Here is a 54,634-nt window from a genome sequence, read left to right on the forward strand (position 1 = left end):
CACGCGATTTCCAGCCATGTGCGGGCTTCGGGAATGAAATGCACGATCCCCTCGAGAATGCCCGCCGCGTAGTTGCCGTTCATTCCCAGCAGCCCGCCACGGGCGACGTACAGGTTGGCTGCGGTGCCGCGCACCTCGGCGACACGGATGGCGGCCTGCTTGACCTCTTCCCGGGCGTTGGCGACCACAATCGCCTGCAGACCGCTGGTCAGGACCGGCAGATCGTTGCCGCTGTCGCCGGCAAAGACCGTCCGGGCATGGGGGGCGTGCAGGTGTGACTGGAGAAACCGGATCGCGTGCACCTTGGTTGCACCGGCAGGCAGGACGTCCACCAGCCCGACATCGGCCATCTCGTCGATGCTCCAGATGACACTGCTGCGTACCCCGGCATCCGCCAGGCGTGCGCGGATCCGCTCGGCAAGCGCCTCTCCGTCGATGTTCGCCGGGGCGTAATAGCTCAGCTTGTAGGTATTCTGCTTTTCCGGTTCCTGGGACTCGATCTCCTCGAAATCCGCGAGCATCGTCGCAAGCGCGTTGCGGTCGTTTCCGGCCCAGTCCGGCGCGATTTCCTGACCCCAGGCATCCCAGGCATGCCACTCGCCGTCGTCGATGCGGTAGATCGTCGTGCCGACGTCGCCGATGGCGAAATCCGGGGTGGGCAACGCGAATTCGGCGATCGCCGATTCGAGCAGCCGCCTGTCGCGACCGCTGACATAGGCGAGGGTCACCTCGGGCCGCTCGACCAGTTGCCGGAACAGGTCGCGCGCGTCGGAGGATTCCGGCTGGCGACCGTTGGGTATCAGCGTGCGATCGAGATCGGTACAGACCAGCAGATCACTCATCGTCGTCGATCCTGAAAAGCGCTTCTCCCTGCAGGGCGTGATGGGCGATTACCGCGGCGGCCGCGCTCCAGCCCTGACAGCGCGTGCCGCCCGGTGTGAGTTCCCGGCCATGCACGAACTCCGGAAAGGACCACGGCTCGTCATCCATCGACAGGGCATTGGCCGCGTGAATCGCGTCAAGGTGGCGTCGGGCCTTTCCGCTGTGTCCACGGCGGGTCAGGTCGGCGACATAGAAGCCGGTGAGCATCGGCCAGAGCCCGCCGTTGTGAAACTCGTACGGCCTGTTCTTGAAGGTGTACGAAAACATCATCTGCAAATCTTCCCAGTCCCGGTCCACCGGCTCGATGATGGGGTGAAAGGCCGGCAGTAGCGGCATGGCCTTCGGCGTGATCTTCGCGATATATGCATCCACCTGCTCGCTCTGCCGGTCCTGGGCCACGCCGAACAGGTTGGCCAGGACATTGGCGAAGGCATCGAAGCGGTAACCGTAGCCGGTCGGCGAAAAGAACGGCATCCAGTAGTGGTCACGACGACGTGGTGCTGCCTTGCGTCCCTTCTCGTAGAGCACCTCGTGATAGACGTCGGCCGGCTCGTCGCCGTCGAACCAGTAGTTGCCGCGGATCAGGTGGAACAGCCGCAGGGCGCGGTCCTTCAACTGATGGTCCGCCGAGCCATGGAGATGATCGTGCACACGGCAGAACGAACGCAATGCCTGCAGGTAGAGGAGCTGATCGTAGAGGATGTAACCCGACTGGACGTATTCGTCGGCCCAGTCGCCGGTCTGCGGGACGTAGATCAGGCCGCGGTCGTTGAACTCCCACGCCCCGAGGAGAAAACGTACCCGCTCGAGTGCCGGCAGGGCCCCTTCCAGGAAGGTATCGTCTCCGGTGGCACACCAGTACTCGGCGCAGCCGATGACGAACCAGAGATCGGCGTCCACCCGTCCGGTGGTGCCGCCGTAGCTGATCCGCTGCGTGCCGGTGTCGACGTTGCTGGGGATCTCTCCGTGAGGACCCTGGTGGCGCTTCAGTGTCTCGAGCGTCTTGCGCATCGTGGCCACCAGGGCCTCTTCCCCGGTCATCAGGGCGGCCAGGCCGATGATCACCCCGTCACGGGCCCAGACACGTCGATAGTTGTCGCGCTGGGTCGGCGAGGCCAGGAACCCGTCATCGGTCGCACACTGGCGGACCAGGTCCATCGCGTGTTCCAGACCTTCCTTGCGCGTTTGGGATGCTTCCGTCATGGTCCTGACCAATCTCTGACACTCATCGTCACGCACTTGAGTGTAGAAGGTCGAGGCGCAAAAGCCGTCAAATGTCCAACGATCGGCCGCTACTCCACCGCGCGCGCCCCTTCCTGGTCCAGGTTCGATTCGAGTGCGACGAGTCGCAGGCTGAGAAGCCCGGCGATCACGACGAAGGCCAGCGCGAAGCCCAGACTGCCGGCAATGCCCAGCCACTGATAGCTCGCCCCCGAGAGCACGGTGCCCAGCAGGCGTCCACCGGCATTTGCCGCGTAATAGAAGCCAACGTTCTGCGAGGCTTTCACGTCGGGCGAGTAGCGCAACACCAGATACGAGTGAGTGGCCGAATTGAGCGCGAAGACCACGCCGAAGAACGCCAGGCCCAGCGTGATGATCCATCCGGCGGTCTGGCCTGACGCAATGGTGAGCAGTAGCGCGGCCAGGGGCAGGACCAGCGCAAAGCTCCAGGCGACGGCGGTGCGCGCACCCGGACCGCCCCGCCCCCCCGACCGTCGTGCCCCGAGCAACCACGGCGCGCTCGACTGGACCACACCGTAGCCGATCACCCACAGGGCCAGGTAGGCCCCCACCCAGTGGAAATCCCAGCCGATCGAGACCAGGAACACCGGCAGGGCCACCACGAACCACACGTCCCGGGCGCCGAACAGGAACAGGCGTGCCGCGGCCAGCCAGTTGATCAGCGGCTCGCGGGAGAACATCTGCCGAAAGCCCGTCTTCTCCTTGATCGCACCGAAACCGCCCGGCAGGGTCAGTGTCATCAGGAAGCCCACCACGAGCATGCCGGCCAGCAGCCCCATCGCCCCCTGGAAGCCCAGTACGGCAAGCAGCACGGCACCGAGAAAGAACCCCGCGCCCTTCAGCGCGTTCTTGGAGCCGGTGATCCAGGCGACCCAGCGAAACAGCTGGGCATTGCCCTCGCGTGCCACGAGCTTGACCCCGGCCTTCGCCGACATCTTGTTGAGGTCCTTCGCGATGCCTGACAGTGCCTGGGCGACCATTACGTAGACAACGGTCAGCCAGGCATCGGGCACGGTCAGCATCAGCAAGGCGACGATCTGCAGGCCGGTTCCCAGTTGCATGGTCCGGTTCAGGCCGATGCGCGACCCCAGCCAGCCACCGACCAGGTTGGTGACGATGCCGAAGAACTCGTAGAAGAGGAACAGCATCGCGATTTCGAACGGAGAATAACCAAGCTGGTAGAAGTGCAGCACCACCAGCATGCGGATCGCGCCGTCGGTCAGGGTGAACAGCCAGTAGTTGCCCGTGATGGTGAGGTAGTGGCGCAGCGCCTGGTTCATGGCGAGAGGCATGGTGACTCCGGGGGTTGCTCAGGGCCTGCCGATCATCGAGACGAGCTCGACCAGCCGTTGGGCATAGCCCCACTCGTTGTCGTACCAGGCCAGCACTTTCACGAGATCCTTGTCGATCACCATCGTCGACGGTGCATCGATGATCGACGAGCGCGGATCGTTGGTGTAGTCCACGGATACCAGCGGGCGGGTCTCGAAACCGAGGATGCCCGCCAGTGGCCCTTCGGCGGCGGTGCGCAGCAACTCGTTGACCTCATCGGCCGTGGTGGAACGACCAGGGGTGAAGACGAAATCGGTCAACGAGGCATTTAGCAACGGCACCCGGACGGCCAGCCCGTTCAGCCGCCCGTCGAGTTCGGGGAAGATCGCGCCGATGGCCTTCGCCGAGCCGGTGGTGGTCGGCGAAAGCGACATCGACGAGGCCCGTGCGCGGCGCCAGTCCTTGTCGCCCTTGTCGACCACCACCTGCGTGTTGGTCAGATCATGCATGGTGGTCATCGTGCCCCGCTCGATGCCCAGGCCCTCGTGCAGCACCTTGACCACCGGCGCCAGGCAATTGGTAGTGCAGGAGGCCGCGGTAACGATGCGGTGGCGCTCGGCGTCGAAACGTTCGTGGTTCACGCCCATCACGACGTTGAGTACCTCGGGGTGCTTGACCGGCGCCGCCACGGCCACACGCCCAACCCCTTGCGCCAGGTGCGGCGTGATCTCCTCGTAGGTACGCCATCGCCCGGTCGACTCGATCACCAGATCAACCCCCGACCCGCGCCAGTCGATACCCTCGATCGACTCGCTCTGCGTGAACCGGATCGTGCGACCGGCAAGCGTGAGCGTGTCGCCCTCCCCGACAACCGGCTGCCGCCATCGACCATGGACCGAGTCAAACTCGGTCAGGTGGGCCATGCAGGCGGCATCGGCCGCCGTCTCGTTGATGTGAACGACCTCGAGATCGAGTTCCGGCCGATCGGTCAGCGCGCGAAACGCGAGCCGACCGATGCGCCCGAAACCGTTGATACCGACGCGCAGCGTCATGTGGATCGTCTCCCGTTGGCGGCCAGGCTATTGCCGGCCAATTGATTGACGGCCGCTACCGGCCGGAGAACGTATATGGAAATAGACATATTTCAAAGCGTACTCGTCGATTATGACAGGGACATGTCGGTCGGCTTGCACGGGCGGCACCGACACCGATCCCCGATTTGTTCATCCGGCCATCATGAACCGTCGCCCCACGCCACCGGGAGGTCTGGCCCCTGGTGGCTCCACGCCATTGACATCCTGTCCCGAATGGGGGCGAAAAGTGGCCATGAAGTTTTTCACAGAAACTGTGGATAACTATGTGGAAGAACCCGAGAATCCACGATTGCACAAGGCGGACGACACCATTGGCTAATTTTTCGCCACCCCGGTGCCCGCCGCAATCGGAACCTTTTAAAACAACATGTTACGCACTGTTCCGCGCTAACTGACTGATTCGTCGTGCACGAAAAAGGCGCAACCGCGGTTACGCCTCGTTGATGTGGAAAATAACCGGTGTCAAGCCTTGACAGCGACCATCTTGCGCTTCACTTCGCACCGATCAGCTCGATCGCGTAACCGTCCGGATCCGCGACGAAGGCAATGATGGTGGAACCGGCATTCATCGGGCCTGGTTCGCGCAGGATCTTGCCCCCTTTTTCGCGGATCTTTTCCGCCGCCTCGTAGACGTCGTCAACCTCGATGGCAATGTGACCATACCCATCGCCGAGGTCGTACTTGTGGTCGCCCCAGTTGTAGGTGAGCTCGAGCACCGCCGTTTCGCTCTCGTCTCCGTAGCCGACGAACGCCAGGGTGAACTCTCCGGCCGGATAGTCCTGCTGTCGCAGGAGCGTCATGCCGAGCACGTCGGTATAGAAGGCGAGCGATTTTTCCAGGTCACTGACGCGGATCATGGTGTGCAGAATGCGCATGGATCGTCTCCAGCTGAGTGTTGACATGGGGCGCGAGACTCTAGACGATCGATCCGTTCTTCGCGAGTCAATCCCGCGCGGTCTACTGGACGCCCAACGGCGTGGGGCGGTGCAACAGGAATCCCTGCACGTAATCGACCCCCATTTCCACCACCTGTCGATACTGCTCGTCGGTTTCCACCCACTCGGCCACCGTCTGGGCCCCCATCACGCGGGAGACCTGCACGATCGCCGAGACGATCACCGCGGCAACCGGGTCTTGCGACAGGTCGTCGATCAGCCGGCCATCGATCTTGACGATGTCCGGGTCGAGGCGGCGCAGGTACTCGAAGGAAAGGAAGCCGCCCCCGAAGTCGTCGAGGGCGAAGCGACAACCGAGACGGCGCATCGCGGCTATGAGTCGCTCGGCCTGATCGAGATTCAGAATTGCAGCCGTTTCGGTAATCTCGAAGATCACCCGTTTCGCGTCGACGCCGGATTCAACCAGCGCCCGGCGGATGAAATCGACCATTTCCGGGTCCTGGACCGAGTGGCCGGAAAGATTGATGCTCACCGTTCCGCCACGCGCGTCCTGTTCAGCGAGCCAACGACAGCTCCGTCGGATCACCCAACGATCGATCTCACCCATCGCATGATGTTTCTCGGCGATCTCGATGTACTCACTGGGAAAACGCATCCGGCCGTCGTCATCCGTCACCCGCAAGAGCATCTCGTGGATCGTCGTTCGCGTTGGGTCGACCGGGGCGATACGTTGACCGGCGAGATCGAGGCGGTCGTCGGCGATGGCGGCGCGCAAGGTGTGATAGCGTGCGATCTGCTGCTCGCGTTCGAGCAACTCGGTATCCTCGCCCGAGAACTGCACGACGCGATCCCCACCAAGTCTCTGGGCACTCTGGCAGGCGCGCTCGGCATCCTCGAGTCGCCGTGAGGCAAGCAGGTCGTCACTGTCGATGCGGGTCACGCCCACACTCGCTTTCAGCCGCAGGTGCTGGTGCTCGTCCGGCAGCCGGAACGCATGGATGATTTCCAGCACCTCCCGGGCGACCAGCGCGCAGGTGTCCCGGCTGGAAAGCGGCATCCAGATGGCGAATTCGTCGACTCCCATGCGTGCCAGCACCGCGTCCGAGGGCAGTTCCAGCGAGAAGTGACTGGCCAGCGAGGCAAGTATGTGGTCTCCCAGCTCCCGGCTACCGATCTCGTTCAGGAGCCGGAACTCGTCGAGGTCGACCCAGATCAGGCAGCTGGCGTGGACCGGTTGGTTGAGCATCGCCCTGCCCGGCATCGCTTGGGAAAGAAACTCCGTCATCGCCTCGCGATTGAGCACGCCGGTGAGTCGATCGTGGGTCGCCCGGTAGGTCAGCAGCGCGTTGGCTGAACGCAGATCCGTGACATCGAGCATCGACACCAGCAACTGGACACCCCCCTCGGCCTCGAGGCGGCTGATCTTGAGGTTCACGTCGAAGCGTTGGTTGTCCCGCTCCACCAGGGCATCCACCGACCGGGTCTCGCGGGTCTCGACCTGCTCGACCAGCTCGTTGAAAGCACATCGCGATGACAGCCCTTCGATACGCAGGTCGAAGGCGTCGCAGAACGTACGACCGACGAGACATCCCTCAAGGAGCGGATCGGCGAATGCACCGACGGCGTGATTGGTCAACAGGATTCGACCCTCGGCGTTCGTGAGCACCGCCCCGGTGTGCAGGCCGGAAAACGCTCGACGCAACCGACGCTTCTCCGCACTCAGCCGCCGCGTCGACCGTCTGGCCTGCCAGGCAAACACCGCCAGCATGGCGGCCAGCATCAGCGCGAGGTAGTGCCAGTAGTGGCGCAGGATCGAACCTAACGAGACGGATTCAGGAAGCCACTTGTCACGCAACCGATTGACCACCGAATAATCCAGCGGGGTGCGCCAGCCGACGATTCCGGCCTGCCGTGCCGCGCCGGCATCCTCGGGAATCGCGATCAACTGTCGGGCGACGCGGGCGGCAAGTTCGGTGGGTGCGCTGTCGGTGGCGGCAAAGGGCCACTCGGGTACCAGCGGCGTGTTGCTGGGAAATGGGAAGTCGTTCCGGTTTGCCTTGCCGATCGGCATCAGGCGGCTGTCGGGATGAGCCTCGAGGTATCGCTGGAAGAAGCTCGCGCGGACGACTCCCGCATGGGCCCGCCCGTCGAGCACCGCGTCCACCACGGCCTCCAACGGCAACCCGGTGAAGATCGGGGTGATCTCGTGCCCGACATCCAGCCCGGCGTTCTCGAGTGCCTGCATCCCGAGCAGCCAGCCGCCGAGCGCATTGGGGCTCGTGCCCGCGACGCGGCCGCCGACCAGATCATCCAGCGTGTCGAAACCGGCCCCCTGGCGGGTGAACACCACTGCGCCAAGTTGCTCCAGGGCCTGACCGTCGGCCTCCATCACCAGGGTCGCCAACGGCCAGATGGTACCCAGGCGCGACAGTTCGGCGAACTGCAACGGCTGGGTCAGCACGAAATCCAGCTGCCCACGCACGAAGGCGTGCTGCAGCTCCGAGAGAAACAGCGGCTCGATCACGAAACGGTAGCCCGGGTTCCGCTCGCTGAGATGATCGGCGGTCGCCTGCCAGCGTTCCCGCGCCTCGCTCTTGCCCGCATAGGCAAGCACGCCCACCCGTACCGTGGTCGCATCGCCGGGGTTCGTGGCGCGTTCCGCGGCCACAGATGGGGCCGACACGCTGGAGCACAGCACCACCAGCAACAGGGCGCCCGCCGACAGCAACTTGGTCGCCGACAGAACCGCTGACCGGGCGCGATCCGCGATCACCCGGGCATCCTCGCCGCTCTTGGACATGCGATCATCATTTTGAGTGGTTCTTGGCGTCCATGCTGTAAGGAAAGGAGATTTAACGGCAGGTCGAGGCAGCGGACGATCGACCGGCCCGTGTCCGGCCGGTCCAACGCCACCACAAGACACGGCGTTCAGTCGGTCAATGTGCTGCGTTCGAGGGCAAGCCGTTCGGCCAGGGGTTCGGGCCGGTGGAGCAGGTAGCCCTGGGCGAAATCCACCCCGATCAATTCCAGCTGACCCAGCGTTGCCGTCGTCTCGACCCATTCGCCAACGGTGCGAGCGCCCATGACACGTGCGACATCGTGGATGGACTCCACGATCACCGCCGCGACGCGATCATCTTCCAGGTCGCGGACGAGCTTGCCGTCGATCTTGACGATATCCGGCTTGAGATGGCGAAGGAACTCGAACGAGATCAGTCCGCCGCCGAAATCATCCAGGGCCACCTGACACCCCACCTCACGTAGGGAGGCTATCAGTTCGACCGCCTGATCGAAATTCGAGATCGCGGCCGTTTCGGTGATCTCGAAGCACAGACACGTGGGGTCGATTTCGTTGCGTTGCAATTCTTCACGCACGAAGCCGATCAACTCGCCGTCACTCATCGACTGACCGGAGAGATTGATCATCAACCGCGCCGGGGGGGTGTCGTCGTCACGGCGGTATGTCGTCAACTCCTCGATCGCGCGACGCACCACCCAACGATCGACCTGCGGCATGTAATTGAAGCGTTCGGCCAGCTCGATCAGCGGGGCCGGCGAACCCAGGTTGCCGTATTCATCGGCCAGCCTTAGCAGTACCTCGAGCCTCGTGTGGGTGTTCTCGGCAGCCCCGATGGAGCGGATCTCCTGCGCGTGAAGCACGAACCGGTCCTGTTCGACGGCCTCCTTGAGCCGATTGAGCTCCGCCAGATCCGTTTGCCGCAACGAACGCTCGCTGCCGCTTTCCTCGAACACCACCAGGCGGTTGCCCCCGAGATTCTGCGCGGTCATGCAGGCCGACTCGGCCTCCTCGATCACGGTGGCGGCGTTGTAGCCTCCGCCGGGCGCGAGGTGGCGCACACCGATGCTCGCCGACGTACGCAGCGTTCGGCCATTTCCGTCGAACCGGAAATCGCGGATCGCCTCCAGAATGCGTTCGGGCCAACCCTCGCCGGCCGATGTCGGCAGGTAGATGCCGAACTCGTCACCACCCAGGCGGCCGATCGGCGTATTCGGCGGCAACACCACGCGCAGGTAACCCGCCAGGCGACGTACGAGTTCGTCGCCCATACGGTGCGAACCACCTTCGTTCAACAGCCGGAAGTGGTCGATATCCAGCCAAAGCAGGGTGGCGCCCTCGATCGGCTGGTCCGGCCGTTTGAAGCGGAGACGCTCGTCGATGGCATCGATGAAGTGGCGCCGGGTCAGCAGACCGGTGAGTTCGTCGTGTGCGGCGCGATAGGCCAGCTGGCGGCTGGTCTCGTCGAGCTCCGTGATGTCCATCATCGACACGACCAGCCGGCGCGGCTGCGTCCCGCCACCGGCGTTGTCCATGCGTGCAGCGGTGAGGTTGAGTACCCGGCGTGGATAGCCGTGGGCGAGGATGACGGCGTATTCCACCCACTGTCGGCTCGCGAGCTGATCGAGCATTCCGGCCAGTGAAAAGTTCTCGGTGTCATGACGCATCATCAGCGCGTACACGTCGGTCAACCGCTGCCCCTTGGCCTGCTCCGGTTCGACGTCTTCCGGCAGCAGACGCTCGGCCGAGGGGTTGAGGAACTGGATACGCCCCTCCCCGTCCAGGGTGATGACGGCATCGTGCATCGCGGTCAACGCGGCCCGATGTGCGCGTTCCCGCCGCGAGAGCAGAACCCGCGCGCGCGATTGCTGCCCCAGCAGAAGTGCCAGGACCAGGCTCAGGCCGACCGGGACCACCCACCAGTGCGCACGTAGCCACTCGACAACGCCGACCGGAGGAGTCAACCAGCGATCCGCCAGCGCCTGCAGATCGCCATAGTCCACCGCCTGCGTCCAGCCTGTCAGCCCGGCGGCACGGATGGGGGCCGAGTCGGCGGGCATGGCGAGCAACAGGTCGCGCACCTGTTCACGCAACTCGACGGGCGCCTTTGACGTGGCTGCCAGGGGCCATTGCGGCACCAGCCGGGTGGAAAGCGCGTGCGGATAGCCCGGCTCGCTGACCGGGTTGAGCACGGTGAAGGTGTCGGGGGCGTAACGCCCGGCCTCGATGGCTCGCGTAAGCACGTCGGCTCGCACGACCCCGGCATCCGCCCGGCCGGCGGCCACCGAACCAAGCACGTTGTCCATCGGCAGGCCCACATACAGCGGGAGGATGTCCTCGTCGATCGAAAGCCCCGTCCGCTCGAACTCCTCCATGCCAAGTATCCAGGCCCCCAGGGCGTTGGGCGCGACGCCGGCGACGATTGACCCTTTCAGATCGGACAGATCGTGAATCTCTTCCCGGGAACTCAGGCGCACGATCACCGAGCCGAAGCGATCGGTCGGCCGCCCACCGCTCTCGATGACCCGCGTGGCGAGTGCCTTCAGCCCGTGTTCGGCTCGCAACTGCACGAACTGCAGGGGTTGAAGGTGGACGAAGTGCAACTCGTCTTGTCGTACCGCGCGAGCGACTTCTTGGAGGTAGAGCGGCCGGATCTCGAAGCGGACACCATCGATGCGATCACTGAGGTAGTCGGCGGTGGGATTCCAGCGGGCCTGCGCCTCTTCCTTGCTGGTGATGGTGAGGACGCCGATGGTGACCAGCCGGTCCTCGCCTGCCCAGGACTGGGCCTGGGCAGGCGACGGCCCGCCGAGCAGAAAGGCGAGGACGAAAGGCAAGACCAGCAGCATCGTCAACCGCGTTACGTTCGTTCGCTCCCCAAGTCCGCCGCCTGACACACGAGGGGAACGGAAAAGGCGGGTCGTGACCCACGTTTCGACCCGCCCTGCGGGCAGCCTCTCCCTGCTGGCGCCGAGCCTCCTGCGGTTTGCGACACGCTGCATACCAGTCATCCCTTGCTGGTGGAACATACCCTGATGGGTTATCGGGGCGGCCAGTCCCTGCTGCCGGCATTCAGTCCCTGCTACCGGCATTCGGAGCGCGCCTTCTCGCCAGGTCAGCCCCGGCGGCCCGCCTTGGCGCCAATGCGCAGGCGCAGGGCGTTGAGCTTGATGAAGCCCTCGGCATCGCGCTGGTCGTAGGCGCCGGCATCGTCCTCGAAGGTGGCGATGGCCGGGTCGAACAGACTGTTGTCCGACTGGCGACCTGCCACGATGACGTTGCCCTTGTACAGGCGCAGGCGCACGTCGCCGTTGACGTTGTCCTGAGTGGCGTCGATCGCCTTCTGCAGCATCTCGCGCTCGGGTGCGAACCAGTACCCGTTGTACACCAGTTCGGCGTACTTGGGCATCAGTTCGTCCTTCATGTGCGCCTCACCCCGATCGAGCGTCAGCGATTCGAGCGCGCGACGCGCCTTGAACAGGATGGTACCGCCCGGGGTCTCGTAGCAGCCGCGCGACTTCATGCCGACGTAGCGGTTCTCCACCATGTCGAGTCGACCGATGCCGTTGGCACCGCCCAGCTGGTTGAGCTTCTCCAGCAGCGCGGCGGGAGAGAGTGTCTCCCCGTCGATGGAGACCGGGTCGCCCTTCTCGAAGCCGATGACGATCTCGGTGGCCTCGTCCGGGGCGCGCTCCGGGCTGACCGACCAGCGCCACATCTCCTCTTCCGGCTCCCACCACGGGTCCTCGAGGTTGCCGCCCTCGTAGGAGATGTGCAGCAGGTTGGCGTCCATGGAGTACGGCGACTTCTTGCCGGCCGCGGCGAAGTCGACCGGGATGTCGCGGGACTCCGCGTAGTTCATCAGCTTCTCTCGGGAGTTGAGATCCCACTCGCGCCAGGGGGCGATCACCTGGATCTCCGGGTTGAGCGCGTAGGCATTGAGCTCGAAACGTACCTGGTCGTTGCCCTTGCCGGTGGCGCCGTGGGCGACGGCGTCCGCGCCGGTCTCCCGGGCGATGTCCACCAGACGCTTGGCGATCAGCGGGCGGGCGATCGAGGTGCCCAGCAGGTATTCGCCCTCGTAGATGGCGTTGGCGCGGAACATCGGGAAGACGTAGTCACGGACGAAGGTCTCGCGCAGGTCGTCGATGTAGATCTCCTTGACGCCCATCTTCTCGGCCTTCTCGCGCGCCGGGTCGAGCTCCTCGCCCTGCCCCAGGTCGGCGGTGAACGTGACCACCTCGCAGTCGTAGGTCTCTTCCAGCCACTTGAGGATCACCGAGGTGTCCAGGCCGCCGGAGTAGGCCAGTACCACCTTGCCGAGCTTCTTGGGGGCCGCGGGATTGCTCATCAGAACTCCTGAAATTCGATTTGGATTTGCGGTTTGTCGGACGCGTGACCGCGCATTATATAGACAGCGACACGCCGTGACAGGGCGTGGGCGTTTTCAATCCCACGATTACACCGTCAAGAGTGCCATCAGGACTGTGCCCTCCGCCACCGGCGGCGACCTTCGACGCAGCATCAAACGGCTCCGCCATGCGCCCGAACATAGGAAAAGTCGGCGGAATCACGCATAATGAGGCGCAAATTTTGGTCCGGCGCGACCATCGAAACCCCGCCAGAACGCTGTTTGCGAGGGTTTCGAACGCGCCCAACGACAGCTTTGAGGAGTGCTTGTGACCGATTACATCGATCAGGATCCGCAGGAAACCCGGGAATGGCTTGACGCGCTCGAGGCGGTCGTCAGCTTCGAAGGCACGGAAAAGGCCCGACACTTGATCGGCCACATGATCGAGCTGGCACGCCAGCACGGTATCGACACCCCGTACGCCGCGACCACCCCCTACATCAACACCATCCCGCCCGAAGACGAGCCGCAATACCCCGGCGACCGTCAGATGGAACAGCGGTTGCGCGCCCTGATCCGCTGGAACGCGATGGCGATCGTGGTCCGCGCCAACAAGGAAAACTCGGTCGGCGGTCACATCGCCTCCTACCAGTCCAGCGCGACCATGTACGAGGTCGGGCTCAACCACTTCTTCAAGGGCCACGATCACCCGGAAGGCGCCGACATGGTGTTCTTCCAGGGCCACGTCGCCCCGGGCATGTACGCCCGGGCCTACCTGGAAGGCCGCATCACCGAGGAACAGCTGATCAACTTTCGCCAGGAGGCGCACAAGGATGGTCTGAGCTCCTATCCGCATCCCTGGCTGATGCCCGACTTCTGGCAGTTCCCGACCGTCTCCATGGGCCTCGGCCCGCTGATGGCGATCTACCAGGCCCGCTTCATGAAGTACATGGAGGCGCGCGGCTTCGGCAAGGTCAACAGCCGCAAGGTCTACGCCTTCCTCGGTGACGGCGAGATGGACGAGCCGGAATCCCTTGGCGCGATCGGCCTCGCGGTGCGCGAGAAGCTCGACAACCTGGTGTTCGTGGTCAACGCCAACCTGCAGCGCCTCGACGGCCCGGTCCGCGGCAACGGCAAGATCATCCAGGAACTCGAAGGCAGCTTCCGCGGCGCCGGCTGGAACGTCATCAAGGTCATCTGGGGGCCGGGCTGGGACGAACTGCTCGCCCGCGACAAGTCCGGCAAGCTGATCCAGCGCATGATGGAAGTCCCCGACGGCGAGTACCAGGCCTACAAGGCGAAGGACGGCGCGTTCGTCCGCGAGCACTTCTTCGGCAAGTACCCGGAGACCGCCGAGCTGGTCAAGAACATGACCGACGACGAGATCTTCTCGCTCACCCGCGGCGGCCACAGCCCGCGCAAGATGTACGCGGCCTACAAGGCGGCCAACGACTGTAAGGGCAAGCCGACCGTCATCATCGCCAAGACCATCAAGGGCTACGGCATGGGGCCGTTCGGCGAGGGCGCCATGACGGCGCACCAGCAGAAGAAGCTCGACAACGAAGGCCTCAAGTATTTCCGCGACCGTTTCGGCCTGCCGATCTCGGACGAGCAGCTCGAGAAGAACGTGCCGTTCTACAAGCCGGACGACAGCCACGAGCTGATCAAGTACATGCACGGGCGTCGCAAGGAGCTGGGCGGCTACCTGCCGGCACGCGTCGACCGGGCCGAGAGCATCCCCGCGCCGGATCTCAAGGCATTCGACATGATCCTCAAGGGCACCGGCGAGCGCGAGATGTCCTCGACCATGCTCTTCGGCCGGATCCTCGCGATGATCCTGCGCGACAAGAAGCTCGGCAAGCGTGTCGTGCCGATCATCCCGGACGAGGCACGCACCTTCGGTCTCGAGGGCCTTTTCCGCCAGGTCGGCATCTACGACCCGGCCGGCCAGCTCTACGAGCCGGTCGATAGCGATCAGGTCGCCTGGTACAAGCAGGCGGCCAACGGTCAGGTGCTGCAGGAAGGCATCAACGAGGCCGGTTCGATGTCCTCCTGGCTGGCCGCGGCGACCGCCTACGCCAACTACGGCGAGGCCATGGTGCCCTTCTACATCTACTACTCGATGTTCGGCTACCAGCGCGTGGGCGACCTGGCCTGGCTGGCCGGCGACATCCGCGCGCGCGGTTTCCTGATCGGCGCGACCGCCGGGCGGACCACGCTCGAGGGCGAGGGCCTGCAGCACAACGACGGCCACAACATCATGATGTTCTCCGCCGTGCCGAGCTGCCGCGTCTACGACCCGACCTACGGCTACGAGATGGCGATCATCATCCGTGACGGCCTCAAGACGATGGTCGAGGAAAAGCAGGACTGCTACTACTACATCACGGCGATGAACGAGAACTACTCGCACCCAGGCATGCCCGAGGGCGTCGAGGACGGGGTCCTGAAGGGCGCCTACCGCCTGCGCAAGAGTGGCAAGAAGGTCAAGACACGCGTCCAGCTGATGGGCTCCGGCACCATCCTGCGCGAGGCAGAGGCCGCCGCGGTGATGCTCGAGGACGAGTGGAAGGTCGCCGCCGACGTCTGGTCGGCAACGAGCTTCACCGAGCTGGCCCGCGAAGGCCAGGCCTGCGAGCGTCACAACCGCCTGCACCCGGATGCCGATCCGAAGACGCCGTACATCACCAGCGCGCTCGCCGAGCGCGAGGCCCCGGTGATCGCGGCGACCGACTACATCCAGGCCTACCCGGACCAGATCCGTCGCTTCGTGCCCGGTCCGTACACCACCCTGGGTACCGATGGTTACGGTCGCTCCGATACCCGTGCGGCACTGCGCCGTTTCTTCGAGGTCGACGCCGCGCACATCGTGGTCGCCGCGCTCAAGGCGCTGGCCGACGAGGGGAGCATCCCGGCGGCCAAGGTGAACGAGGCGATCGAGAAGTACGGCATCGATCCGGACTGCGCCCCGCCGATCGAGCGCTGAGACCTGCCATGCCCGCCATCGGTGACCGAATGGTCGGCCGATGGCTTGGCCCCATTCGATCCGACGTCCGCATCGTCACGCGGGCGCGCATGCAACCTTTCATGGAGACAGGCTGATGGCCACCAAGTCGATCACCCTCCCCGACATCGGCAATTACGAGAACACCCCCGTCATCGAGGTGCTGGTCTCGCCCGGTGACCGGGTGGAAAAGGAAGACTCGCTGATCACGCTGGAATCGGACAAGGCCACGATGGAGATCCCGTCCCCCTACACGGGCGAGATCAAGAAGGTGCTGGTCAAGGTCGACGACACCCTCAACCGGGGCGACCTCATCGCCGAGATCGAGGCCGAGGAAGATACCGACGCGCCCGCCAACGAGAAAACGTCGACCGAGGAAGAGTCGGACGATAAAGCGGCATCCGAGGCGCCTGCTGACGACACCGCCGGGCAGAAGCCGACCGAACCGGAGAAGCCCGCTTCGGCCGCCGAAAAGCCCTCGGAGCCGGCCGCCGCCCCGGTCAATCGCCAGAGTGCCGGTGCGAAATCACACGCCAGCCCGTCGGTGCGCCTGTTCGCCCGCAAGCTGGGCGTGGATCTCGCCAACGTCACGGGCACCGGTCCCAAGGGCCGCATCCTCCAGAGTGACGTCGAAGGCGCCATCAAGAAGGTGATGGAAGGCGCGGCCAAGGGTGGCGCGGCCACCGGTGCGGGCATCCCGCCGCTGCCGGAGATCGACTTCTCCCAGTTCGGCGAAATCGAGGAGAAGCCCCTCTCGCGGATCAAGAAGCTTTCGGGCAAGCACCTGTCGACCGCCTGGCTCAATATCCCGCACGTCACGCAGTTCGACGAGACCGACATCACCGAGCTCGAGGCCTTCCGCAAGTCCTTGAAGCCACGCGCCGAGAAGGCCGGCATCAAGATGACCCCGCTGGTGTTCGTCCTCAAGGCGCTGGCCCACGTGCTGCGCGAGTTCCCGAACATGAACGCCTCGCTCGCGCCCGACGGCGAGCACCTGATCGTCAAGAAATACATCAACCTCGGCGTGGCGGTGGACACCCCGAACGGTCTGGTCGTGCCGGTCGTGCGCGACGTCGATCAGAAGGGCATCTTCGAGCTTTCCGAGGAACTGATGGCCATCTCCGAACGCGCCCGCACCGGCAAGCTGACCGGCGAGGACCTCTCGGGCGGCACCTTCTCCGTATCCAGCCTTGGTGGCATCGGCGGCACGCAGTTCACCCCGATCGTCAACGGCCCGGAAGTGGGCATCCTGGGCGTGTCCAAGGCCAGCATGCAGCCGGTCTGGAACGGCTCGGAGTTCGAGCCGCGCCTGATGCTGCCGCTGGCGCTGTCCTACGATCACCGCGTCATCGATGGCGCCGAGGGGGCCCGGTTCATGACCACGCTCTCGCGCACGCTCACCGATCTTCGCGAACTGATGCTGTAAGGAGCGCCGGATGACCATCGAAACCATCAACCTGCCGGACATCGGCAACTTTGACGAAGTCGAGATCATCGAGGTGCTGGTCGAGGCCGGCGATACCGTCGAAGCCGAGGACTCGCTGATCACGCTGGAGACCGACAAGGCCACGATGGAGATCCCGGCCCCGGCGGCCGGCAAGATCACCGAGATGCTCATCGGCGTGGGCGACAAGGTCAGTACCGGCAAACCGATCGCCAAGTACGAGCCGGCGACCGACGGTGACGCCGGCGACGAGGCTGGCGAGGCGCCCGCGGAAGAAACATCGACTACCGAGGACAAGGAAACCTCCCCTGCTCCGGCCGCTGCCGCAGCGACCGACCAGCAGGCCGACGTCGAGTGCGAGGTCTGCGTGCTCGGCTCGGGCCCGGGTGGCTACACCGCCGCCTTCCGTGCCGCGGACCTGGGCAAGAAGGTGGTGCTGATCGAGCGCTATCCCGTCATCGGCGGTGTCTGCCTGAACGTCGGCTGCATCCCCTCCAAGGCCCTGCTGCACGTCTCCGAGGTATTGAACGAGACACGCTCGATGGGCGACCACGGGGTGACCTTCGCCGAGCCGAAGATCGATCTCGACAAGCTGCGCGGGTTCAAGGAAAAGACGATCAAGAAGCTCACCGGCGGCCTCGAGGCCCTGGCCAAGCAGCGCAAGGTGCAGATCGTCCGTGGCTACGGCCGCTTCGTCGACCCGCAGCACGTCAAGGTGGTGGATGACGAGGGCAACGAGACGCTGGTGCGTTTCGAGCATTCCATCATTGCCGCCGGCTCGCAGCCGGTGAAGCTGCCGTTCATCCCGCACGACGACCCGCGCGTGATGGACTCCACCGACGCACTCGAGCTCGAGGAAGTGCCGGGCAAGATGCTGGTGATCGGCGGCGGCATCATCGGCCTGGAGATGGCTCAGGTCTACGATTCGCTCGGTGCCGAGATCTCGATCGTCGAGCTCGCCGACACCATCATCCCGGGTGCCGACAAGGATCTCACCCGCCCGCTGCTGAAGATCCTCAAGAAGCGCTACCAGGACATCTTCCTCGGCGCCAAGGTGACCAATGTCGAGGCGAAGAAAGACGGGCTGCATGTGACTTTCGAGGGCAAGAACACGCCCGAAACCGCTGTTTTCGATCGCATTCTCGTCGCGGTCGGGCGCGCGCCGAACGGCAAGAAGATCGATGCCGACAAGGCCGGCGTGTCGGTCGACGAACGCGGCTTCATCGCCGTCGACGAGCGCATGCGCACCAATGTCGAGCACATCCACGCCATCGGCGATGTGGTCGGTCAGCCGATGCTCGCCCACAAGGCGGTGCACGAGGGCAAGGTGGCCGCCGAGGTCATCTGTGGCCTGCCGTCGGCCTTCACGCCGATGGGCATCCCGAGCGTGGCCTACACCGACCCCGAGGTCGCATGGGCCGGCAAGACCGAGGACGAGCTCAAGGCCGAGGGCATCGAGTACGAGAAAGGCGCCTTCCCCTGGGCCGCCTCGGGACGCTCGCTCAGTCTCGGCCGCGACGAAGGTCTGACCAAGGCGCTGTTCTGCAAGGAGACGCATCGTCTGCTCGGTGCGGGCATCGTCGGTCCGAATGCCGGCGAGCTGGTGGCCGAGGCCATGCTGGCCATCGAGATGGGGGCGGACATGGCCGATATCGGCCTGACCATCCATCCGCACCCCACCCTGTCGGAGACGCTCGGCTTCGCCGCCGAGATGGCCGAAGGCACGATCACCGATCTTCTGCCACCGAAGAAGCGCTGACTGCAGGCACCGGCCTGAGGGAGCTAGCCAGTGGAATACCTGCTGTTCGCCATACTCGGCATGGTCGGCGGACTCGCCGCGGGATTGCTGGGTATCGGCGGTGGACTGATCATGGTGCCCGTGCTGCTGATGATCTTCCCGACCATCGGCATCAGCGGCTCCCACCTGGTGCATATCGCCATCGGCACATCACTGGCGGCAATCGTGTTCGCCTCGATTACCTCGGTCTACAGCCATCATCGCCATGGCGGCGTGCTGTGGGGCGTGTTCGCGCGATTCGCTCCGGGGATGGCGCTCGGGGCGGTTCTGGGCTCGGCCGTGGCGCACTACCTGCCCGGGGACGTGCTCAAGATCGTATTCGGTGTGCTCGAGATCGGCGTGGCGTTGCAGATGGCCTTCGGCCGGACGCCCCCGGCGAGCCGACAGCTGCCCGGTATCGTGCCCCTGACGGGCGTGTCCACCTCTTTCGGCACCATCGCCTCGATCATGGGCATGGGCGGCGGTGCCATGACCACGCCGTTCTTCCTCTACTGCAACATCACGGCGCGCAACGCCATCGCGACCAGTGCCTCGCTGACGCTTCCGACCGCCCTGTTCGGCGCCGCCGGTTACGTGGTCAGCGGCTGGGCCATCGAGGGCCTGCCCGAAATGACCGCCGGTTACGTCTACCTGCCCGCCCTGCTCGGTATCGCGGTGTTCTCGGTGCTTTTCGCGCCCATCGGTGCCAAACTCGCGCAGATACTGCCGGCCAGGACGCTCAAGCGCATCTTTGCCTTCGTGCTCATGGGACTCGGCATTCACATGATCCTTTCCTGATTCCGGCACCTCACGCCCATCTCATTCCTGCGAGGCCTTTCATGACAGCCAGGAAACGCATCGCGGTCTACCCGGGCACCTTCGACCCGATCACCTACGGCCATGTCGATCTCGCCCATCGCGCGGCACGCCTGTTCGACGAGGTGATCGTCGCCGTCGCCGGCGACTCGGGCAAACGCACGCTGTTCCCGTTGGAAAAGCGTCGCGCGTTGGCCGAGGCGGCGATCGGCGACAGCGGCGGCGTGATTCGGGTCGACTCCTTCGACGGTCTGCTGGTCGAGTTCGCCCAGAAGGTCGGCGCCACCGCCCTCGTGCGCGGGCTGAGGGCGGTAAGCGATTTCGAGTACGAGATCCAGCTGGCCGCGATCAACCGGCGGCTGAACAGCGAGCTGGAAACGGTGTTTCTCTCCCCGGCCGAGGACCTGGGTTTCATTTCCTCGAGCATCGTGCGCGAACTGGCCCGACTGGGTGGCGACGTGACCGATTTCGTTCCCCCTGCCGTGGTCGAGGCGCTGGCCGAAAAGTAACCAAGCATGACACTAGGAAATTATGCCGTCAGGCGCGCCAAATCCGGCGTTAGCTGTTATCCTATGCCCCATTAACCGACCAGTTACTTGGGGAGGAATCCGCATGTCCCTGCTGATTACCGACGAATGCATCAACTGCGATGTCTGCGAGCCGGAATGCCCGAACGGCGCCATTTCCCAGGGTGACGAGATCTACGAGATCGAGCCCAACCTGTGCACCGAGTGCGTGGGCCATTACGACGAGCCGCAATGCGTCGAGGTCTGCCCGGTCGACTGCATCATCACCGACCCGGACAACGAAGAGACCGAAGACCAGTTGATGGGCAAGTACCACCAGCTGACCGGCAACTGATCCGGCATCACCCCGGCAATCGCCAGGACGCAGAAAGGCCCGCCATCTGGCGGGCCTTTTCACGTTCGGCCGGCCGGCACGGCCGTCGGCAGGAGACCGGTTTCAGCCGGATTGTTCCACGCGCTCACGAATGAAGTTCGCCACCGAGCCGAAGGTCTCGAACCATTCGGCATCGATCTCGTCGTCGGACAGCTGGATGTCGAACCGATCCTCGAGCGCGGTCAGCAGCAGCACCACGCCCATCGAATCGAGTTCCGGGATCTCGCCGAACAGGCCGCTGTCCGGGACGAAACGCTGCTTCGGGCCCGGCAGGTCGAGGGTCTGGACGATCACGTCACGGACCGACTCGAACACCGGGTCCCGTTCGGCCACCACGCTCATGCGCGCGCCTCGATCCGCTCGATGCCGCCCATGTACGATCGCAGCGCTTCGGGCACGATGACGTCGCCGTTCTCGCACTGGTAGTTCTCGAGCACGGCGACCAGCGTGCGCCCGACCGCCAGCCCGGAGCCGTTGAGGGTGTGCACCGGCTCGGGCTTGCCCTCGGGGTTCCGGGTGCGGGCCTGCATCCGTCGCGCCTGGAAATCGCGTGTATTCGAGCAGGACGAGATCTCGCGATAGCGCCCCTGCCCCGGCAACCACACCTCCAGGTCGTAGGTCTTGGCCGCCGAAAAGCCCATGTCGCCCGTGCACAGCGCCAGCCGGCGGTACGGCAGGCCGAGGGCATCGAGCACTGTTTCGGCGTGACCGGTCAGTTCCTCCAGCGCGCGCTCCGACTCCCCGGGCGGCACGATCTGGACCAGTTCGACCTTCTCGAACTGGTGCTGACGAATCAGCCCGCGGGTATCGCGCCCGGCCGCCCCGGCCTCGGAGCGGAAACACGGCGTGTGCGCGACCATCTTGAGCGGCAGCGTGTCGCGCTCGAGGATGCGATCGCGCGCGAGGTTGGTCACCGGCACCTCGGCGGTCGGGATCAGGTACCAGGGCGCCTCGCCCTCGAGGCGGAACAGGTCCTCGGCGAACTTGGGCAGCTGGCCGGTACCGTAGAGCGAATCGGCGTGCACGATGAACGGGACCTGCACCTCGGTGTAGCCATGTTCACGGGTATGCAGATCGAGCATGAATTGGGCGAGCGCGCGATGCAGGCGGGCCACCGGCCCGGACATGGTCACAAAGCGCGCGCCGGTCAGCTTGGCGGCGGCCTCGAAATCCATGCCCGCCAACCCGGCACCGAGGTCGACGTGATCGCGAGCCTCGAAGTCGAAGGAAGGGATGTCGCCCACGACGTGCATCTCGACGTTGTCGTCTTCGCTCTCGCCCACCGGCACGTCGTCGTCGGGGAGGTTCGGAATGCCGGCGAGAAAGCCATCGAGTTCCTCGGCGATCTCGTTGAGGCGCGCCTTGGCGGCGTCCAGACGGTCGCCCAGCTCGCCCACCGCCGCGATCAGCGGCTGGATATCCTCGCCGGCGGCCTTGGCCTTGCCGATCTTCTTCGACTCGGCATTGCGCTCGGCCTGCAGGGACTCGGTCTCGACCTGCAGCGCCTTGCGCTCGGACTCGAGCGACTCGAAGCGTTCGCGGTCGAAGGCAAAACCCCGCCGGGCCAGTCGTGCGGCCACGTCGTCGGTTTCCTGGCGAAGAACTCGGGCGTCAAGCATGGGCAATCCGTCGGTTGCGAAGGACAGGTCGACCGGGACGGTGCGGCCCGGCCGAAGGGTTCGTCAGGCGATGTACTCGACTTCGACGATCTCGAAGGTTCGGGTCTTGCCACCCGGGGCATTGAAGGTGACCTCGTCGCCGACCGACTTGCCGATCAGGGCGCGGGCAATCGGCGAGTGGATCGAGATCAGGTTCTGCTTGATGTCCGCCTCGTCGTCACCGACGATCTTGTAGCGGATCTCCGAGTCGGTATCCAGGTCGAGCAGCTCCACGGTCGCCCCGAAGATCACCTTGTCACCCGGCGGCATGCGGGTAACGTCGATGATCTGTGCGTGCGAGAGCTTCGCCTCGATCTCCTTGATCCGCCCTTCGACGAAGCCCTGCTCCTCGCGGGCCGCGTGATACTCGGCGTTTTCCTTGAGATCGCCCAGCTCGCGTGCCTCGGCGATCGCCGCGATGATGCGCGGACGCTCGACGCTGCGCAGTCGCTTGAGCTCTTCCTCCAGCTTGGCCGCACCGGCGGCCGTCATCGGGGTCTGGTTCATGCAACGCACTCCTGATGCAGGTCCTGCAGCCGGTTGACGGCGACCGGCTGGTGCAGATATTTCAACGCCAGCGCCATCGCCTCGGCCCCGGCCAAGGTGGTGAAGTACGGGATGCGGTAGTGCAGCGCCTCGCGCCGGATCTCGTAGGAATCGCTGCGCGATTGCTGGCTGTTCGAGGTGGTGTTCACGATCATGGCGATCTCCTTGTTCTTGATCATGTCCACCACGTTCGGCCGCCCCTCGGTGACCTTGTTCACCGTGGTCACCGCCAGGCCGTTCTCGTCGAGGAAGCGCGCCGTGCCGCGGGTGGCGACCAGCGAAAAGCCCCACTCGACCAGCGCCTTGGCGACCGGCAGCATGCCCTTGTAATCCTGCTTGCGCACCGAGATGAAGGCCGTGCCCGACAGCGGCAGCGAGTTGCTCGCGCCGGCCTGCGCCTTGGCGAAGGCCTCGCCGAACTCGCGCCCCACGCCCATCACCTCGCCGGTGGACTTCATCTCCGGGCCGAGCAGCGGGTCGACACCGGCGAACTTGATGAACGGGAACACCGCTTCCTTGACCGAGTAGAACGGCGGGATGCGCTCGGCGGTGATGCCCTGGCGCTTGAGACTCACCCCGGCCATCGTCCGGGCGGCAATCTGCGCCAGCGGCACGCCGACCGCCTTGGAGACGAACGGCACCGTGCGCGAGGCGCGCGGGTTGACCTCGATGATGTAGATGTCGTCGCCCTGGATAGCCACCTGGGTGTTCATCAGGCCGACCACGTTCAGTTCGCGCGCCATGGCCCTGATCTGCTCGCGGACACGGTCCTGCACCGAGCGGGGCACGGTATAGGGCGGCAGCGAGCAGGCCGAGTCACCCGAGTGGACCCCGGCCATCTCGATGTGTTCCATCAACCCGCCGATGACCACGTCCTCGCCGTCGCAGACCGCATCGATGTCCATCTCGGTCGCGTCATCCAGGAAGCGGTCGAGCAGCACCGGCGACTCGTTGGACACCTTGACCGCATCCCGGATGTAGCGCTTGAGCCCGTCCTCGTCGTGCACGATCTCCATCGCCCGGCCGCCCAGCACGTAGGAGGGGCGGACCACTAGCGGGTAGCCGATCTCGGCGGCCAGGTGAATGGCCTGGTCCGCGGACTTGGCGGTGCGGTTGGGCGGCTGCTTGAGGTCCAGCTTGTGGATCATGTCCTGGAAGCGCTCACGGTCCTCGGCCCGGTCGATCGCATCGGGCGTGGTGCCGATGATCGGGGCGCCGGCCTTTTCCAGGTCACGCGCGAGCTTCAGCGGCGTCTGACCACCGAACTGGACCACGACACCCCGCGGCTGCTCGACCTCGATGATCTCGAGGACGTCCTCGAGGGTCAGCGACTCGAAGTACAGGCGATCGGAGATGTCGTAGTCGGTCGAGACGGTCTCGGGGTTGCAGTTGACCATGATCGTCTCGTAGCCGTCCTCGCGCAGGGCGAGCGCGGCGTGCACGCAGCAATAGTCGAACTCGATCCCCTGACCGATGCGGTTGGGCCCGCCGCCGAGAATCATGATCTTTTCGCGACTGGACGGCTCGGCCTCGCAGAACGGCTCGTAGGTCGAGTACATGTACGCCGTCGAGGTCGGGAATTCGGCGGCACAGGTATCGACCCGCTTGTAGACCGGACGCACGCCGAGGGCGTGGCGGTGCTTGCGCACGGTGCTCTCGGTTTCGTCGAGCAGCTTGGCCAGGCGCGCATCCGAGAAGCCCAGACGCTTTAACTGGTACATCTGCGCCGTGCCGATCTCCTTGAGCTTGCCGCCACGCAGGGCGTCCTCGGTGCGTACCAGGTGCTCGATCTGGCGCAGGAACCACGGGTCTATGAACGAATGCCGGTGGATGCGCTCGACGTCGAAGCCGTGGCGGAACGCGTCGGCCACGTACCAGAGCCGGTCGGCACCCGGCGAGTGCAACTCGCGCACCAGCCGATCCTCGATGTCGTCATCGGACAGGCTGCCTTCCAGCACCTCGTCGAGACCGTCGCGACCGATCTCCAGGCCGCGCAGCCCCTTCTGCAGGGATTCGCAGAACGTGCGGCCGATCGACATCACCTCGCCCACCGACTTCATCTGCGTGGTGAGACGGTCATTGGCCGCCGGAAACTTCTCGAAGGTGAAACGCGGGATCTTGGTGACCACGTAGTCGATGGTCGGCTCGAACGAGGCCGGGGTCGCGCCGCTGGTGATGTCGTTCTTGAGCTCGTCGAGGGTGTAGCCGATGGCGAGCTTGGCGGCCACCTTGGCGATCGGAAAGCCGGTGGCCTTGGAGGCCAGTGCCGAGGAACGCGAGACCCGAGGGTTCATCTCGATGACGATCATGTCGCCGTTTGCCGGGTTGACCGCGAACTGGACGTTCGAGCCGCCGGTTTCCACGCCGATCTTGCGGAGCACCGCCAGCGAGGCGTTGCGCATGACCTGGTATTCCTTGTCCGTCAGGGTCTGCGCCGGGGCGACGGTGATCGAGTCTCCGGTGTGCACGCCCATCGGGTCGAGGTTCTCGATCGAGCAGATGATGATGGAATTGTCGTTCTTGTCGCGCACGACCTCCATCTCGTATTCCTTCCAGCCGAGCACCGACTGCTCGATCAGCAGCTCGTTGGTCGGCGAGAGATCCAGCCCGCGACGGACGAGTTCCTCGTACTCCTCGCGGTTGTAGGCAATCCCGCCGCCGGTGCCACCCATGGTGAACGACGGGCGGATGATGGCCGGGAAACCGATCTCGACCTGCGCGGCCACGGCCGCATCGAAGGTGTGCACCACCGTGGAGGCCGGTGTGGACAGGCCGATCTCGGCCATGGCGTCCTTGAAACGCTCGCGGTCCTCGGCCATGTCGATGGCGTCCTGGCTCGCGCCGATCAGCTCGCAGCCGTAGCGGTCGAGCACGCCGTGACGGTGGAGATCCAGCGCGCAGTTGAGCGCGGTCTGGCCGCCCATGGTCGGCAGCACGGCGTCCGGGCGCTCCTTCTCGATGATGGCGGAGACCGCCTCCCAGGTGATCGGCTCGATGTAGGTCGCATCGGCCATCTCCGGGTCGGTCATGATGGTCGCCGGATTGGAGTTGATCAGGATGACCCGCAGGCCCTCCTCGCGCAGCGCCTTGCAGGCCTGGGCCCCGGAATAGTCGAACTCGCAGGCCTGGCCGATGACGATGGGCCCGGCGCCGATGATCAGTACACTCTGGATATCGTTTCTCTTTGGCATGCTCGACTCACCTGCCAGCCGTGGCTGGGCAGTTGGTTGTTCTTGGGAAGGCGGAATCAGCGACGGGCGTCGATGCTCTCGACGAACTGATCGAACAGCAGGTCGAGATCGTGAGGCCCGGGACTCGCCTCGGGGTGCCCCTGGAAACTGAAGGCCGGGCAGTCGGTACGGCGGATGCCCTGCAGGCTACCGTCGAACAGTGATCGGTGCGTCGCCTCGAGGTGGGCCGGCAGGCTGTCTTCCTCGACCGCAAAGCCATGGTTCTGGCTGGAGATCAGCACGCGCCTCGAAGCGATGTCCTGGACCGGGTGGTTCGCGCCGTGATGGCCGAACTTCATCTTGCTGGTCTTCGCCCCACTGGCCAGTGCCAGCAACTGGTGACCCAGGCAGATGCCGAACAGCGGGATGCCGGTCTCGAGGAAGCGCTCTATGTCGGCGATAGCCTTGGTGCAGGCCGCCGGATCGCCGGGCCCGTTGCCCACCAGGATCCCGTCAGGCTTCGCGGCGAGAAGCTCCTCGACCGGCGTGTCGGCCGGGAAGAGCGTGATGCGGCAGCCGCGATCGACCAGTTTGCGCAGGATGTTGTGCTTGAAACCGTAGTCGTAGGCGACGACGTGGCGGGTCGGTTCGGGCCGGTCCGAGACGGCCACCCACCAGGAGCCCTCGGCCCACTCGCGCACCTCGCGGGTGCCGACCTCGGGGATCAGGTCCATGCCCGCCAGGCCCGCAAAGCCCTGCGCCTGCTCGATGGCGGCCGTGGCATCGAGATCGTTACCGGCGACGATGCAGCCCTTCATGGCACCCTGATCGCGCAGGCGGCGGGTGAGTTCGCGGGTATCGACCTCGGCGATGGCGACCACGTCGTGCTCGCGACAGTAGTCCTCCAGCGACTGCTGACCGCGCCAGGAGCTCATCTGGCCAGAGTCGCGGATCACCAGGCCGGCGACATGGACCGCGTCGGACTCGGCGTCCTCGGCGTTGATGCCGACGTTGCCGATGTGCGGGTAGGTCAGGGTCACGATCTGCCGGCGATAGGACGGGTCGGTGAGGATCTCCTGGTAGCCCGTCATCGCGGTATTGAACACCACCTCGCCCACGGACACCCCATCGGCACCGATGGAGGTGCCGTAAAAAACGCTCCCGTCTTCAAGAGCCAGGAGCGCGGTGTTGGCCGGGAGCCCGGTGTTCGCGTCTGAGACCGTGCTATCCAAGAACTTTCCCCCACTGAATTGTCATCTCGCCCCGCCCGAGTCGGCGCCGGCCGCCGAGGCAGCCGGCGCGCCTCGGTTTCGGGGCGCAATTATGACTGAAAGCCCCCGAGGCTGTCCACGTCAGGGCGGCTGCGACACCGTTCCCGCATCGCTGCCGCTGCACCCAAACCGTTGGGGTGATCACACCGGCTTGAGGCCCAAGACGTGGCTCATGTCGTAGAGACCGGCCGGCTTGTCCGCGACCCAGTGGGCGGCTCGCACCGCGCCCTTGGCGAAGGTCATCCGGCTGGAGGCCTTGTGCGTGATCTCGACTCGCTCGCCGATCCCGGCGAACAGCACGGTGTGGTCGCCGACCACATCGCCACCGCGGATGGTGGAAAACCCGATGGTCTCCGCGGTCCGTTCGCCGGTGATGCCCTCGCGGCCGTAGATGGCCACCCGCTGCAGGTCACGGTCCAGCGATTCGGCCACCGCCTCGCCGAGGCGCAAGGCGGTGCCGGACGGCGCGTCGACCTTGTGCCGGTGATGGGCCTCGATGATCTCCACGTCGTAGTCGTCGCCGAGCATGCTGGCGACCTGACCGAGCACCTGCAGCAGCACGTTGATGCCGATGCTCATGTTGGGGGCAAAGACGATCGGGATGTCGCGCGCCGCGGCCTGCAGTGTGTCCTTCTGTGCCTCCGACAGACCGGTCGTGCCGATCACGATCGCCCGGCCAGCCTCGCGGCAGATCGCGAGATGACGCATCGTCGCCTCAATGGAGGTGAAGTCGATCAGTACATCGAAGTCATGATCGTGACCGGGCAGGTCGTCGACCACCGGCACGCCGATCTGGCCGATCCCGGCAATCTGGCCGGCATCCTGGCCGATCAGCGGACTGCCGCTACGGGCGAACGCCGCTCCCATCCGCGTGTAACCACCCTGGTGGGCCGCTTCGATCAGTCGACGCCCCATGCGGCCGTTGGCGCCAACAATCCCGACTCGTGTGCTCATGATTTCTTGCCTGACTCCCTGCTCGTCATGGTGGGTGATTGCCCGGATTCTACCAATGCGCGACTTCGGGGCGGTCCTCAGAGCTTGAAAAAGCCCGCCCGGTAGTGCGACAGCTCGGCCACCGAGCCACGGATGTCGTCCATGGCCTGATGGCTGGAGGGCTTGCGAAAGCCCGCGAGCACGTCCGGTTGCCAGCGTCTCGCCAGCTCCTTGATGGTAGAGACATCGAGGTTGCGATAGTGGAAATAGGCTTCCAGCTCGGGCATCAGGCGGGCGAGAAACCGCCGATCCTGGCAGATGCTGTTGCCGCACATCGGCGACTTTCCTTGCGGCACGTACTGGCGCAGGAATTCCAGCGTGCGGGTCTCCCCGCAGCGCAGATCGCAGTCGCTCTGGCGCACGCGCTCGATCAGGCCGCTCTGCCCATGCACGCGCTGGTTCCACTCGTCCATGCCGGCCAGCTTGGCCTCGGGCTGATTGATCGCGATGACCGGGCCTTCGGCGAGCACGTTGAGATGCTTGTCTGTCACGAGGGTGGCAATCTCGATAATGGTGTCCCGGACCGGGTCCAGTCCCGTCATCTCGAGATCGATCCAGATCAGATTGTCTTCCGGGGCGTGCATGGACTCTCTCCTATTGATGCGGTGCACCGTGGCGTGGCGGTGACCGAACGCGGGGACATGGGTACCGAGGCGCCCAGAAGCCTAGCACGTCAACGCGGTCGTCACGCCGTGCCCAACAGGTGTGTACCCTGCTCGGGGCTCGCGCCGTCCGCTATACTGGGCGCCGGCCCAATCCACCCTCGACGGGGGCTTCCCGCCCCGTCCGTACCGCCGGAATCCGATGTTCATGGCTGAACTAACCGACACCGACCGCCAGGAAGAGCTCGACTCGCTGATCCACGAGATTCGCGACACGCTCTCCCGGCAGGTAGAGGCGGATCGAGGCGGCGAACCAGGCGAGTCCCACCTCCCCTTCTCGGAGCTGACCCGGCACGAGCTGGCCAACCTCGCACGCAAGATCGAGCGACTCCACGCCGCCGACGTCGCCAAGGTGCTCGAGTCCCTTCCCCAGGACGAGCGACTGATCATCTGGGAGCTGGTGCATTCGGATCGAGACGGCGAGGTGCTGCTGGAGGTTTCCGATTCGGTCCGCGACACCCTGATCGAGGTCATGGATCGTGAGGAGATCCTCAACGCCGCCTCGACGCTCGACACCGACGAGCTCGCCGACCTGGCCCCCGACCTGCCCGAAGGCATGATGCAGGACGTGTTCACCGCCCTGCCGATCGACGACCGTGAGAAATTGCGCTTCGTCATGTCCTACGACGAGGACACCATCGGCGCGCTGATGGACTTCGACCTGGTCACGGTGCGCGGCGACGTGACCATCGAGGTGGCCCTGCGTTATCTACGGCGGATGGATTCGCTGCCCGACCACACCGACAAGCTGTTCGTCACCGACCGCGACGGGCTGTTCGAGGGCGTCATCCATCTCAAGACGCTGTTGCTCAACGACCCCGAGACGCGGATAGCCGACGTGATGGAAGGCGACGCGGTGCGCTTCCACCCGGAGGACAAGGCGCGCGACGGCGCGGATGCCTTCGAGCGCTACGATCTCGTCAGCGCGCCGGTGGTCGACGAAGTCGATCGTCTCGTCGGTCGGGTCACCATCGACGCGGTGGTCGACTTCATCCGCGAATCCAGCGACGAGGAACGACTCTCGCAGGTGGGCCTGTCCGAGGAGGAGGACATCTTCGCCCCGGTGCGCAAGTCGGTGAAGAACCGGGCCCCGTGGCTTGCGGTGAATCTGGTCACGGCCATCGTCGCCGCCCAGGTCATCGGCCTGTTCGAGGGCTCGATCCAGCAACTGGTGGCGCTGGCCGTCTTGATGCCGATCGTGGCGGGCATGGGCGGCAACGTCGGCAACCAGACCATCACGATGATCGTGCGTGAACTGGCCTTCCGCAAGCTGGGTGGCGGCGACATCCGGCTGCTCTACGGCAAGGAACTGAAGGTCGCGCTGATAAACGGGGTGGTCTGGGGGGGCGTGCTGGGTATCGTCACGTTCGTGATGTACCAGAACGCCGGCGTCTCGGCCGTGATGGTCGCCGCGGTCACCCTGAACTTCCTGAGTGCGGCGTTCTTCGGCGTGACCATCCCGATCGTGCGGACCCGCATGGGCCGTGACCCGGCGCTCGGCAGCGCGGTCATGATCACCGCAATCACCGATTCGGGGGGCTTCTTCATCTTCCTCGGGTTGGCCACCCTCTTCCTGCTCTAGGTTCCCGCGATGACCCGCAAGATCCGCCTGAGCAAGCAGCAGCAGCGTCAGATCGATCGCCGACGGCGCGTCGCGAACGACACCGATTCCTCACTGGAGCCGGGCATCGTGGTCACGCACCACGGCCACGACCTGCTGATCGAGGATGCCGAGCATCATCTTCACCGCGGTCGGGCACGGCGCACGGTCGGCCGTCTGACCACGGGCGATCGTATCCGCTGGCAACGCGACGAGCAGGACAACGTGTTGATCGAGCAGCGCGAGGACCGTCGCAACCTGCTGATCCGCCCCGACGCCTACGGAAAGAAGAAGATGATGGCCGCCAACATCGACCAGGTGCTGGTGGTCACCTCGGTGCTGCCATGGATGAACCCCGAGGTGGTCGAGCGCACCCTGGTGGCCGTGTTCGCGTTACCCGCCCGTCCGGTGATCGTGCTCAACAAGACCGACCTGCTGGCAGAGATCGACGCCGAGCAACGCGAGTGCATCGAGGCGACCGTCGCCCTGTGGGCGTCGCTGGGATTCGAGGTGATCCGCACCTCGGTCAAGTCCGGCGAGGGCATCGAGACCCTGCGCGAGCGACTGCACGACCAGGTCACCCTCGCGGTGGGATTGTCCGGTGTGGGCAAGACCTCCCTCTCACGCGAAATCACGCCCCGCGCCGACCAGGCGGCGATCGGCGCGATCTCGGCGTTCAACCGCGAGGGGACGCACACCACCCGTGCGAGCACCCTCTACCGGTTCCCCGATGGCGAGGGAGGGCTGATCGACGCGCCCGGCGTGCGCGATTTCCCGGTCGACACCGTTCCAACCGAGGCCCTGGAGGAGGCTTTCCCCGAGATCCACGCCGCGTCGGCCTACTGTCGTTTCAACGACTGTCGACACATCAACGAACCCGGATGCGCGGTGCGGGCCGCCGTGGACGACGGCGAGATACTCGAGCGGCGGCTGCAGCAGTATCAGGCGCTGCGCGCCACGAGCGACTGAAGACGCGCGGTCGCGATCACTTCAGTCGCGTCAGCCCGGCGGCCACTGCATCGCACGCCCACCCAGCAGGTGGAGGTGCAGGTGGTAGACCTCCTGACCGCCGTCACGATTGCAGTTGAACACCGTACGGTAGCCTGACTCGTCGACACCCTCCAGCGCGGCCAGCTCGCGGGCTACCACGAACAGCTCCCCGATCAGGGGCGCATCCTCCGGGGTGATATCGTTCAGTGTGGGGATGGGCTTTTTCGGGATGATCAACAAATGCACCGGCGCCTGCGGATTGATGTCGCGGAAGGCGAGTATCCGTTCGTTCTCGAACACGATTTCCGCCGGTATTTCGCGGTTGATGATCTTGGTGAAGATGGTTTCGCTCACGGTCGAGCCTCCCAGCAAATGAAACGATGAATTAGGGTGGGCACTTGGGAACCACGTGAATTCCCGTCCAGCTTAGCCTAAGTTCTGCTCTCCCCGGGGCGCCGCCATCCGCCGCTGCGGCGATCATGCCGATTGATGGCCAACTAATTCATTAGTAGACTACCTTTTTGCGGTGCGGCGGTCCGATCGTGCGTCGCCCGACCCAGATTGCGTCAACCCCGGCAGGCCCTGCCTGTCATCGACCCGGTACACCCCATGTCCCCGATCCGCGCCCCGTTCTCGCTCAGATCCCGTCCGTTCATGGTCGCGATTGCGCCGGCCGTGTTGCTGATGGTGGCCAGTCTGCCCGCTCAGGCCCAGTCCGGCGGAAAGCAGCCGCCGCCCAAGGTGCCCGTCATCCAGATCGAACCGGCCAGCGCTTCGGTTTACAAGGAGTTCACCGGCCGTACCGAAGCGAATCGCCATGTCGAGGTGCGAGCCCAGGTCGGCGGCATCCTCGAGTCGCGCGATTACGTCGAGGGTGAGCGGGTGGAGAAAGGTGACGCTCTGTTCCGTATCGATGAACGGCCGTACCGGGCGAGCGTGAACAAGGCCGGGGCCGACCTGGCCTCGGCCCGCGCGACACTCGCCGCCGCGGAGCGTGATTGGCGCCGTAACAGTTCGCTGTTCGATCGTGGCGTGGCCAGCGAGAAGCAGCGCGACGACGCCCGTTCGGCCCTCGAGACTGCCCAGGCCGCAGTCAAGGTCGCCGAGGCACAGCTGGAGTCTGCCCAGATCGATCTCGACTACACCTCGGTGGCCGCGCCCATCCCGGGCATCGCCGGTCGGCGTGCCGTCGACCCGGGCAATCTGGTCGGCGTGGGCGACCGACTGGTAAGCATCGAGGAAATCGATCCGATCCAGGTCACGCTGTCCTACCCGGTGGACGACCCGTTTGCCGACAGACCGGCACTCAATCCCTCCACGGAACGGAAGACACCAGCCGAAATCGCCAACATCACCGGCCCCGAGGGCGAGACGATCACCGGTGAGCTCGACTACCGCTCGGCCAGCATCGATCGGGGTACCAACTCGATCGAACTGCGTGGTGTGTTCGACAACCCGGGCGACGTGTTGCGGCCAAACCGTTACCTGCGGGTCCGACTGAAGGTCGACGAGGTCAGCGACGCGGTGATCATTCCCGAGAGCGCGATCGGAACCGGCGCCGAACCCAACAGCACGGTGGTCTACGTGCTCGATGACGAGGACAAGGCCGAGCAACGTCGGGTGGAACTGGGGCCGATGAGCGATAAGGGCCGCATCGTCGAGTCCGGCCTCGAGCCAGGCGAACGACTTATCGTCGACGGCCTTCTCAAGGTCCGCCCGGGCAAGCCGGTCGACCCGCAGGACCCGAAGGACGACCGGGATCGGAAAGACGATAACGGAGCCTGAACCGCGTCTCGCCCTTTCCACTCAACCTGCCCGTGACGCCCTCCTGACGAGGGCACCGGAGACCATCGATGTTTTCCAAGTTCTTCATTGACCGCCCGATCTTCTCCACCGTGCTGGCGATCGTGATCATGATCGCGGGCGGCGCGGCCTTCACGGGCCTTCCCATCGAGCAGTATCCCGAGATCGTCCCTCCCGAGGTCGAGGTCCGGGCCACCTATGCCGGGGCTGACGCGGGAACCATAGCCGAGTCCGTCGCCGCACCGATCGAGCAGGCGATCAACGGCGTCGACGACATGCTGTACATGACGTCGGGGAGCTCCGATGCCGGGCAGATGAACCTCTCCGTGACCTTCGCCACCGGCACCGACCCGGATCAGGCCACGATCGACGTCAACAACCGCGTGCAGCGCGCGCTGCCCCAGCTTCCGCAGGAGGTGCGTGACCAGGGCGTGGTGGTGAACAAGAAGAGCAGTTCGCTGCTGATGGTCATCACCCTGATCTCGGAAGACGAGGAATTCGATACCAAGTTTCTCAGCAACTACGGGCTGATCAACATCCTCGACTCGCTCAAGCGCGTACCCGGTATCGGGGATGCCAGACTGTTCGGCGCACAGGACTATTCCCTTCGGGTCTGGTTCGATCCGGCCAAGCTGGCCCATTTCGACCTGACCCAGGACGACATCGCCGCGGCGATCAGCGAGCAGAACGCCCAGTTCGCCGCCGGCAAGTTCAACGACTCGCCCAACAAGGAAGGCGAGGCGTTCACCTACACCATCACCTCCGAAGGGCGCTTCAACGAGGTCGAGGAGTTCGAGAACATCATCCTCGCCTCCTCCGAGGATGGCGGCACCCTGCGTCTCAAGGACGTCGCCGAGGTCGAGCTGGGCACGCAGACTTACGGTTTCAATGCGACGTACAACGGCGCGCCGACGGTGCCCATGGGGCTTTATCTCGCACCGGGGGCCAACGCGCTCGAGACCGTCCAGCAGGTCCGGGAGGAAATGAAGGAGCTCTCCGAGCGCTTCCCCGGGGACATGAACTACCAGATCCCGCTGGACACGACCGATTTCGTGCGCATTTCCATCGAGGAAGTGCTCAAGGTGTTCGTCGAGGCATTGTTGCTCGTCACCCTGGTCATCTTCATCTTTCTGCAGAAACCGCGCGCGACCATCGTGCCGCTGGTCGCGATTCCGGTCGCATTGATCGGCGCGCTCGCCGGTCTTTACCTGTCCGGCATGTCGATCAACCTGTTGACCCTGTTCGGCTTCGTGCTCGCGATCGGCATCGTGGTGGACGACGCGATCATCGTCATCGAGAACGTCGAACGGCTGATGCGCGAGGAAGGCCTCAAGGCGCGCGAGGCGTCGATCAAGGCGATGGAACAGGTCACCGGCCCGATCGTGGCCACCACGCTGGTCCTGCTGGCCGTTTTCGTGCCCGTCGCGTTCATTCCCGGCCTGGCTGGCGAGATGTACCGCCAGTTCGCCGTGGCCCTGTCGATCTCGGTGGTGCTCTCGGGCGTGGTCGCACTGACTCTCACCCCGTCGATGACCGCCCTGCTGCTCAAGAACCACAAGGAGAAGAAGCCCCCGCTGCCGTTCCGGATCTTCAACCGGGGCTTCGATGCCTTCCGCGACGGCTACATGAAGCTGGTGCACTTCTTCCTGGTCGCTTGGCCGATCGGCCTGTTGTTGTTCGCCGGGGTGGTGATCGCCGCCGTCATGCTGTTTCGCAGCACGCCGACCGGTCTGGTGCCCGAGGAGGACCCGGGTTATTTCATCTCCACATTGAACCTCGATCCGGCCGCGAGCCTCTCGCGTACCAACGAGGTCCGGGATGAATACTCGGCGATGATCCGGGAGAATCCGGACGTGCACATGCAGGTCGCCTTTGCCGGTTTCGATCTGCTGGCCGGCACTCAACGCCCGTACAAGGGCGTGGCCTTCACGCGCATGAAAGACTGGTCGGAACGACCCGATGATGACCAGAGCGTCCAGGCCACGGTCAAGAAGGCAATGGGAGCCGGCAGCCAGATCGAGGAAGGTCAGGTCATGGCCTTCGTGCCGCCGCCGATCCGCGGCATGTCGACCACCGGCGGCTTCGAAGCCTATCTGCAGCAACGCGGATCGGCGGACGTAAAGGCGCTGGCCGACGCGGCCAATGCCCTGGTTGCCGCGGCCAACGAGCGACCGGAGCTCGCCGGTGTACGGACCACCTTCGTCGACAATACACCGCAGTTCCACATGGAGGTCGACCGCGAGCAGGCCTACGCTCTGGACGTGCCGGTCGCCGCCGTGTTCCGCACCATGCAGGGCACCTTCGGCACCCGCTATGTCAACGATTTCACCCTGTTCGGTCGAAACTTCCAGGTGAACATGGCCGCCGACGCGGACTTCCGTGCCGACCCGCAGGACCTCGAGAACGTCTTCGTGCGCGGCGGCAATCGGCAACTGGTGCCGATCAGTTCGGTGGTCAGCCTGACCCGCACGACGGGCGCGGACGTGATCGACCGTTTCAATATCTTCCCGGCGGCCAAGATCATGGGCAACCCGGCCGAGGGCTACTCCTCGGGCCAGGCGCTCACGGCCATGCAGGAGGTGGTCGACCAGGCGCTCGGCGGGGGTGACTACACCCTTGGCTGGGTCGGCTCGGCGTTCCAGGAGCTCTCCAGCGGCTCGGCCGGGGCGATCGCCTTCCTGCTGGGCGTGATCATGGTGTTCCTGATCCTCGCGGCGCAGTACGAACGCTGGTCCCTGCCCTTCGCAGTCATCACCGCGGTGCCGTTCGCCGTACTGGGCGCACTGATCGCGATCTGGATGCGCGGGATGAACATCGACATCTACTTCCAGGTGGGCATGTTGGTGCTGATCGCGATGTCGGCGAAAAACGCCATCCTGGTGGTCGAGTTCGCCTCGAAGATGCACAACGAGGATGGTCTCTCGATCAAGGAAGCTGCCCTGAAGGCCGCCCGCATCCGTTTCCGCCCGGTGATCATGACGTCGATGGCCTTCATCCTCGGCGTGCTGCCGCTGGCACTGGCCACCGGCGCCGGCGAGGCCGCGCGCAATTCGCTGGGCACACCGATCGTGGGCGGGATGATTCTCGCGACCTACGTCGCCATCCTGTTCATCCCGATGTTCTTCGAGCTGCTCCAGACCGGCGCCGAGAAGATATTCCGGCGCAAGCGGACCTCGTCCTGAGCGGGCGCGACGAGCGATCATGGCTACGGATCGATTGATTCGCTTTCCGCTCGGTGATCCGTCCGACGCGGCGGGCACGCGACTCTGGGTGCGACTGACAATCGCCGACGGGATGTTGCGGGGGATGCGGGTCGAGGACGCACCCGGTGAGAACCGACCCGAGCGGCTCCCGAACGGCTACGCGGACGTCGAACAGGCTCTCGTCCACTGGGGTGAGACGGATGGCGAGCCGTTCGACTGGACCGCCCACCCGGGCTTTCCCGCCACCGGCACGCACTTCCAGCGAGCCGTCTGGTCGGCGCTGTGCCGGCTGCGATGGGGGGAATGGGTCAATTACGGCGAACTGGCGCGCCGGGCCGGGTACCCGGGTGCGGCGCGGGCCGTGGGCCAGGCGGTGGGGGCCAATCCCTGGGCGCCCCTGGTCCCCTGCCATCGCGTCCTGGCCGCCGGAGGCCGGCTGGGTGGTTACGCGCAGGGCTCGGCCATCAAGTCCCGGTTGCTCGACCTCGAGGAAATCGCCTACCGCTGAGCGGCGGCGAGTCGGGTCAGTCCGTCCCCGGCTCGGGGTTGTCGCGATGACGCGGCTCGGTGGCGTGCGCGTCTAGATCCGCCCAGTAGCGCATGCGCTCGGCGATGCTGCGCTCAAGTCCCCGCTCCACCGGCTCGTAAAAGCGCTGGTCGACAAGGTCCTCGGGCAGGTAGGTTTCACCGGCGGCATAGGCCTCGGGTTCGTCATGGGCGTACCGATACCCCTTGCCCCAGCCCTCCCGTTCCATCAGGGCCGTCGGCGCATTGCGCAGATGCATCGGCACCGGGTCGGTGCCACGTTGCCGGATCGTCGCCAGCAACGCGTTGTGCGCCTTGTAGACGGCGTTGCTCTTCGGCGCCACAGCCAGGTACATGGCCGCCTGGGTGAGCATCAGTTCGCCTTCGGGCACACCGAGTCGATCGAAGGCCGTCCACGCATCCAGTGCCACGCTCAGCGCGCGCGGGTCGGCATTGCCGATATCCTCGGAGGCAATCCTCACGAGTCGCCGCGCGAGATACGACGGATCGGCCCCGCCATCCAGCATGCGCAGCAACCAGTACGCCCCGGCATCCGGGTTCGACCCGCGGATCGCCTTGTGCATGGCCGATATCTGGTCGTAGAACTCGTCGCCCCCCTGGTCGAATCGCCGCGGTGACTGCGTCAGCAGGGCCTCGAGCGTCTCCTCCCCTACCTCGCGGGCCGCCCCGTCGGGCGTGTCGGCCGCAAGCTGGGCGGCAAGCTCCAGCAGGGTAAGCAGGCGCCGGGCATCGCCGTCCGCTGCGGCCACCAGCCGCTGGGCAATCGCCGGTTGCATCACCAGCGGCAGCCCGCCTGTGGTCTCCTTCACACCCTGGGGGTGGTCCAGGGCGCGCTCGAGCAAGGCATGCATGGCCGCGTCGTCCAGCGCCTGGAGGCGATAGACTCGCAGCCGCGAGAGCAAGGCATTGTTGAGCGAGAACGAGGGGTTTTCCGTGGTTGCGCCGACCAGCACGAGCACGCCCTGCTCCACGGAGGGCAGCAGCTGGTCCTGCTGGGTCTTGTTGAACCGATGGATCTCGTCGAGGAACAGCACGGTCAGGCGCCCGGCCGACCGGCGGCGCTCGCGGGCCGACTGGATGATCACCCGCAATTCCCTCACCCCCGCCTCGACGGCCGACAGGTAGACGATCTCGGCCTGCAGGCGTTCGGCGTAAAGGGCGGCCAGCGTGGTCTTTCCCACGCCCGGCGGCCCCCAGAGCAGGCAGGAGTGCGCCTGGCCCTTTTCCATCGCCACACGCAGCGGCGCCGATTCCCCGACCACGCGCACCTGGCCGGCGAATTCTTCGATCCCCCGCGGTCGCAGCCGGTCGGCAAGCGGCCGGTAGATCGAGGGTGACGACTCGTCCGATCGCGGGCTCGTCAGCCCGATCGAATCATTGCCCGGATCGGAGCTGCCGAACAGATCGTCCTGCGAGTGAGCATCGGTCATTATCTGGTCGCGTGTCCGGCAAAGCTCACTGGATCGCCGGTGGCTCGCGTGCCTCGACAACGTCGACCCCGTCGGGGGCCTCGAACTCGAAGGCGGACTCGTCGACCGACTGGTTGAACCGACGCGACTCGAAGGAGACGCGGGTGGTCTGGTCGAGCTGATCGATAAACCGCATCTCGCGAATGCCCTGCTCGTCCACGCCCAGCAGCACCTCACGGAAGTCCCCCTGCTCGTCGAGCGGCCGCAGGGCAAACCAGTTCAGGCCGCCTTCGCTTTCCAGGTGCCGGACGCGAAACACCTCGTCGACCGGTCGCTGACCGGTCAGGATCGCGATAGGGGCCCCTTCGGTGGCCGAAAGCGGCGAGCGGCTGGCCTGGCGGAGGTCCGGTTCGTAGACCCAGAGCTTGTCGTCGTTCGCGATCAATTCCTGGACATAGGGCGTCTCGTAGCGCCAGAAGAACTGGCCGGGCCGCCGCAACACGAAGGTGCCGGTGGATTCTCGCTTCACGCGACCCTGGGCATCCCGACGTTCCTGGGTAAAGTCCGCTGCCAACGTCTCGATTCTCGCCAATTGCTCAAGCAGGGCATCGACGTCGTCCGCCTTCGAGGCGGCTGCCGCCGGCGCGGCAAAAACGCCAACGAAGAACGCGGCCATGGCGATCCCGGTCAGGATGCGCTGGATGACGGTACGGCGAGTGGAATCTCGAGTCATGAATCACCAATGCGTGGTAGGAACTGGTTCGACGCCTCTCGGCGTTCGCGGTTCCGGGCGGGATGAGCGGAGGGGGTACCCCAAGCCTATTTCGGGGGTGGTGGGGCGAGCACCTCGCGGCTACCGTTCGCGCCGAGTTCGCCGACCACCCCGTCGGCCTCCATTTGTTCCACCAGGCGCGCGGAGCGGTTGTAGCCGATCTTGAGGCGTCGCTGGACGTAGGAAATCGAGGCCTTGCGCGACTCGGTGACGATCGCCACGGCCTGATCGTACAGCTCGTCGATCTCCTCGCCATCGGCGCGGACCGGTTTCTCGCCCGGCAATGTCACGTTGGCCGCGGTGGCCTCGGAGAGCACTTCGTCGACGTACTCCGGCTCGCCCAGCGTCTTGAGCGCCTCGACCACGCGATGAACCTCGTCATCACTGACGAAGGCGCCGTGCACGCGCATGGGCATGCCGCTACCCGGCGGCAGGTAGAGCATGTCACCGTGACCGAGCAGGTGTTCGGCCCCCATCTGGTCGAGGATCGTCCGGGAATCGACCTTGGAGGACACCTGGAAGGCGATGCGCGTGGGAATGTTGGCCTTGATCAGGCCGGTGATTACGTCCACCGACGGGCGCTGGGTGGCAAGAATCAGGTGGATGCCCGCCGCGCGGGCCTTCTGTGCCAGCCGGGCGATCAGCTCCTCGACCTTCTTGCCCACCACCATCATCATGTCGGCAAACTCGTCGACCACGATCACCAGGTACGGCATCGGCTCGAGCGTCGGCGGCGGCAGATCCGGGTCGAATGCCTGGGCGTGATCGTAGAAGGGGTCCTTGATAGGCTCGCCACTGTCGATGGCCTGCCGAATCTTTTCGTTCGCGCCGGCGATGTTGCGCACCCCGAGCTTGGCCATCAACCGGTAGCGGCGCTCCATCTCGCCCACCGCCCAACGCAGGGCGTTGGAGGCCTCCTTCATGTCGGTCACCACCGGGGCGAGCAGATGACCGATCCCCTCATATACCGACAGCTCGAGCATCTTCGGATCGATCAGGATCAACCGCACCTCTTCGGCCGTCGCCTTGTATAGCAGGCTGAGGATCATGGCATTGACCCCCACCGACTTGCCGGAACCGGTGGTGCCGGCCACCAGCAGGTGCGGCATGCGTGCAAGGTCGGCCATGATGGGCTCGCCACCGATGTCCTTGCCCAGCGCCACGGTCAGCGGCGACCGGGCCTCCCGGTAGCGGCGCGACTCGAGCAGCTCGCGCAAGGCGATGATCTCGCGAGACGTGTTGGGAATCTCCAGGCCCACCGTCGACTTGCCCGGAATCACCTCGACCACGCGCACGGACACGATCGACAGCGCTCGCGCCAGATCCTTGGCGAGGTTCGAGATCTGGCTGACCTTCACCCCGGGGGCCGGCTGCAGTTCGAATCGCGTGATTACCGGGCCGGGGTGGGCTGCCACTACCTCCACCGAGACGCCGAACTCCGAGAGGCGCGCCTCGATCACTTCCGACATGCGCTGCAGGTCGTCCTTGTCGAAGCCACTGCTCTGCTGAACCGGGCGATCGAGCAGCTCCAGGATCGGCTTGCCGTCGGCGGTGCCCAGTTCCGGTTGTGGCGGCCCGCTCGACTTTCTCTTAGACGAGGTGACCGACGGCGCCGGTGCCGGTTTGGGCGGCGCGGCCGGCCTGGTCCGAGGCTTCGGTTTGCTTTCGGGGCGTGGGGTCTGCTTGCGCCGCTGCTCGACCTCCTCGTAGCTCGCCCCGATCTCGGGTATCGGCGCCGGACCGGGCCGACGCGACAATGGCAGCCGCGCGAGAACCCAGCGCGCCACCGACCGCACCCCGTTGACCAGCCGGATCAATATCGCACCGATCAGATCAAAAAGGGCAAACCAGGAAAGACCCGTCGTCGCCGACACACCCAGCATCATCAGGCCGAGCAGCACCAGCGTGCTGCCCAGGGCGCCGAGCATGCGAACCATGCCTTCGGCGAGCACGAGACCCAGCACGCCACCGGCAGACAACCCGCTGGGGGATTCCAGTGGTTCGTGGTTGATCGCTGCCAGAACGCTGACGCAGAGCACCAGCAGCAGCACCCCGAGCCACTGGATCGCGAACGGCAGATCGGCCCATCGCCTCCCCTGCCGCGCTCGCTGAAACGTCCGCCACAACAGCGGCAGCAGCGCCGGCACCAGCATGTAGGCTCCGAAACCGGCCAGGTAGCGGGCCCCGTCGGCCACCCAGGCCCCGACCAGCCCGGCAGCATTACGGACGTCGCCGGCTCCGGTGACGCTGAAACCCGGATCGTCGGGGTGGTAACTGAGCAGGGCCAGCAGGTAGACACCCAGCAACAACGCGACGACCAGCAGGGCCAGCTCGAGCAGGGCCAGCTGGGGACGGAAGATCGCAGGCTTGGTCATTCCGGGCATCGGGTCAGGCCTATATTTAACTCAGTCAATGGCTTAGTTGCGTTTGTTATAGTGGAAGATCCGATTTGGATCATACCAAGCTAGCCAAGGCGGGCCAACTGCCGCGCCGTCATCCCCGACCGTCTACATCAAGATGCGCCGGGATGAGGATTGGCCGAGCCAGACGGTCGGCTATGATCAACGGACGACAGCGACCGATTTCACCCAGCAACCAACGGACCGCAACATGAACGACAACCCCGATCTCTGGCGAGAAAAGCTCGATGAAGAACAGTACCGCGTTTGCCGGCTGGGCGGCACCGAGCCTCCCTGGTCCGGGACCCTTAACGACGAAAAGCGCCCGGGGCGCTTCGATTGTGTCTGCTGCGGGCGCCCCCTGTTCGTCAGCGACGCGAAGTTCGATTCCGGCTCGGGTTGGCCCAGCTTTTTCCGGCCGGCCAGCCCGGAGGCGCTGACCACGCGGCGAGATACCAGCCACGGGATGATCCGCACCGAGGTACTGTGCGCCGGGTGCGACGCTCATCTCGGGCACGTGTTCGACGACGGCCCTCTCCCGACGGGACGGCGCTACTGCATCAACAGCGTGTGCCTGGACTTCGTACCGGACGAGACACAACCCGCTACTTGACCACGCGCAGGCTCGGCCCGCCCTTTCCACCCCCCGAAGGCGAGGTCGGCGGCGGATCGTCATCCGGGCCACTCCCGTCCGACTCCTCGGGCGAATCACCCGCCGATGCATCCGACCCGCTCTTTTCCGAGGCCGTCTCCTCGCCTCCGGGTACCGCACGGAGTTGCGGGCGCCCCTTGCCGGAAGACGTCGGGGCTGGTGCACCCTCGCGGTCGCCGTCGGACTGCGGGAAGGTCTCCTCCGGCTCGTCCGGAAAGGTGGCTCCCTGTCCGGAGTCGCGATCGACGATTGCCCGGACCGCGTGCATCGGCACGAACACGCGCTCGGGCTGACCGCCGAACCGGGCCTCGAAGGAGATGCCGACGCGATCCATGTGGAAATCACGCACGGCCGAGGGGTTGATGTTGAGCTGGATGTGTCCGTCTTCGACGAACCTGGCCGGCACCATCACGTCCGGCGCATCGGCATTCACGACCAGGTGCGGCACGTGTCCCTGGTCGAGAATCCAGTCGTAGAAGGCGGGAATCAGGTAGGGACGCTTGGAGAGCATGATCAGCCTTCGCGCATCTCGCGTTCGACTTCGGTGAGGCTCGCCTGGAAGGTCGGCCGGCTGAATACCCGATCCATGTAGTCGAGGATCGGCTTGGCACCCGGGCCGGACAACTCGATGCCGTATTTCGGCAGGTACCACAGCAACGCGGCCAGCGTGACGTCGGCGAGCGAGAATTCCTCGCTCATGAAGAACGGCATTGCCGAGAAGATCGGTGCGGCCGACAACAGTTCTTCCTTGAGCTGCTTGCGCGCCCGGGCCACGGTCTTCTCGCCGCGCTCGAACTCGGGCAGCAGGCCGTACCAGTCCTTCTCGATCCGGTAGAGCGCGGTGCGCACCTTGGCCCGGCTGACCGGGTCGACCGGCATCAGCGGCGGGTGGGGAAAGCGCTCGTCGAGGTATTCCATGATCACCCGCGCGTTGGTCAGGACCAGATCACGATCGGCGAGCACCGGCACCGTGCCTTCCGGGGACAGGTCGTGGAAGTCCTCCGGCGGCTCCTGTTCGGACAGGTCGATGATCTCGGCGGTCAGTTCCTTCTCCGCGAGCACGATGCGGGTGCGGTGGCAGTCCGGCGAGTCCGGACTGGTGAACAAGGTCATGACCGAACGACGATTGACGGTCGCCATTGGCGCCTCCCGTGGTGCAAATGAGTAAAACGCCATGATAACAAAAACCCGGCCTCGGGGCCGGGTTCGTCGGGGTTTCGAGCGGCCACATGGCCGCCTGGTCGGGCTCGCTCAATGCTTGATGTCGCGCCAGTATTCCTTCTTCAGCAGGTACATCACCAGCGTGAAGATGAACAGGAAGGCGAGCACGTAGGGGCCGTAATGTGCCCGGAGCAGCGCGGCCGGCTCGGACATGTACACCATGAACGCGGTCAGGTCGCGCATCTTCTCCTCGAACTCTTCCTCAGAAAGCGTGCCAGGGCGCTCCGGCGACTCAAGCCCGATCAGGCGACGCTTGGCGTCCTCGCCCTCGCCCTCGGTTTCGTAGACCGGCTGCTTGACACCCTGCTCGGCGGCGAAAACGTGCGGCATGCTCACCAGTGGAAATACCGCGTTGTTGACGCCCCAGAGCGTGTCCGGGTCCTCGTAGAACGTGGTCAGGTAGGTGAACATCCAGTCGGCGCCATGCACTCGTGCCGAGAGCGTCAGGTCCGGCGGCGCGATACCAAAGGTCTCCTCCGCATAGTCGGCCGGCATGTTCGTCTCGATCACATCGCCCGGTTTGCTGAGCTCGTCGGGCATCAGCACGGCCAGTTGCTCCTCGGAGAGCCCAAGATCCTCGCCGATGCGACCAAACCGCATCATCTTGGCGCTGTGACACGAAGCACAGCTGTCCATGAACGTCTTTGCCCCCCGGTACAAGGATGCCTTGTCGCTGAGGTCGACGTCGGCATCCGCGAGAGGGTAATTGCTGCTGGCCGCCTTCACCGACGGGGTCGCGATCAGGCCAATCAGGAACATGAGAAAGGTGATACGAATCATTGCAGGCGCTCCGGCACGGGCTTGGTGCGTTCATGACGGCTGATGAAAAACAGCGCGATGAAGAAGCCGAAGTAAACGGCCGACAGCATCTGGGAGCCTAGGGTGCCGAGCGTGGTCGGCGGCTGGGTGCCCAGGTATCCCAGTCCGATGAATGCGACCACGAACGCGAACAGGTTGACCTTGAACGCCGTCGAGCGGTAACGAATCGATCGGGTACGGTTACGATCGATCCACGGCAAGACGAACAGAATCAGGATCGCGATCGTCATCGCAAGCACACCCAGGAACTTGTCCGGTACGGCGCGCAGGATTGCGTAGTGCGGTGCGAAGTACCACACCGGCGCGATGTGTTCGGGGGTCTTGAGCGGGTCGGCCGGAATGAAGTTCGGGTGCTCGAGCATGAGACCACCGCCGTCAGGCCAGTAGAACAGCACTACGGCGAAGATGAACATGAATACGCCCAGACCGAACAGGTCCTTGACGGTGTAGTAAGGATGGAACGGGATGCCGTCGACCGGCTTGCCGGTGTCGTCCTTGTTCTCCTTGATATCCACGCCATCGGGGTTGTTCGAGCCCACCTCGTGCAGCGCCATGATGTGCCCGCCGATCAGGAACAGCAGGACCAGCGGCAGCGCGATGACGTGCAGGGCGAAGAACCGGTTGAGGGTGGCATCGGAGACGACGTAGTCACCACGAATCCAGAGCGCCAGATCCGGACCGATCACGGGGACCGAGCTAAACAGGGAAATGATCACCTGCGCACCCCAGAAGGACATTTGTCCCCAGGGCAACAAGTAGCCCATGAATGCCTCCGCCATCAGCACCAGCAGGATCAGCACGCCGAAGATCCAGACGAGCTCGCGCGGCTTCTTGTAACTGCCGTACATCATCCCGCGGAAGATGTGCAGATAGACGGCGATGAAGAAGAACGAGGCACCGGTCGAGTGCAGGTACCGGATCAGCCAGCCCCACTCGACATCACGCATGATGTACTCGACCGAGGCGAAGGCATCGTCGGCCGAAGGCTTGTAACTCATCGTCAACCAGATACCGGTGACGATCTGCAGTACGAAGACGACCAGCAGCAGCGAGCCGAAGTAATACCAAAAGTTGAAGTTGTGGGGGACGTAGTACTTGGCCAGGTGGGCATTCCAGAAATGCGAAACCGGCAGGCGGTCGTCCACCCACTTTCCCAGGGACTTCATCATGCTGCCTCCTCCTCGGTGCCGCCGACGCGAATGATGTCGCCGATGTCGCTGCTCACGTAGACATACGGCGGCACTTCCAGATTGGTCGGTGCCGGCACGCCCTTGTAGACCCGTCCGGAGATATCGAATTTCGAGCCATGGCAGGGGCAGAAGAAACCGCCTTTCCAATCGTCACCCAGATCATCGGGCGCCACTTCCGGTCGATAGGTCGGCGCACAGCCCAGATGGGTGCAGATACCGACCACCACGAGGTAACGCTTGCTCTCCTCGCGGGCTCGATAGATGTTGGCGGCGAATGGCGGCTGCTGGTCCACCACACGCGAATCCGGGTCCTGAACCTCGTCGTTGAGCTCGGGCAGGAACTCGAGCATGCGGTCGGTGCGATGCACCACGTAGACCGGCTTGCCGCGCCAGGAAACGGTGGTCATCTGCCCCGGGGAGAGCTTGGCGATGTTCACGTCGACCGGCGCACCGGCCGCCTCGGCCTTGGCACTGGGCTGGAAGGAACTCAAGAACGGAACGGCGGCAAAGCCGACGCCCACCGCGCCAACCGCCGTCGCCGCGCCGGTCAGAAACCGGCGCCTTGCCGGGTTGGAGGGAGAATCAGCCATTGTTACGTCGTACTCCTGGATGGTTGTCCGTCAAACGATCACGACCGGAAAGCGGTTTCTCGTCGTTCGTGTTGCTCGCGTGCCTTTCGGCCTTCCGGTGCCCGGCGAAAAAACGCCCGGAACCGTTCCGGGCCGCCGTGTGATCTCGAGTTCGTACCGCCCTTTCCGTGGGGCATCACCGATGCACAGCATTTTTCACGGCGCAGGTAGTTTAAGCATCTCGCCCCCACCGTCAAACAAGCCCGGCTAATACCTCGAGATAGACCTTTATTAGCTTGGGAAACCGATTGCATCGCGATTTTCGCCATCAGACGGGGTTCGGAATATCGATAAAGCGATGCTCTATACCGAATTCCTCGGCGAGCCGCTCGCCCAGCAGCCTCACCCCACCGGTCTCCGTGGCATGATGCCCGGCGGCGAAATAGGTCACGCCGCACTCACGCGCCATATGGGTGGTGCGTTCGGAGATCTCGCCGGAAACGAAGGCGTCGAGGCCAAGCTCGATGGCCTCGCCCAGCATGTCCTGCGCCCCGCCGGTACACAGGCCGATGCGATGGATCGTCCGATCGGTCGGCCCGACCACCAGAGGCTCGCGACCCAGTTGCGCGGTGATGCGTGCGGCCAGTTCGCTGCCGGTGCCGGGCTGCTCGAGTCGACCGAACACGGCCAGCTGCTGGTGGCCGAATCGCCCGGTCACGTTCATCCCCAGCGTGCGGGCAAGCCAGGCGTTGTTGCCGATCTCTTCATGCCCGTCGAGCGGCAGGTGGTATCCGATCAGGTTGATGTCGTGGGCGAGCAGCGTCGCGATTCGCCGGCGCTTCATGCCGGTGATGGTCTCCGGCTCGTTCTTCCAGAAGTAGCCATGGTGAACCAGAACGGCATCCGCCTCCGCCTCGACGGCGGCATCGAGCAGTGCCTGGCAGGCGGTCACGCCGGTCACCAGCCGACGAATCTCACGTCGCCCTTCGACCTGCAGACCGTTCGGCGCGTAGTCGCGGTAGGTTTCGGGCTCGAGCAGGCCCTCGCAATAGGCGAGCAGCTCGTGGACATCGACCGACTCGGACATGGGCGCTCCTCCTGAAGATGTGAATCGAAACGACCGGAACCCTAGCACGATCCACTCGTCCCCGGCCCCCGACCGGCACGGTCTGCGGCCGCTTGGCGCGGTCGCTGTGGCGTGTTCCAATGCGGCAAGTCCCTTCCTTGGAGCGTCTCGGCCATGCCCAGCCCCGCCACGGCACGCCTGCTTTCCCGTCGGTTCCTGCCGTACTTCTTCACCCAGGCGCTGGGGGCATTCAACGACAACGCCTTCCGCTTCTCGGTGATGTTCCTGATCACCTACGAGATCGGCACGGCGCAGGACGGCAACCTCGACGTGCTGATGAACCTGGCGGCGGGATTGTTCATCCTGCCCGGCCTGCTGTTCTCGCCCATGGCCGGTCACTGGGCCGATCGACTCGATCAGGCAAGGCTCGCGCGCTTGCTCAAGTGGACGGAACTGGGGCTGATGATCGTCGCCGCGCTGGCGTTCTGGTGGCAGAGCATCTGGCTGTTGATGTTGCTGGTGTTCCTGATGGGCACGCAATCGGCCTGGTTCGGCCCGCTCAAGTACGCGATCGTCCCGCGGCACCTGCCGGCGGGCATGCTGATGCGCGCCAATGGCTGGGTGACCGCGAGCACGTTCTCGGCCATCCTGCTCGGCACGCTGACCGGCGGGCTGCTCGCGGCCACCGGCGAACGTGCCACCCTTATCGCCAGCCTCCTGGTAATTGGCGTGGCCGTCGGCGGGCTGGTGGCCTCACGCTTCATACCGCCTGCCCCGGCACCGGGGCGGGCGCCGGACCGCGCCGGCCCAATCCGAAGCTGGATTGCCACCTGGCGGCTGCTGCGCCGACAACCAGCTAGCCTGCGCCTGTCGATGTGGCTGATCAGCTGGTTCTGGTTCGTCGGCGCGGGGTACCTCACCCAGTTTCCCCGCTTTGCCGAGGACGTGCTCGACCTGCCGGCCGACGGGGCGACCGGGTTGCTTGCCCTGTTCGCCCTGAGCATCGCCGCCGGCGGCTTGCTGGTGGGTTACCTCGGCGGTCGACGCCCCCCGCGTGCCGTGGCCCCGTTTGCCGCCCTCGGCGTGGCCGTGGTTGCGCTCGACTGGTACGTCGCTGCCTCGGCAACGAGCCCGCTGATGTGGCGGATAGGGCTAGATATCGCGCTGACCGGCCTGTTCGCGGGCCTGCTGGTCGTGCCGCTCTACAGCCACCTGCAACGTGCCTCGCGGCCGTCGCAGCGCGCCCGGCTGATCGCCGCGCTCAATGTGCAGAACGCCCTGGCCATGGTGGTCAGCAGCCTGCTGGCCATCGTCCTGTTCTCGTTGCTCGGCATCGAGCTGCCGACCTTCTTCCTGCTCTTCGGCGGCACGGGGCTGCTGGTGGCCATTGCCGTCTGGCGGCACTGGCGCGGCCTGATGCCGGCACGTCACCGACACTGAGCGGCACTCAATCCTCGAGACCGATCACCTGCCAGTCACCGCCGGCGCGTTCCCGCCGCAGGCAGACCGCCCGCCCGCCGGCCAGCTCGCCGGCACAGTAGTCGGCCGCCTCCCCGGCCGCCGCCCACCAGCCGGTCTCGACACGCTCGGCCTCGCCACGCCGCTGCACGGCCGCATCCGGTCGATGGGGCGCCTCGAGCCACCACAACGGTCGGAAGGGTCCCGGCGGCGACTCGTCGCCCATGCCCCCCGGCAAGTCCGCCTCGACCCGATGACGCGGCAACCCGCTCGCCGACGGGGCCAGGGGCTGCAAGCGGACGCGGTCGGTGGGTACCAGCGTCGGGATCTCCTGGAGGCGGCCAACGGCCTGCCGCCCCAACCGGGCCTGCAGGCGTTGCAACAGGGCCTGCCGGTCGCGTCCGCGCGTGTCGGCATCGGCAAACAGGCTGCCCTGCCCCGACCGGGGCGCGACCAGCCGTTCGGCCTCCACCCGCAGGGAGGTCACCGGGGCCAGCGTCCCGACCGACTCCAGGCGCAGGCGCAGCTGCCCCTGCCAGAGCTCGACGTCCCGTCCGGGCTCCGCGGTAGCCACCTCCAGCCGGGTCGCCGATCGCGCCTCGTGGCCGAGCCAGACCACGAAATCGGCCACCGCGAGCTGTCGACGGCGCAGGAAGTCGCCCAGCCCCACCAGCGGGCCTCGCGCGAGCAGCAGCAGGCGATCGACCTGGGCGGCGGGGTCCCAGAGACTCACTTCTCGGGCATAGCGGGCCGGGGGGACCAGGTCGGCCAATGGCCAGTCCCGTTCGGCGAACAGGCGGTCCAGGTCGACGAGCAGGGCCGGGTCGCTGCGCATGCCCAGCCCGTCACGCGGCAATCGGCGCACCTCGCCCAGTCGGCGCAACCCGAGTTCGGCAAAACGATCGGTCCAGCTGTCCGGCCAGTCAAGGCATGCCAGGGGCAGCCGGCTGACGGCCGCCAGTTGCTCGCGGGGGTCGCAAAGCCAGGGCCGCTCGCCGTCCACCGTCGCCGCCAGTGCCCAGGCGATCCGCGGGTGCCGCGCCCCGGCGGCGCGCACCACCACCTGCCAGGGTTGCAATGCATCGAGCAACCGCTGCGCCAGTGCCTCGATCCCACCGAACAGCGCCGCGCTGCCACCGATCTCCAGCAGCAGCCCCGGGGCGGCATCGACATCGCGCCGCAGCGGCGGCGGGCGGGTCACTCGCGAGGTGTACGTCAGGGCCCATTCGCCCCACTCGGCCAGCCACGATTCCACCGCCGGGTGATCGATGGTCAGACAGCGCAGCGGCACGGCATCCGTCGCGGCATGCGCCCGGTGACGGGAACGCGCCGCGGCCAGGCTCTGGCCAGGCTCGATGCCCAACTCGGCCGCCGCGCGGTTGACCGCCGCGATCCGTCCGGCCCGGCCCGCGCCATCCAGCAACACCGCAGGGGGGCGTTCCCGTCGCTCGACTTCCGGGCAACGACACTCGAACCAGGCCTCCGGAAACCGCAGCGCCAGCCAGTAGGAGGCCTGTGATGCCGATCGGTCGCTCGTGTTGGTGGGCATGACGGACTCCGGGCATGGATACTGTTCTTTCTTACAGTATACTTGCCCATACGTTCCAGCCACCCCCTGAGCCATGATCGAATCGACTTCCCAGCGACCACTTACGCCCCGCCAGGCCGAGATCCTGGCATTCATCCGCGACACCATCCGCGAGACCGGCATGCCGCCGACCCGCGCGGAAATCAACGCCGCGCTGGGCTTTCGCTCGCCCAATGCCGCCGAAAGCCACCTCAAGGCGCTGGCGAAGAAGGGCGCCATCGAACTGGTGGGCGGCCGCTCTCGAGGCATTCGCCTCCCCGACGACGGGCACCAGGACGAGCTGGCCGTGATCGGACGGATCGCCGCCGGCAGCCCGGTCCTGGCCGCCGAGCACGTCGAGTCCCGGGTGCCCGTCAACCCGGCCCTGTTTAGGCCGCGCGCCGATTACCTCTTGCGCGTGCGCGGCATGAGCATGCGCGATGCCGGGATCATGGACGGCGACCTGCTCGCGGTGCACCGCACCGAGGAGGTCCGCAACGGCCAGATCGTGGTGGCCCGCCTGGCCGACGAGGTGACGGTCAAGCGCTACCGACGCCGCGGGGCGAAGGTCTGGCTGATCCCGGAAAACAGCGAAATGACGCCGATCGAGGTCGACCTGCGCCGCGATGAATTGATCATCGAGGGTCGTGTGGTCGGCGTATTGCGCACCTTCGACTGATCGACCAGCCGGCAACGGGAGTGTCACGACATGAGAGAACGGGCCATCGGAGGAAACGATGTCGCCGAGCTGCTGGCCCGGCATGACATCTGGCGCGGCTGGCAGACGCGACCGCCGACATCGGCCGCCACGCCCTGCCCCAGCGGCTGGGCGGCGCTGGACGAGTTGCTCGGCGGTGGCTGGCCCAGCGAGGGGCTGGTGGAGTTCTACACGGGCCGCGCGCCCAACGGCCCCTGGCGCCGCCCCTGCGACCGGCTCGATGCGACCCCTCTGCCGGCGCGACAGGACTGGTTCCAGGCCACGCTGGGCCACGGCCTCACCGCCCTGCTGATGCCCTGGCTGCGGCGACAGGCCCGGGCGGGCGGCATCGCCCTGATCAACCCACCGGCACGCCCCTGCGCCGAACGCTGGCGACGGGAGGGGGTGCCGCTCGAGGATCTGCTCGTCGTCCAGCCACGCGACCTGCGTGAACTGGGCTGGGCAACCGAGGAGGTGGTCCAGTCCGGCACCTGTGCGCTGGTGCTCGCCTGGTTGCCGCCGCTGAATTTCGCCCTGCGACGACGACTGAAGCTGGCCGCCGAAACCGGCGGCAGTTGCCTGGTCACGCCCTACCCGCTCGGCACCGGGATGGCAGCAGGCAGCGCGAACGCGCCCTCAAGCCCCGCCTGGGCCCAGTTGAGCGTCTCGCGCCAGGCCACTGGCTCGGGCCGATCCCTGTGCGTGCAGCGGCTCAAGCCGTTCCACCCCCGCCGGGTGCAGCTCGCCCTGAACGGGGGGATGGATGGACCGGCCTCGTTCGAGTCGGCGGACACGCCGCCCCTCACGCTTGTCGGGGGGCGCTGAGGCGTCCCTCAGCCGCCGGTGGCACGGCGGTATTCCGGCATCACCGCGGGGATGGCGCGCTCCAGCGCCTGGATGCGGTTGCCGCTGCTCGGGTGGGTGCTCAGCCACTCCGGGCCACCGCCACCGCCCTGCGCCTGCATCTTGCGCCACAAGCTGACGGCCGCGCGCGGGTCGTAGCCCGCCCTCGCGGCCAGCAACAACCCGACTTCATCGGCCTCGAGTTCCATGCGCCGGCTGAACGGCAGGTCGACCGCCACGGCGGCCACCTGCTGCGCCATCTCCGCAGTCCGGGCATCCAGTCCACCGATCGCCGAGGCCACCGACAGGCCCATCTGCTGGGTCATCGCCATCGACATCTTCTCGCGCGTGTGCCCCGACAGGGCATGCGCAACCTCGTGGGCGATCACCTGTGCCAGTTCGTCGTCACTGGGCTGGATCTTGTCGAGCATGCCGGTGTTGATGCCCACCTTGCCACCGGCCATCGCGAAGGCGTTGACGCTGTCGTCACGGAACACACGACTCTCCCACTGCCAGCCGCCCGCCTGCGGATAGACCCGGACCGCCTGCGGCACGATCCGCTGGGTGATGCGCTGCACCCGCTGACTGGCGACATGCGAGGCCGGCAGGGTGGATTTCTCCCTGGCCATCCGGGAATAGGCCTGGTAGGCCATCTGATTGGCCTGCCCCTCGGGCATGATCATCAACTGGCTGCGCCCGGTGACCGGGTGGGTCGCGCAACCGGCAATGACGAGCATGAGCCCCGCCAGGGAGACCAGCGCAGGCAGACGTGGCAAAGGTGACAAACGCATCGCGGCTACCCTCTTTCGGCACCCGTCGGTGCCATGAAAAACCCCGGTCTCCACGAAGACCGGGGTCGTGACCATCGGTTCCACGCCGGGGATCGCACCTCGATAGCCGTCCCTCAGCCCCCGAGGGCTCGAATGGCCTCGTCGAGCTCGTCGTCGATCATGCTCGACTCGAGGTCCACGCCCAGCTTCTGCGCGGCCATGATGGGGCGATCGTCCGGCGTGCGGCTGATCCCGCGGGCCTGAGCGATCGCGCAGATCACGACGTCACTGTAGTTCGGGTCGCCATCGTGCTGGTAGCCGAGATCGCCGCAGTGCTCGATCACCTCCGCGAACATGTCCGGGAAATCCCATGCCTTGACGATGTTGCCGCCCAGCCGCGACTGCAGGCTTTCGACCAGTTCGTCGAGCACGGCCGGGGCGTCCTGCAACTTGGGGATGTCCTCGGCGACCACGATCACCGGAATGCCGCCGACACTGTGCAGCAGGCCGGCCAGCAGCGCCTGGTCCGGATCGAGCTTGGTATGCCGCCGGGCGATGTGGTTCGCCAGCGCCGCCACCTGGGTGGAAAACGCCCAGTGGTCGCGCATGAACCGCTTGATCGTCGATGTCCGCGCGTGAAACAGCTGCTTGGCCGACAGCGATACGATCAGCTGGCTGACCGTGCTCATGCCCAGGCGGGAGACGATCTGGTTGAGATTGTCGATGTGCTGGGCGCCCCGGTACAGCGGGCTGTTCGCTACCTGGATCAGGCGGGCGGCGATCGCCGGGTCCTGCGAGATCACCTCGACGAGATCGCTCGCCGAGCTGTTGGGATCGTCGATGACCCGTCGCGCGCGCATCGCCACGTCAGGCAGCACGGGCAAGGAAATGCCCTTGTCGCGGATCTTGTTGATGATCGCCTGTTCAAGTGCCGGATTGGCCACGTTCTGTTTCTCCCTGAAATGGCACCGGCAGCCGCAAGGGCCCCGGCGTGGACGATCAGTCCGCCAGACGAGTGTACTTCACTCGCTTGGGCTGGTCGGCGGCATCGCCGAGTCGCTTCTTGCGGTCCGCCTCGTACTCCTGGAAGTTGCCCTCGAAGAACACCACCGAACCGTCGTCCTCGAAGGCCAGCATGTGCGTGGCGATGCGGTCGAGGAACCAGCGATCGTGCGAGATCACCAGCGCCGAGCCGGGGAAGTCCAATAGCGCGGTCTCGAGCGCCCGCAGGGTCTCGACGTCGAGATCGTTGGTCGGCTCGTCGAGCAGCAGCACGTTGCCGCCGGACTTGAGCAGCTTGGCCAGATGCACCCGGTTGCGCTCACCGCCCGAGAGGTCCTTCATGAACTTCTGCTGGTCCTGACCCTTGAAGTTGAAACGACCGAGATAGGCGCGCGAGGGCATCTCGAACTTGCCGACCGTGATGTGATCGTAGCCGTCGGAAATCTCTTCCCAGACCGTCTTGGTGTCCTCCATGTCGTCGCGCGACTGGGCCACGTAGGCCAGCTCGACGCTCTCGCCGATCTCGATGTTGCCGCCGTCCGGCTTTTCCTCGCCCATCAGCATGCGGAACAGCGTCGACTTGCCCACGCCGTTCGGGCCGATGATGCCGACGATCGCACCCTTGGGCACGGAGAAGTCCAGACCCTGGTAGAGCTCGCGGTCGCCGAAGCGCTTTGTCAGTCCATCGACCTCGATCACCTTGTCGCCCAGGCGCGGACCCGGCGGGATGTATATCTCGTTGGTCTCCGAGCGTTTCTGGTATTCCTCGGACTGCAGTTCCTCGAAGCGCTTCATGCGAGCCTTCGACTTGGCCTGGCGGCCCTTGGGGTTCTGGCGCACCCACTCGAGCTCCTGCTTCATCGCCTTCTGATGGGCCGACTCGGTCTTCTCTTCCTGCTCGAGGCGCTTTTCCTTCGCCTCCAGCCACTGCGAGTAATTGCCCTCGAACGGGATGCCCTGGCCGCGATCGAGCTCGAGGATCCAGCCGGCGACGTTGTCGAGAAAGTAGCGATCGTGGGTGACCGCCACCACGGTGCCGGGGAATTCCTGCAGGAAGCGCTCCAGCCAGGCGACGGATTCGGCGTCGAGGTGGTTGGTCGGCTCGTCGAGGATCAGCATGTCGGGGTTGGACAGCAGCAGGCGGCACAGGGCGACCCGACGGCGTTCGCCACCGGAAAGCTTCGTGACGTCCGCGTCCCAGGGCGGCAGGCGCAGCGCGTCGGCGGCCACCTCGAGCTTGCGGTCGAGATCCCAGCCACCACCGGCCTCGATCTGGTCCTGCA

The 54,634-nt window shown here is 65.5% G+C and carries 44 protein-coding genes; 15 read left to right on the top strand and 29 right to left on the bottom strand.

The features are described 5' to 3' along the window. From ACLFRM_RS00325 to ACLFRM_RS00360, 8 genes are all read right to left on the bottom strand, one after another. Positions 1-842: HAD-IIB family hydrolase (locus ACLFRM_RS00325; protein WP_410753578.1), on the bottom strand; the 842-nt coding region annotated here is incomplete at its 3' end. Further along, complete coding sequence (locus ACLFRM_RS00330) at positions 835-2,085, bottom strand: amylo-alpha-1,6-glucosidase (RefSeq protein ID WP_410753579.1); 1,251 nt, start codon at positions 2,083-2,085, stop codon at positions 835-837. The genes ACLFRM_RS00330 and ACLFRM_RS00325, both read right to left, overlap by 8 nt. A gap of 89 nt (positions 2,086-2,174) precedes the next feature. Then, on the bottom strand, positions 2,175-3,404 hold the full coding sequence (gene arsJ, locus ACLFRM_RS00335) for an organoarsenical effux MFS transporter ArsJ (protein WP_410753627.1): 1,230 nt from the start codon (positions 3,402-3,404) through the stop codon (positions 2,175-2,177). A 30-nt stretch (positions 3,405-3,434) separates the two neighbouring features. Beyond that, a complete protein-coding gene (locus ACLFRM_RS00340; protein ID WP_410753581.1) occupies positions 3,435-4,448 on the bottom strand; it encodes an ArsJ-associated glyceraldehyde-3-phosphate dehydrogenase in 1,014 nt (337 codons plus the stop codon). Positions 4,449-4,981: 533 nt separating this feature from the next. After that, positions 4,982-5,365: a lactoylglutathione lyase gene (gene gloA, locus ACLFRM_RS00345; RefSeq protein WP_410753582.1), complete on the bottom strand. Its 384-nt coding sequence runs from the start codon at positions 5,363-5,365 to the stop codon at positions 4,982-4,984. An 82-nt stretch (positions 5,366-5,447) separates the two neighbouring features. Then, complete coding sequence (locus tag ACLFRM_RS00350) at positions 5,448-8,186, bottom strand: EAL domain-containing protein (protein ID WP_410753583.1); 2,739 nt, start codon at positions 8,184-8,186, stop codon at positions 5,448-5,450. A 128-nt stretch (positions 8,187-8,314) separates the two neighbouring features. Further along, a complete protein-coding gene (locus ACLFRM_RS00355) occupies positions 8,315-11,032 on the bottom strand; it encodes an EAL domain-containing protein (RefSeq protein ID WP_410753585.1) in 2,718 nt (905 codons plus the stop codon). A gap of 266 nt (positions 11,033-11,298) precedes the next feature. Further along, positions 11,299-12,534: an argininosuccinate synthase gene (locus tag ACLFRM_RS00360; RefSeq protein WP_410753586.1), complete on the bottom strand. Its 1,236-nt coding sequence runs from the start codon at positions 12,532-12,534 to the stop codon at positions 11,299-11,301. A gap of 328 nt (positions 12,535-12,862) precedes the next feature. On the opposite strand from ACLFRM_RS00360, the gene aceE reads away from it, so the two are divergent. From aceE to ACLFRM_RS00390, 6 genes are all read left to right on the top strand, one after another. Continuing rightward, positions 12,863-15,520, top strand: a complete 2,658-nt coding sequence (gene aceE / locus ACLFRM_RS00365) for a pyruvate dehydrogenase (acetyl-transferring), homodimeric type (RefSeq protein WP_410753587.1) — start codon at positions 12,863-12,865, stop codon at positions 15,518-15,520. A gap of 115 nt (positions 15,521-15,635) precedes the next feature. Beyond that, the gene (gene aceF / locus ACLFRM_RS00370) at positions 15,636-16,964 is read left to right on the top strand and encodes a dihydrolipoyllysine-residue acetyltransferase (RefSeq protein WP_410753589.1); all 1,329 of its coding nucleotides are present in this window, start codon (positions 15,636-15,638) and stop codon (positions 16,962-16,964) included. A 10-nt stretch (positions 16,965-16,974) separates the two neighbouring features. After that, positions 16,975-18,741 carry a dihydrolipoyl dehydrogenase gene (gene lpdA / locus ACLFRM_RS00375; protein WP_410753590.1) on the top strand — a complete coding sequence of 589 codons (1,767 nt, stop codon included), beginning with the start codon at positions 16,975-16,977 and terminating at the stop codon, positions 18,739-18,741. Between the two features lie 30 nt (positions 18,742-18,771). Next, on the top strand, positions 18,772-19,557 hold the full coding sequence (locus ACLFRM_RS00380) for a sulfite exporter TauE/SafE family protein (RefSeq protein WP_410753591.1): 786 nt from the start codon (positions 18,772-18,774) through the stop codon (positions 19,555-19,557). A 41-nt stretch (positions 19,558-19,598) separates the two neighbouring features. Then, positions 19,599-20,084: a pantetheine-phosphate adenylyltransferase gene (gene coaD / locus ACLFRM_RS00385; RefSeq protein ID WP_410753592.1), complete on the top strand. Its 486-nt coding sequence runs from the start codon at positions 19,599-19,601 to the stop codon at positions 20,082-20,084. Positions 20,085-20,187: 103 nt separating this feature from the next. Beyond that, a complete protein-coding gene (locus tag ACLFRM_RS00390; protein WP_410753593.1) occupies positions 20,188-20,436 on the top strand; it encodes a YfhL family 4Fe-4S dicluster ferredoxin in 249 nt (82 codons plus the stop codon). A 102-nt stretch (positions 20,437-20,538) separates the two neighbouring features. On the opposite strand, the gene ACLFRM_RS00395 is transcribed toward ACLFRM_RS00390, so the two are convergent. The 7 genes from ACLFRM_RS00395 to orn form a co-directional block, all read right to left on the bottom strand. Further along, positions 20,539-20,817 carry an acyl carrier protein gene (locus ACLFRM_RS00395; RefSeq protein ID WP_410753594.1) on the bottom strand — a complete coding sequence of 93 codons (279 nt, stop codon included), beginning with the start codon at positions 20,815-20,817 and terminating at the stop codon, positions 20,539-20,541. Beyond that, positions 20,814-22,094 (bottom strand): serine--tRNA ligase, encoded by a 1,281-nt coding sequence (gene serS / locus ACLFRM_RS00400; RefSeq protein ID WP_410753595.1) that lies wholly within the window; start codon positions 22,092-22,094, stop codon positions 20,814-20,816. Before serS ends, ACLFRM_RS00395 begins: the two co-directional genes overlap by 4 nt. Positions 22,095-22,157: 63 nt before the next feature. Further along, positions 22,158-22,640: a transcription elongation factor GreA gene (greA, locus tag ACLFRM_RS00405; RefSeq protein WP_410753596.1), complete on the bottom strand. Its 483-nt coding sequence runs from the start codon at positions 22,638-22,640 to the stop codon at positions 22,158-22,160. After that, a complete protein-coding gene (gene carB, locus ACLFRM_RS00410) occupies positions 22,637-25,870 on the bottom strand; it encodes a carbamoyl-phosphate synthase large subunit (RefSeq protein ID WP_410753598.1) in 3,234 nt (1,077 codons plus the stop codon). The genes greA and carB overlap by 4 nt, the downstream gene beginning before the upstream one ends. A gap of 56 nt (positions 25,871-25,926) precedes the next feature. Continuing rightward, entirely contained in the window at positions 25,927-27,081 is a 1,155-nt protein-coding gene (gene carA / locus ACLFRM_RS00415; RefSeq protein ID WP_410753599.1) for a glutamine-hydrolyzing carbamoyl-phosphate synthase small subunit, read from the bottom strand. A 180-nt stretch (positions 27,082-27,261) separates the two neighbouring features. Next, positions 27,262-28,074 carry a 4-hydroxy-tetrahydrodipicolinate reductase gene (dapB, locus tag ACLFRM_RS00420; protein WP_410753600.1) on the bottom strand — a complete coding sequence of 271 codons (813 nt, stop codon included), beginning with the start codon at positions 28,072-28,074 and terminating at the stop codon, positions 27,262-27,264. 77 nt (positions 28,075-28,151) lie between these two features. After that, complete coding sequence (orn, locus tag ACLFRM_RS00425) at positions 28,152-28,697, bottom strand: oligoribonuclease (protein ID WP_410753601.1); 546 nt, start codon at positions 28,695-28,697, stop codon at positions 28,152-28,154. Positions 28,698-28,923: 226 nt separating this feature from the next. Between orn and mgtE the strand changes: the two genes are divergently transcribed. Beyond that, complete coding sequence (gene mgtE / locus ACLFRM_RS00430) at positions 28,924-30,357, top strand: magnesium transporter (protein WP_410753602.1); 1,434 nt, start codon at positions 28,924-28,926, stop codon at positions 30,355-30,357. A gap of 9 nt (positions 30,358-30,366) precedes the next feature. Further along, positions 30,367-31,344, top strand: a complete 978-nt coding sequence (gene rsgA / locus ACLFRM_RS00435) for a ribosome small subunit-dependent GTPase A (RefSeq protein ID WP_410753604.1) — start codon at positions 30,367-30,369, stop codon at positions 31,342-31,344. A gap of 30 nt (positions 31,345-31,374) precedes the next feature. On the opposite strand, the gene ACLFRM_RS00440 is transcribed toward rsgA, so the two are convergent. Further along, positions 31,375-31,719, bottom strand: a complete 345-nt coding sequence (locus tag ACLFRM_RS00440) for a histidine triad nucleotide-binding protein (protein ID WP_410753605.1) — start codon at positions 31,717-31,719, stop codon at positions 31,375-31,377. 255 nt (positions 31,720-31,974) lie between these two features. Here ACLFRM_RS00440 and ACLFRM_RS00445 point away from each other — a divergent pair, with 255 nt between their 5' ends. From ACLFRM_RS00445 to ACLFRM_RS00455, 3 genes are all read left to right on the top strand, one after another. Beyond that, on the top strand, positions 31,975-33,150 hold the full coding sequence (locus ACLFRM_RS00445; protein ID WP_410753606.1) for an efflux RND transporter periplasmic adaptor subunit: 1,176 nt from the start codon (positions 31,975-31,977) through the stop codon (positions 33,148-33,150). 68 nt (positions 33,151-33,218) lie between these two features. Next, the gene (locus ACLFRM_RS00450; protein WP_410753607.1) at positions 33,219-36,350 is read left to right on the top strand and encodes an efflux RND transporter permease subunit; all 3,132 of its coding nucleotides are present in this window, start codon (positions 33,219-33,221) and stop codon (positions 36,348-36,350) included. 19 nt (positions 36,351-36,369) lie between these two features. Then, entirely contained in the window at positions 36,370-36,879 is a 510-nt protein-coding gene (locus ACLFRM_RS00455) for a methylated-DNA--[protein]-cysteine S-methyltransferase (protein ID WP_410753608.1), read from the top strand. A 16-nt stretch (positions 36,880-36,895) separates the two neighbouring features. On the opposite strand, the gene ACLFRM_RS00460 is transcribed toward ACLFRM_RS00455, so the two are convergent. The 3 genes from ACLFRM_RS00460 to ACLFRM_RS00470 all read right to left on the bottom strand — a co-directional run bounded on the left by ACLFRM_RS00460 (position 36,896) and on the right by ACLFRM_RS00470 (position 41,482). Further along, positions 36,896-38,347: a replication-associated recombination protein A gene (locus ACLFRM_RS00460; RefSeq protein ID WP_410753609.1), complete on the bottom strand. Its 1,452-nt coding sequence runs from the start codon at positions 38,345-38,347 to the stop codon at positions 36,896-36,898. A gap of 25 nt (positions 38,348-38,372) precedes the next feature. After that, positions 38,373-39,059, bottom strand: a complete 687-nt coding sequence (lolA, locus tag ACLFRM_RS00465) for an outer membrane lipoprotein chaperone LolA (protein WP_410753611.1) — start codon at positions 39,057-39,059, stop codon at positions 38,373-38,375. Positions 39,060-39,145: 86 nt separating this feature from the next. Beyond that, positions 39,146-41,482 (bottom strand): DNA translocase FtsK, encoded by a 2,337-nt coding sequence (locus ACLFRM_RS00470; protein WP_410753612.1) that lies wholly within the window; start codon positions 41,480-41,482, stop codon positions 39,146-39,148. A gap of 226 nt (positions 41,483-41,708) precedes the next feature. Here ACLFRM_RS00470 and msrB point away from each other — a divergent pair, with 226 nt between their 5' ends. Next, positions 41,709-42,110: a peptide-methionine (R)-S-oxide reductase MsrB gene (gene msrB / locus ACLFRM_RS00475; protein WP_410753613.1), complete on the top strand. Its 402-nt coding sequence runs from the start codon at positions 41,709-41,711 to the stop codon at positions 42,108-42,110. Here msrB and ACLFRM_RS00480 read toward each other — a convergent pair. The 6 genes from ACLFRM_RS00480 to ACLFRM_RS00505 all read right to left on the bottom strand — a co-directional run bounded on the left by ACLFRM_RS00480 (position 42,103) and on the right by ACLFRM_RS00505 (position 47,035). Beyond that, complete coding sequence (locus ACLFRM_RS00480; protein ID WP_410753614.1) at positions 42,103-42,660, bottom strand: stringent starvation protein B; 558 nt, start codon at positions 42,658-42,660, stop codon at positions 42,103-42,105. The two genes, msrB and ACLFRM_RS00480, sit on opposite strands and share 8 nt — an antisense overlap. Before the next feature lie 2 nt (positions 42,661-42,662). Then, complete coding sequence (locus tag ACLFRM_RS00485; protein WP_136866137.1) at positions 42,663-43,289, bottom strand: glutathione S-transferase N-terminal domain-containing protein; 627 nt, start codon at positions 43,287-43,289, stop codon at positions 42,663-42,665. A 111-nt stretch (positions 43,290-43,400) separates the two neighbouring features. Continuing rightward, positions 43,401-44,150, bottom strand: a complete 750-nt coding sequence (locus ACLFRM_RS00490) for a cytochrome c1 (RefSeq protein ID WP_410753616.1) — start codon at positions 44,148-44,150, stop codon at positions 43,401-43,403. Further along, entirely contained in the window at positions 44,147-45,358 is a 1,212-nt protein-coding gene (locus tag ACLFRM_RS00495; protein WP_410753617.1) for a cytochrome b, read from the bottom strand. The genes ACLFRM_RS00490 and ACLFRM_RS00495 overlap by 4 nt, the downstream gene beginning before the upstream one ends. Next, positions 45,355-45,969 carry a ubiquinol-cytochrome c reductase iron-sulfur subunit gene (gene petA / locus ACLFRM_RS00500; RefSeq protein ID WP_410753618.1) on the bottom strand — a complete coding sequence of 205 codons (615 nt, stop codon included), beginning with the start codon at positions 45,967-45,969 and terminating at the stop codon, positions 45,355-45,357. Before petA ends, ACLFRM_RS00495 begins: the two co-directional genes overlap by 4 nt. A 307-nt stretch (positions 45,970-46,276) precedes the next feature. After that, a complete protein-coding gene (locus ACLFRM_RS00505; RefSeq protein WP_410753619.1) occupies positions 46,277-47,035 on the bottom strand; it encodes a Nif3-like dinuclear metal center hexameric protein in 759 nt (252 codons plus the stop codon). A 153-nt stretch (positions 47,036-47,188) separates the two neighbouring features. Here ACLFRM_RS00505 and ACLFRM_RS00510 point away from each other — a divergent pair, with 153 nt between their 5' ends. Next, positions 47,189-48,454: an MFS transporter gene (locus tag ACLFRM_RS00510; protein WP_410753620.1), complete on the top strand. Its 1,266-nt coding sequence runs from the start codon at positions 47,189-47,191 to the stop codon at positions 48,452-48,454. A 7-nt stretch (positions 48,455-48,461) separates the two neighbouring features. Here ACLFRM_RS00510 and ACLFRM_RS00515 read toward each other — a convergent pair whose 3' ends face one another. Continuing rightward, positions 48,462-50,021, bottom strand: coding sequence for a hypothetical protein (locus tag ACLFRM_RS00515; protein ID WP_410753621.1), 1,560 nt, complete (start codon positions 50,019-50,021; stop codon positions 48,462-48,464). Between the two features lie 73 nt (positions 50,022-50,094). On the opposite strand from ACLFRM_RS00515, the gene lexA reads away from it, so the two are divergent. Continuing rightward, entirely contained in the window at positions 50,095-50,718 is a 624-nt protein-coding gene (lexA, locus tag ACLFRM_RS00520; RefSeq protein ID WP_410753622.1) for a transcriptional repressor LexA, read from the top strand. Between the two features lie 30 nt (positions 50,719-50,748). Then, entirely contained in the window at positions 50,749-51,561 is an 813-nt protein-coding gene (locus ACLFRM_RS00525) for a hypothetical protein (protein ID WP_410753623.1), read from the top strand. An 8-nt stretch (positions 51,562-51,569) separates the two neighbouring features. Here ACLFRM_RS00525 and ACLFRM_RS00530 read toward each other — a convergent pair whose 3' ends face one another. The 3 genes from ACLFRM_RS00530 to ettA all read right to left on the bottom strand — a co-directional run. Continuing rightward, a complete protein-coding gene (locus tag ACLFRM_RS00530) occupies positions 51,570-52,370 on the bottom strand; it encodes a M48 family metallopeptidase (RefSeq protein ID WP_410753624.1) in 801 nt (266 codons plus the stop codon). A 113-nt stretch (positions 52,371-52,483) separates the two neighbouring features. Continuing rightward, entirely contained in the window at positions 52,484-53,293 is an 810-nt protein-coding gene (locus ACLFRM_RS00535) for an HDOD domain-containing protein (RefSeq protein ID WP_410753625.1), read from the bottom strand. 55 nt (positions 53,294-53,348) lie between these two features. Next, the coding region (ettA, locus tag ACLFRM_RS00540; RefSeq protein ID WP_410753626.1) for an energy-dependent translational throttle protein EttA at positions 53,349-54,634 on the bottom strand (1,286 nt) is incomplete at its 5' end.

The organism is Guyparkeria sp. (assembly GCF_046540515.1).
Taxonomy (GTDB): Bacteria; Pseudomonadota; Gammaproteobacteria; order Halothiobacillales; family Halothiobacillaceae; genus Guyparkeria.

Coding starts and splice junctions, on each gene's coding strand:
- ACLFRM_RS00330 (WP_410753579.1), bottom strand. CDS start 2,085: ATGACGGAAGCATCCCAAACGCGCAAGGAAGGTCTGGAACACGCGATG.
- arsJ (WP_410753627.1), bottom strand. CDS start 3,404: ATGAACCAGGCGCTGCGCCACTACCTCACCATCACGGGCAACTACTGG.
- ACLFRM_RS00340 (WP_410753581.1), bottom strand. CDS start 4,448: ATGACGCTGCGCGTCGGTATCAACGGTTTCGGGCGCATCGGTCGGCTC.
- gloA (WP_410753582.1), bottom strand. CDS start 5,365: ATGCGCATTCTGCACACCATGATCCGCGTCAGTGACCTGGAAAAATCG.
- ACLFRM_RS00350 (WP_410753583.1), bottom strand. CDS start 8,186: ATGTCCAAGAGCGGCGAGGATGCCCGGGTGATCGCGGATCGCGCCCGG.
- ACLFRM_RS00355 (WP_410753585.1), bottom strand. CDS start 11,032: ATGCTGCTGGTCTTGCCTTTCGTCCTCGCCTTTCTGCTCGGCGGGCCG.
- ACLFRM_RS00360 (WP_410753586.1), bottom strand. CDS start 12,534: ATGAGCAATCCCGCGGCCCCCAAGAAGCTCGGCAAGGTGGTACTGGCC.
- aceF (WP_410753589.1), top strand. CDS start 15,636: ATGGCCACCAAGTCGATCACCCTCCCCGACATCGGCAATTACGAGAAC.
- lpdA (WP_410753590.1), top strand. CDS start 16,975: ATGACCATCGAAACCATCAACCTGCCGGACATCGGCAACTTTGACGAA.
- coaD (WP_410753592.1), top strand. CDS start 19,599: ATGACAGCCAGGAAACGCATCGCGGTCTACCCGGGCACCTTCGACCCG.
- ACLFRM_RS00390 (WP_410753593.1), top strand. CDS start 20,188: ATGTCCCTGCTGATTACCGACGAATGCATCAACTGCGATGTCTGCGAG.
- ACLFRM_RS00395 (WP_410753594.1), bottom strand. CDS start 20,817: ATGAGCGTGGTGGCCGAACGGGACCCGGTGTTCGAGTCGGTCCGTGAC.
- serS (WP_410753595.1), bottom strand. CDS start 22,094: ATGCTTGACGCCCGAGTTCTTCGCCAGGAAACCGACGACGTGGCCGCA.
- greA (WP_410753596.1), bottom strand. CDS start 22,640: ATGAACCAGACCCCGATGACGGCCGCCGGTGCGGCCAAGCTGGAGGAA.
- carB (WP_410753598.1), bottom strand. CDS start 25,870: ATGCCAAAGAGAAACGATATCCAGAGTGTACTGATCATCGGCGCCGGG.
- dapB (WP_410753600.1), bottom strand. CDS start 28,074: ATGAGCACACGAGTCGGGATTGTTGGCGCCAACGGCCGCATGGGGCGT.
- orn (WP_410753601.1), bottom strand. CDS start 28,697: ATGCACGCCCCGGAAGACAATCTGATCTGGATCGATCTCGAGATGACG.
- mgtE (WP_410753602.1), top strand. CDS start 28,924: ATGGCTGAACTAACCGACACCGACCGCCAGGAAGAGCTCGACTCGCTG.
- rsgA (WP_410753604.1), top strand. CDS start 30,367: ATGACCCGCAAGATCCGCCTGAGCAAGCAGCAGCAGCGTCAGATCGAT.
- ACLFRM_RS00445 (WP_410753606.1), top strand. CDS start 31,975: ATGTCCCCGATCCGCGCCCCGTTCTCGCTCAGATCCCGTCCGTTCATG.
- ACLFRM_RS00450 (WP_410753607.1), top strand. CDS start 33,219: ATGTTTTCCAAGTTCTTCATTGACCGCCCGATCTTCTCCACCGTGCTG.
- ACLFRM_RS00455 (WP_410753608.1), top strand. CDS start 36,370: ATGGCTACGGATCGATTGATTCGCTTTCCGCTCGGTGATCCGTCCGAC.
- ACLFRM_RS00460 (WP_410753609.1), bottom strand. CDS start 38,347: ATGACCGATGCTCACTCGCAGGACGATCTGTTCGGCAGCTCCGATCCG.
- lolA (WP_410753611.1), bottom strand. CDS start 39,059: ATGACTCGAGATTCCACTCGCCGTACCGTCATCCAGCGCATCCTGACC.
- ACLFRM_RS00470 (WP_410753612.1), bottom strand. CDS start 41,482: ATGCCCGGAATGACCAAGCCTGCGATCTTCCGTCCCCAGCTGGCCCTG.
- msrB (WP_410753613.1), top strand. CDS start 41,709: ATGAACGACAACCCCGATCTCTGGCGAGAAAAGCTCGATGAAGAACAG.
- ACLFRM_RS00480 (WP_410753614.1), bottom strand. CDS start 42,660: ATGCTCTCCAAGCGTCCCTACCTGATTCCCGCCTTCTACGACTGGATT.
- ACLFRM_RS00485 (WP_136866137.1), bottom strand. CDS start 43,289: ATGGCGACCGTCAATCGTCGTTCGGTCATGACCTTGTTCACCAGTCCG.
- ACLFRM_RS00490 (WP_410753616.1), bottom strand. CDS start 44,150: ATGATTCGTATCACCTTTCTCATGTTCCTGATTGGCCTGATCGCGACC.
- ACLFRM_RS00495 (WP_410753617.1), bottom strand. CDS start 45,358: ATGATGAAGTCCCTGGGAAAGTGGGTGGACGACCGCCTGCCGGTTTCG.
- petA (WP_410753618.1), bottom strand. CDS start 45,969: ATGGCTGATTCTCCCTCCAACCCGGCAAGGCGCCGGTTTCTGACCGGC.
- ACLFRM_RS00505 (WP_410753619.1), bottom strand. CDS start 47,035: ATGTCCGAGTCGGTCGATGTCCACGAGCTGCTCGCCTATTGCGAGGGC.
- ACLFRM_RS00510 (WP_410753620.1), top strand. CDS start 47,189: ATGCCCAGCCCCGCCACGGCACGCCTGCTTTCCCGTCGGTTCCTGCCG.
- ACLFRM_RS00515 (WP_410753621.1), bottom strand. CDS start 50,021: ATGCCCACCAACACGAGCGACCGATCGGCATCACAGGCCTCCTACTGG.
- lexA (WP_410753622.1), top strand. CDS start 50,095: ATGATCGAATCGACTTCCCAGCGACCACTTACGCCCCGCCAGGCCGAG.
- ACLFRM_RS00525 (WP_410753623.1), top strand. CDS start 50,749: ATGAGAGAACGGGCCATCGGAGGAAACGATGTCGCCGAGCTGCTGGCC.
- ACLFRM_RS00530 (WP_410753624.1), bottom strand. CDS start 52,370: ATGCGTTTGTCACCTTTGCCACGTCTGCCTGCGCTGGTCTCCCTGGCG.